The 42,849-nt window shown below is 40.3% G+C and carries 34 protein-coding genes (1 of these 34 cut by a window edge); 18 read left to right on the top strand and 16 right to left on the bottom strand.

Annotation, left to right across the window (positions count from 1 at the left end):
• From chrA to GWK08_RS15925, 5 genes are all read right to left on the bottom strand, one after another.
• On the bottom strand, positions 1 to 1,120 hold the 5' portion of the coding sequence (gene chrA / locus GWK08_RS15905) for a chromate efflux transporter (RefSeq protein WP_163608217.1). 11 nt of this gene lie to the left of the window's left edge; only the first 1,120 of its 1,131 coding nucleotides appear in the window; it begins with the start codon at positions 1,118 to 1,120; its stop codon lies off the left edge, out of view.
• A gap of 10 nt (positions 1,121 to 1,130) precedes the next feature.
• Positions 1,131 to 1,793, bottom strand: a complete 663-nt coding sequence (locus GWK08_RS15910; RefSeq protein WP_163608218.1) for a hypothetical protein — start codon at positions 1,791 to 1,793, stop codon at positions 1,131 to 1,133.
• 2 nt (positions 1,794 to 1,795) lie between these two features.
• On the bottom strand, positions 1,796 to 2,260 hold the full coding sequence (locus GWK08_RS15915; protein WP_163608219.1) for a hypothetical protein: 465 nt from the start codon (positions 2,258 to 2,260) through the stop codon (positions 1,796 to 1,798).
• Positions 2,261 to 2,443: 183 nt separating this feature from the next.
• Positions 2,444 to 3,373 carry a 2-hydroxyacid dehydrogenase gene (locus GWK08_RS15920; RefSeq protein WP_163608220.1) on the bottom strand — a complete coding sequence of 310 codons (930 nt, stop codon included), beginning with the start codon at positions 3,371 to 3,373 and terminating at the stop codon, positions 2,444 to 2,446.
• A gap of 100 nt (positions 3,374 to 3,473) precedes the next feature.
• Complete coding sequence (locus GWK08_RS15925) at positions 3,474 to 5,966, bottom strand: zinc-dependent metalloprotease (protein WP_163608221.1); 2,493 nt, start codon at positions 5,964 to 5,966, stop codon at positions 3,474 to 3,476.
• A 210-nt stretch (positions 5,967 to 6,176) separates the two neighbouring features.
• Between GWK08_RS15925 and GWK08_RS15930 the strand changes: the two genes are divergently transcribed.
• The 4 genes from GWK08_RS15930 (at position 6,177) to GWK08_RS15945 (ending at position 9,133) form a co-directional block, all read left to right on the top strand.
• The gene (locus tag GWK08_RS15930) at positions 6,177 to 6,905 is read left to right on the top strand and encodes a hypothetical protein (protein WP_163608222.1); all 729 of its coding nucleotides are present in this window, start codon (positions 6,177 to 6,179) and stop codon (positions 6,903 to 6,905) included.
• Positions 6,906 to 7,231: 326 nt separating this feature from the next.
• Entirely contained in the window at positions 7,232 to 8,065 is an 834-nt protein-coding gene (locus GWK08_RS15935) for an alpha/beta fold hydrolase (protein ID WP_163608223.1), read from the top strand.
• Between the two features lie 7 nt (positions 8,066 to 8,072).
• Complete coding sequence (locus GWK08_RS15940; protein ID WP_163608224.1) at positions 8,073 to 8,561, top strand: RNA polymerase sigma factor; 489 nt, start codon at positions 8,073 to 8,075, stop codon at positions 8,559 to 8,561.
• Positions 8,558 to 9,133, top strand: a complete 576-nt coding sequence (locus tag GWK08_RS15945; protein ID WP_163608225.1) for a hypothetical protein — start codon at positions 8,558 to 8,560, stop codon at positions 9,131 to 9,133. Before GWK08_RS15940 ends, GWK08_RS15945 begins: the two co-directional genes overlap by 4 nt.
• Here the strand turns inward: GWK08_RS15945 and GWK08_RS15950 are convergent, their stop codons facing one another.
• From GWK08_RS15950 to GWK08_RS15965, 4 genes are read right to left on the bottom strand one after another with little or no spacing between them, the layout of a single operon-like run.
• Positions 9,134 to 9,520: a hypothetical protein gene (locus GWK08_RS15950; RefSeq protein ID WP_163608226.1), complete on the bottom strand. Its 387-nt coding sequence runs from the start codon at positions 9,518 to 9,520 to the stop codon at positions 9,134 to 9,136.
• Between the two features lie 2 nt (positions 9,521 to 9,522).
• Positions 9,523 to 9,921: a thiol-disulfide oxidoreductase DCC family protein gene (locus tag GWK08_RS15955; protein ID WP_163608227.1), complete on the bottom strand. Its 399-nt coding sequence runs from the start codon at positions 9,919 to 9,921 to the stop codon at positions 9,523 to 9,525.
• Positions 9,922 to 9,949: 28 nt separating this feature from the next.
• A complete protein-coding gene (locus GWK08_RS15960) occupies positions 9,950 to 10,633 on the bottom strand; it encodes an ABC transporter ATP-binding protein (RefSeq protein WP_163608228.1) in 684 nt (227 codons plus the stop codon).
• Entirely contained in the window at positions 10,630 to 11,850 is a 1,221-nt protein-coding gene (locus tag GWK08_RS15965) for an ABC transporter permease (RefSeq protein ID WP_163608229.1), read from the bottom strand. Before GWK08_RS15965 ends, GWK08_RS15960 begins: the two co-directional genes overlap by 4 nt.
• Positions 11,851 to 12,037: 187 nt before the next feature.
• Here GWK08_RS15965 and GWK08_RS15970 point away from each other — a divergent pair, with 187 nt between their 5' ends.
• Positions 12,038 to 13,018 carry an endonuclease/exonuclease/phosphatase family protein gene (locus GWK08_RS15970; RefSeq protein ID WP_163608230.1) on the top strand — a complete coding sequence of 327 codons (981 nt, stop codon included), beginning with the start codon at positions 12,038 to 12,040 and terminating at the stop codon, positions 13,016 to 13,018.
• A gap of 42 nt (positions 13,019 to 13,060) precedes the next feature.
• Here GWK08_RS15970 and GWK08_RS15975 read toward each other — a convergent pair whose 3' ends face one another.
• Positions 13,061 to 14,680 (bottom strand): hypothetical protein, encoded by a 1,620-nt coding sequence (locus GWK08_RS15975; RefSeq protein ID WP_163608231.1) that lies wholly within the window; start codon positions 14,678 to 14,680, stop codon positions 13,061 to 13,063.
• Between the two features lie 234 nt (positions 14,681 to 14,914).
• Between GWK08_RS15975 and GWK08_RS15980 the strand changes: the two genes are divergently transcribed.
• Positions 14,915 to 15,262, top strand: a complete 348-nt coding sequence (locus GWK08_RS15980) for a hypothetical protein (protein WP_163608232.1) — start codon at positions 14,915 to 14,917, stop codon at positions 15,260 to 15,262.
• 45 nt (positions 15,263 to 15,307) lie between these two features.
• Here the strand turns inward: GWK08_RS15980 and GWK08_RS15985 are convergent, their stop codons facing one another.
• Positions 15,308 to 16,783, bottom strand: coding sequence for a hypothetical protein (locus GWK08_RS15985; RefSeq protein WP_163608233.1), 1,476 nt, complete (start codon positions 16,781 to 16,783; stop codon positions 15,308 to 15,310).
• 159 nt (positions 16,784 to 16,942) lie between these two features.
• Between GWK08_RS15985 and yiaA the strand changes: the two genes are divergently transcribed.
• Together yiaA and GWK08_RS15995 are read left to right on the top strand one after the other, a co-directional pair.
• Positions 16,943 to 17,422 carry an inner membrane protein YiaA gene (gene yiaA, locus GWK08_RS15990; RefSeq protein ID WP_394352005.1) on the top strand — a complete coding sequence of 160 codons (480 nt, stop codon included), beginning with the start codon at positions 16,943 to 16,945 and terminating at the stop codon, positions 17,420 to 17,422.
• Positions 17,406 to 17,693 (top strand): hypothetical protein, encoded by a 288-nt coding sequence (locus tag GWK08_RS15995; RefSeq protein ID WP_163608235.1) that lies wholly within the window; start codon positions 17,406 to 17,408, stop codon positions 17,691 to 17,693. The genes yiaA and GWK08_RS15995 overlap by 17 nt, the downstream gene beginning before the upstream one ends.
• A 45-nt stretch (positions 17,694 to 17,738) precedes the next feature.
• On the opposite strand, the gene GWK08_RS16000 is transcribed toward GWK08_RS15995, so the two are convergent.
• Positions 17,739 to 21,014: a glycosyl hydrolase gene (locus GWK08_RS16000; RefSeq protein WP_163608236.1), complete on the bottom strand. Its 3,276-nt coding sequence runs from the start codon at positions 21,012 to 21,014 to the stop codon at positions 17,739 to 17,741.
• Between the two features lie 233 nt (positions 21,015 to 21,247).
• On the opposite strand from GWK08_RS16000, the gene GWK08_RS16005 reads away from it, so the two are divergent.
• Positions 21,248 to 22,204 (top strand): alpha/beta hydrolase, encoded by a 957-nt coding sequence (locus GWK08_RS16005; RefSeq protein WP_239524931.1) that lies wholly within the window; start codon positions 21,248 to 21,250, stop codon positions 22,202 to 22,204.
• Between the two features lie 14 nt (positions 22,205 to 22,218).
• Here GWK08_RS16005 and GWK08_RS16010 read toward each other — a convergent pair whose 3' ends face one another.
• Both GWK08_RS16010 and lysS read right to left on the bottom strand, forming a co-directional pair.
• Entirely contained in the window at positions 22,219 to 22,854 is a 636-nt protein-coding gene (locus tag GWK08_RS16010) for a hypothetical protein (protein WP_163608237.1), read from the bottom strand.
• Between the two features lie 96 nt (positions 22,855 to 22,950).
• Entirely contained in the window at positions 22,951 to 24,642 is a 1,692-nt protein-coding gene (gene lysS, locus GWK08_RS16015; RefSeq protein WP_163608238.1) for a lysine--tRNA ligase, read from the bottom strand.
• A 168-nt stretch (positions 24,643 to 24,810) separates the two neighbouring features.
• Here lysS and GWK08_RS16020 point away from each other — a divergent pair, with 168 nt between their 5' ends.
• The 3 genes from GWK08_RS16020 (at position 24,811) to lipB (ending at position 26,498) form a co-directional block, all read left to right on the top strand.
• Positions 24,811 to 24,969 carry a YqaE/Pmp3 family membrane protein gene (locus GWK08_RS16020; RefSeq protein ID WP_163608239.1) on the top strand — a complete coding sequence of 53 codons (159 nt, stop codon included), beginning with the start codon at positions 24,811 to 24,813 and terminating at the stop codon, positions 24,967 to 24,969.
• 5 nt (positions 24,970 to 24,974) lie between these two features.
• Positions 24,975 to 25,718: a hypothetical protein gene (locus GWK08_RS16025; RefSeq protein ID WP_163608240.1), complete on the top strand. Its 744-nt coding sequence runs from the start codon at positions 24,975 to 24,977 to the stop codon at positions 25,716 to 25,718.
• Between the two features lie 63 nt (positions 25,719 to 25,781).
• Positions 25,782 to 26,498, top strand: coding sequence for a lipoyl(octanoyl) transferase LipB (lipB, locus tag GWK08_RS16030; protein WP_163608241.1), 717 nt, complete (start codon positions 25,782 to 25,784; stop codon positions 26,496 to 26,498).
• A 2-nt stretch (positions 26,499 to 26,500) separates the two neighbouring features.
• On the opposite strand, the gene GWK08_RS16035 is transcribed toward lipB, so the two are convergent.
• A complete protein-coding gene (locus tag GWK08_RS16035) occupies positions 26,501 to 28,978 on the bottom strand; it encodes a ribonuclease HII (protein ID WP_163608242.1) in 2,478 nt (825 codons plus the stop codon).
• A 544-nt stretch (positions 28,979 to 29,522) separates the two neighbouring features.
• Between GWK08_RS16035 and GWK08_RS16040 the strand changes: the two genes are divergently transcribed.
• Genes GWK08_RS16040 through GWK08_RS16050 form a run of 3 tightly spaced genes read left to right on the top strand, consistent with a single transcriptional unit; the run spans position 29,523 to position 34,795 of the window.
• Entirely contained in the window at positions 29,523 to 32,474 is a 2,952-nt protein-coding gene (locus GWK08_RS16040; RefSeq protein ID WP_163608243.1) for a SusC/RagA family TonB-linked outer membrane protein, read from the top strand.
• 10 nt (positions 32,475 to 32,484) lie between these two features.
• Complete coding sequence (locus tag GWK08_RS16045) at positions 32,485 to 33,942, top strand: RagB/SusD family nutrient uptake outer membrane protein (protein ID WP_163608244.1); 1,458 nt, start codon at positions 32,485 to 32,487, stop codon at positions 33,940 to 33,942.
• 19 nt (positions 33,943 to 33,961) lie between these two features.
• A complete protein-coding gene (locus GWK08_RS16050) occupies positions 33,962 to 34,795 on the top strand; it encodes a DUF1735 domain-containing protein (protein ID WP_163608245.1) in 834 nt (277 codons plus the stop codon).
• Between the two features lie 163 nt (positions 34,796 to 34,958).
• Here GWK08_RS16050 and GWK08_RS16055 read toward each other — a convergent pair whose 3' ends face one another.
• Positions 34,959 to 35,561: a ribonuclease HII gene (locus GWK08_RS16055; protein WP_163608246.1), complete on the bottom strand. Its 603-nt coding sequence runs from the start codon at positions 35,559 to 35,561 to the stop codon at positions 34,959 to 34,961.
• A 162-nt stretch (positions 35,562 to 35,723) separates the two neighbouring features.
• Here GWK08_RS16055 and GWK08_RS16060 point away from each other — a divergent pair, with 162 nt between their 5' ends.
• The 3 genes from GWK08_RS16060 (at position 35,724) to GWK08_RS16070 (ending at position 42,357) form a co-directional block, all read left to right on the top strand.
• Positions 35,724 to 38,759 carry a SusC/RagA family TonB-linked outer membrane protein gene (locus tag GWK08_RS16060; protein ID WP_163608247.1) on the top strand — a complete coding sequence of 1,012 codons (3,036 nt, stop codon included), beginning with the start codon at positions 35,724 to 35,726 and terminating at the stop codon, positions 38,757 to 38,759.
• A gap of 210 nt (positions 38,760 to 38,969) precedes the next feature.
• Positions 38,970 to 40,274 (top strand): RagB/SusD family nutrient uptake outer membrane protein, encoded by a 1,305-nt coding sequence (locus GWK08_RS16065; RefSeq protein ID WP_262887820.1) that lies wholly within the window; start codon positions 38,970 to 38,972, stop codon positions 40,272 to 40,274.
• Positions 40,275 to 40,392: 118 nt separating this feature from the next.
• Positions 40,393 to 42,357, top strand: coding sequence for a putative porin (locus GWK08_RS16070; protein WP_163608249.1), 1,965 nt, complete (start codon positions 40,393 to 40,395; stop codon positions 42,355 to 42,357).
• Positions 42,358 to 42,849 lie beyond the last annotated feature (492 nt).

The raw sequence follows: 42,849 nt of genomic DNA on the forward strand, positions 1-42,849 counted from the left end.
GTAGCAAATAACCCAGGAGTGCACCGCCGATCACGATCCACATAGCGTTTATTTTTTTAAACCCGAAAGTGAGAATAAAGCTGATAAGTGCAATGATAATCCCTTCCCACCCTGTTAGTGTATCTTTTCCCATTTCGAAGAGTACGGCAAGCATCACGGCAACAGCCGCAATATTAACCGAATCCAGAAAGTATCCGAGGAGTTTTGATTTTCTCATTCTGGGAAGTAATGGATTCAGAAGAAGTACAAAGAGGAAGGAGGGTAGAAATATCCCAAGGGTAGCAGCTATAGCTCCCCAGAAACCTTGCAACTGATATCCGATAAAAGTAGCCGTAGAAAGTACAGGGCCCGGAGTGAACTGTCCTATCGCCACAGCATCGATAAGTTGCTGCCTGCTCAGCCAGCCTCTCATGACCAGTTCTGCATCCAGATAAGCGAATAAAACATAACCACTACCGTACAGAACCGCTCCGACTTTAAGAAATACCCAAAAAACTTTAAGTGAACTCAGGTTGGAAGTCGAAAACACAGGAATTTGTATAAACAAGAAGGGGAAAATCGATTTTACATTTTTTGATGCCCCAGTCTTGATGTAGAAATATAGTATCCCAATAAATCCTGCACCCAGGAGGGCGAGTATTTCGTTTAGCCCGGACAGACTTGCCAGGAGTACTACCAGCCCCAAAATTCCCAGTTCCCATCCTTTGAGGGCTTTTTTACCCAATTTGAATACGGCTGCTGCTATAATTGCCAGTACCGCCGGTTTGATCCCGTAAATGAAGGGTTCTACTTTTGGCAGTTGCCCGTATTCTGCATATAGCCATGCAAAAATACCTGTAATCACTACCGCAGGGAAGATAAAACAGGCTCCGGCTACAAAAAGACCGGCTTTTCCTGCTCTTTCATGACCGCAATGCATGGTCATTTCCGTTGAATTAGGCCCGGGAATTAAATTAGTTACTCCCATAAGGTCCAGGAAGTGCTGCCTGCTCATCCATTCTCTTTTGTTTACGATTTCCTCCTCCATCATTGCTATATGAGCAGCAGGGCCTCCGAAAGCAAAACAACCTAATTTAAAAAATACAATAGCAACTTCTTTTAATTTTTCTGTTGAGGTCATATGGTAAATGTTAGCGACAGGAATTGATATTCTTCAGAACATCATTATAGCGGTCTATCAGTTGAAGATCCAGCTGATGCAGGAACCTCAGGACACTCATCAATTCTTTCATTTTTCCTTTTTGAAGGGCTTCTGCAGCCTTATTTACTTCGTTAAGGACCCTGTCCTGCAGATTGTACATACTTTCCAGGTCGTACAGGCATTCATAATCGAATTCGTTGGTAATATTGATAGATTTTGTAGTGTCCCATGCTATTTTGTTGAGTACGGGTAGTTCCAGTTCTATATGGGTTCCACCCAGATAGAGGTATTTTTTATCTGTAGTTTTTGTAGAATCGGTGTGAGTAAAGAAACCCGGGTACTTTTTCTGCAGCATATTAAACTCCTCAGGACTGGCAAGGACACGGGAAGAAGTTCCTTCATATATTTTTGTGTATTCTGAAAAAGCTTCCGTCACCAGGTGATAGCTTTTATCTGCGAACTCCAGTTCCGACTTATTGTTCTCGATTTCTTCCCTGATCTTGGCTATGATCACTTCCTTGTCCTGCATCGACTTTTTGGAAGTGTTCCAGTTGTTGAACCAGATAGCCAGGTTGATCCCGATAAAAATAAGCAGGACCTCCCCGATAATGTATTTCCAGTTAAAGTTATTTTTTAGTTTAAAAAAGCGCATTTTTATACGTTAAATTCCGACTTGTTTTCTGATAATGAATCTATTAAAACCAGGAATTCTTTTTTTAAATTGTTTAGTTTTTTCTTTTCAACGCGGTAAAATAGAAAAAAAGCACCAATCATTAGCAAAAATAACCCAGCGCTTGCAAATATGGATTCGGAATCACCAGGATCAAGAATTGATGAGATCATAAAAAAGTTAAAAATGAAAAAAAGGAGTAACATTAAAAAAAAGCCTCCTATAGGTATTTTGCTTACGACCTCAATTTGATCCTTTGTCTTAAGAACTGCAGTCGCTCTGACGGGAATTGGAGTCGGAATGTGATTAAAGTCAAGCCAGGGCTCCCTGGGTCTGAAGTGTATTTTTCGAGAATTAGTGAATAAATATTTACCATATGATTTCTCAATAAAACGATTTACGGGAACTTCAAGATTATCTGTATTTATGCTAAAGATCTCTCTTTTCACAGGAATTCCAAGTTTAAGTAAAAAAGGAATAAAAAAGTAGTACCCAATTAACTCAATGGCATGAAGAGTTGTAAACAGACCAATAAATGACCAGGCTAAGAGTAGAACAAAAAACAATTTCAATCGGTTTTAGGTTAAGTAAAGAAACAAAAAAACGATTGAAGTGAAAACCTATTCTTCCTTTTAATACCCCTTTTGAAGGGAAACCGTGTTCAGAAGCGGCTTTCCTTCGAGGAAATTCCGGTAATTCTCAATTACCTGATCTGCGGCCGAGTTTATATTGGTAAGACTAGCTATATGAGGAGTGATCTGAATTTTAGGATGCTCCCAAAAACTGTGACACTCAGGTAACGGCTCCATAGTAAATACATCGAGCAGGGCTCCCGAAAGATGCTCCCGGTCTAAAAGATAGGTCAGATCGTTCTCTACCAGATGCTCACCGCGACCCACATTGATCAGATAGGCTCCTTTCTTAAGCTTCTGAAGGTTTTCGCGGTTTAAGATGCCTTCGGTCTGGTGTGTTAAGGGTAAAAGATTGATAAGAATATCTGAATTCGCAAGAAATCCATCTAACTCTTCCGCTCCGGTATAAGCCTCAACTTTAGGGATGCTTTTTTCAGAAGCCGACCATCCTTTTACCTTAAATCCAAGCCGGGCGAATTTTGCTGCTACCAGTCCACCCATTTTACCCAAGCCAAGAACGGAAACCGTTGTTTGGTCTACAGTCCTGTATTCCTTTTGCTGCCAAAGCTTCTCCTGTTGCTGCCTGGAATAATGGGAAAGTCCTTTCAGATGCTGCATTACAGCGGCAAGCAGGAATTCCCACATATCTTCGGAAAGACGCGAATCGACGATCCGGCTGATAATAATATTCTCATTCAGGTTCTGAGTACGGGTAATATGCTCTACGGCGGCACCGACCGATTGAACTACACGTAGGTTAGGGAAGCGATCCAGAATATCCTTTTCCGGTTTCCAGCAAAGTACAAAACGAACTGTAGCCGGGTCTTTAACCTGCGGAAATATGCTGACATCTGCCTGCATCAGCTTTTGCTTTAATATTTTCTCCCAGGGTTTCGGATCTTTATTGTTGAATACGATCAAAATACTCATAGCGTCTAAAATTAAAAAGAAAAACCATCAAAAGTAAGCTTCTGATGGTTTCCTTATTAACACTTGTTTGGTTGGAAAGTGTTTCCCTAGGGAAACGGTTTTATTTAGGATCTAAAATGTTATTTATACGCTGAAGAGCATCCTGTAAATGATATCTGCTCAACCTGTCTGAAGTTCTTCCGATAGCACTTCTGATGCTGGATCTTAGTGTTACCAGTTCTCCTCTTACAACAGGTCTGATATCAGATTGACTAACATCTACCTGGGTTCCTGCAAATCTTCTGAATCTTGCCGGAACGTTTGGTTGCTCATTATTCATAAGGAATTCCATACGCTCAATATATGCACGCTGAAGATTTCTTCTGTACGTATCTATCTTTCTTCCGGAAGCCAACTCACTGAAAAGTCCCCTTCTCAGGTCGCCCATCATGTTGATAATGGTATAAGCTTCGTTACCGTTAAGCGTTTCGTTTTCAATTAAACGAGCCATTCTTCCGAAATCAAGGATATTGTTCAATGCTCTAACCTGTGTACCTCTTAAACGTTCTACACTACCGGCACTTTCAACTTTATTGAAAATATTTTCATCAATTAACCATTTAGGTGTTTTAAACAGTTCGTTTTGCATAAAGTTCATCGCTTTTTTCTGATGAGCTTTACTTACGTGTGTATAAACGGCTCCGTCCTGGTCATAAGTTTTATAATATTCGTAAACTCCACCGATGTTTGAAGCAACATGCCCCATATATCTGTTGTACTGACCTAGTACCTGTCCGTACATGGTTTGCAGATCGCTGTAATCTTTACCGTCTTCTGCTGTCCATTTGATCAGGTTAGGAACTATTCTCTTAAGGTTGGCAATACCGTATAAACTGGCTTTTACCGCATCATCTCCAAGATCTTCTGTCTGAGAGCTAGGATCGATCACACCAAACTGCTGTCTTCCGAATCTGTACATCGGATCATCTGCATGATCAAGGATCCACTTGTCTAGAGTTTCTTTTTCGTCTTTTGCAGACTTGTCAAGAATAGGACGGTATCCCCAGTTGATAGCGTGCTTGTCATAGATCCCGATATTAGGCATAAGAGCTACTCCTTTATCTTCCGGTTGTGCCACGTAGTTAAAACGCGCGTAATCCATGATAGAAGGTGCTGTACCGTATTTTTTGGTAAATGCAGCAGAACGCAGAGAATCTACAGGGTAAGCAACACTACTTCCCATATTGTGAGGTAAACCTAAAGTATGACCTACTTCGTGAGCAGATACAAAACGGATAAGGCGTCCCATGATCTCATCTTTAAACGCAACACCACGTGCATCAGGGTTGATAGCAGCAGTTTGTACGAAGAACCAGTTACGTAATAAAGTCATTACGTTGTGGTACCAGTTAATATCTGATTCCAGGATCTCTCCGGAACGAGGGTCACTTACGTGAGGTCCGTTTGCATTCGGGATCGGAGAAGCCAGGTAACGTACTACAGAATAACGTACGTCTTCAGGGCTCCATTCCGGATCTTCTTCTACAGTTGGAGGGTCTTTTGCTATAATAGCATTTTTAAAACCAGCTGCCTCGAAAGCTACCTGCCAGTCCTCAATTCCTTGTTTGATATATTTACGCCATTGTTCAGGAGTAGCACGATCTATATAATATACGATCTGTTTTTTAGGCTCAACAAGTTCACCTCTTTTAAATTTGGCAATATCTTCATCTTTAACTTCAAGTCTCCATCTGTCAAGATAACGTACCGTTTTACTTTCCTGAGCGTCCAGACCATAGTCTACCTGTCCTCTTGCGAACCATCCGACACGTTGGTCAAAATAACGTCTCTTCATTGGAACTTTAGGAAGAAGGATCATAGAGTTGTTCATTTCCACAGAAATGGTTCCTGTACTTCCGTTAGACGGTGGTCTTCCGGCAGCATATGTTTTTACATGTCTCGCTTCTATGTTACGAGGATAACTCTTAACAGATTCGATAAACGATTTAGTAGCGTCTAAACGTGTAACTCTGTAATTTGTTCTTTGTCCCTGAGGTAATCCAAGAGCTTTTACATCTTTTTGGAACAGATCGGTAACATCGATTACCGTAGAAGTAGAATCTTTACCGAAAGCTTTGATCGGGAAAGTGTATAGCACAGGCTCGAAGTTAGAATTTACAACCGCTTCCTTAACAGGAAGGGAATCTGCCGCATATACATTGTGAGAAACTACACGTAGAACTACCTTTTTGTCTTTTTTCTGCCAACGCAGTACCTGAGTGTTGGTCTTTCCTCCACCGAATCCGTTTCCGGAAGCTGTTTTGGCAATTCTGGTTACCATCAGCATCTCTCTTTCGAAAAGAGAATCAGGGATTTCATAAAAGAATTTTTCATCTATTTTATGAACGTTAAACAGACCTTTATCGGTCTTTGCATCTTTGGTAATTACTTTGCTATAAGGTTGGATAGCACCCTTTTTTGGTTTTGGTCTCGGAGCTGGTGCAGTAGGTGCTCCTTTCTTGCTTTTCTTTTTTTTGCGTTGTGCCTCAGCAGTATGGGAAACCGAAAAAACTAAGAACACAACAAGAAGTTTAAGCAGTATCTTTCTTGTCATAAGTTAAAAATTTAGTTTAAAATGCCCTCAAATAACCGCAAATATTATGGTTTCCGCTGTTAAGGTTTTCTTAAGGTTATATACCTATTATATGTATAAGTAGAAAAATCACAAAAAAAGGCGATAAACGTTAAAGATTTCACAAAGAGCGTAACATTTTGATTTTTCAGTAGTCTTATTAATAAATCAAAAAACGAAAAACCATTTAAAATGAACAAACTATTAATTATTTGTGGATTGCTTTTCCTTCAGGAAGGTGCCACGCAGCAAGATGAACCAGAACCCATTGGGTTGCAAGAGGTATCACAAACAACGGAACTAGTAGCTTCTTTGCCGGCAGAAGAAGATTTAACTACTTATTATTTTTCACTTTTCAGATTTAATGATTTAACAGAGAAGGAACTCGATATCAACAGTATTGAGTATATAGAGGAGGAAGAGGAAATCGACCTGGGCTTTGACCCGGCTCTATATTTGCCGAAGGGATTTGATCCATATGTAGCATACTTTGACATAAACTCAGTAGAATACATTGAAGATGAAGAGGAAATAAACCTTGGATTTGATCCGAAACAGTATTTGCCAAAGAATTTTGATCCATATAGTAAGCCTTTCGATATTCACTCAATAGAGTATATCGAAGACGAAGAAGAAGTAGATTTAGGATTTGATCCTAAGCCATATTTACCAAACGGTTTTAATCCGAATGAAATATATTTCGACATTCATACGTTAGAATATATTGAGGACGAAGAGGTAATAGACCTTGGGTTTGATCCCAAAGAGTATTTACCAAGCGGTTTTAACCCTTATGAAGTTTACTTCGATATTCATTCGATAGAGTATATTGAAGAGGAAGAAGAAATTGATCTGGGATTCGATCCCAAAAAATATTTGCCAAAAGGATTTGATGCTTACGCAAAGCCATCGAACCTGTAAGATAAAATAAGGATATCAACAATTTAACTTTGTTTGATGGAATTATTTGAATTAGCTAGAGGAAACTCCGCCGAAAGGCGGAGTTTTTGATTCGAAACGGCAATTTGCATTCGAAGTACAGGGGAAAAATCCCCTTTAAATACTGGGTTATTACTCTGCCGTAAACAAGGCACAAACAATATATTTGTCATGTAGACAAATCTTTATTTAAATTTTGGTTAGTTAGTTTTGAAAATGGGTCGTCCTCGTACGGTCCATTTTTTTTTGAAAAACACGTAACATTTTTTCATGCCCTGCATCCAAAGGGAAATTTAAAACTGTAAATCATGAAAAAAGTAATTATTGTCAGCGTGTTTTTATTATTAACTACTCTGGGATATTCTCAAAAATCACCATTTAAGGCAGAAGTAAAAGGGAAAGGGAAAGCAGTATTGTTCCTGCCTGGCTTTTCCTGTACGGCCGAAGTATGGAAGGAAACTGTGGAAGAACTTTCCAAAGAATACGAATGTCATGTATTTACCTTTGCCGGCTTTGGGGATGTTCCAGCTATAGACAGTCCCTGGCTGTCTAAAATAAAGGAAGGTCTTGTAAACTATGTAAAAGAGAACAAATTAGATAAACCCATCGTAGTAGGGCATAGCCTGGGAGGGACTTTAGGTTTGTGGATGAGCAGTTCCGAACAGGAGCTTTTTGAAAAACTGATCGTAGTGGATGCCCTGCCTTCCGTAGGCGCATTGATGATTCCCGGATTTGATGCATCAACCATTACATACGACAATCCTTATAGCAATAATCTGCTCTGGATGGGAGAAGAGGATTTTAAGGCCATGGCTACTCAGACAGCGTCTTTTATGAGCCTTAACAAGGAAAAACACGGTCAGATCAGGGACTGGATCCTTAAAGCAGACAGAAAGACCTATGTGTACGGTTATACAGATCTTCTTAAATTGGACCTCAGAGAAGATGTTAAAAACATAAAAATCCCCGTAGTTTTACTGGCAGCGACCTATCCGAACAAAGAAATGGTAAAAGCCAATTATGAAAAGCAATACGCTCTTTTAAAAGGCCTGGAGGTTTTTTATGCAGATGATTCGGCGCATTTTATCATGTACGATCAGGCGGAGTGGTTTATGACACACCTTAAAGAACAACTTAACTAGAAGAGAATTGGAAAAAGAATTCGGCGAGATATACAATTCACACCATCAAAAAGTGTATCGGCTTTGTATGGGATATTTTAAGGGAAACACATCCCTGGCCGACGAGGTAAGCCAGGAGGTCTTTATAAAGATCTGGGAGAAGCTCAGGAGCTTCAGAGGCGAATCGGAAATATCTACCTGGATCTACAGGATCACCGTAAATACATGCCTTATGCATATCAGGTCTGCCAACAAAAAGAAAGAGGTTCACCTGGAGTTTGTTCCGGATAGTGTGGAAGAAAACCCGGAAGGTGAAAAAGAAGAACAATTAAAAATGCTGTATTCCTGTATTTACAAACTAAACGAATTGAACAGGATAAGCATCCTGATGGTACTCGAAGGAGTTCCCTATGAACGAATAGCAGAAGTGACCGGATTGTCGGAAGATACCCTTCGGGTACGGATACACAGGATCAAGAAGAGTTTAACCCAATGCGTAAAAAAAATTAACGGATGAAAACATTTGAAGAAATAGAGTCTTTATGGAACCAACAGGGAGGGGGTAAGGCCCAGGCACCTGAAGAATTTATCGAAAAAGCCAGGAAAGTAAAGAAAAAGGTAATTCGGGAACATTTATGGACACAGGCAATCCTGGCAGTAACAGTTCTTGTTTTAGTTGTGTTTTTTGTCTCGGTATCGGTTGCTAATTTTAATCAGAGTCTTTTAGGAGCATCCCTGATGGCCGGAACCTTAGTGATACGTATCCTGATGGAAGCGGTTAGCAAGGCGAGGTTTGCCAAACTGGATGAAACAGAGAACTTCCGCAGTTATACTTCAAAGGCCGTTACCTTTTACAACTGGAGAAAAAAGGTGCATTTTGTCGCTACTCCTGTGCTTATCGGACTTTATGCAACGGGCTTTATTTTGCTTCTTCCTTATTTTAAAAAAGGGGTCTCCACAGGCTTTTATAACTACATAATATTTTCGGGGATTGCTTTTCTTGTGTTTTTCTGTATCCTTATTTACAGACAGATCAGAAAGGAGCTGGAAATGTTGAAGTACCTGAAAGGAAGTGAAGGAGAGGGTTGATCATTGCTCCTGTAATGCTTTTAATTCGGCTCTTACGTTCTTAACGAATTCCCGCTTTCGCTTGGAATAGATATCAAATTGCGCGGCATCCAGAACCTCACCGAGCTGTTTGTCGCGTTCCTTATCCAGTTTTTTTATTTTCTTGAGTTTGGAGAGTTTATTTCCTTCCGCACGGACAATTTCATCCGCTTTTTGGGCGTGTGCGAGGTTAATGCCGGAAACAAGCTGCATTTGCTCCTCGTTAAGATCCAAAGCTTTTTCAAGCTGAGCAGAAAAAAGGGAGGCCCGTTTTTCCGGAGTGGAGTTTTCCAGTTCTTTAAATGCCTGGGCATTCAGGGAAAGAGAGGTTGATATAATAAGTAAGAATAAGATAAAAAAGCCTCTCATGATCAGTCTTCCGATGATAGATTAACCGTACACATGGCTACGCTGCTACCGAACCATTTGATCCTGTTCCTGGAAGCGATCGTATAAATACCGTCTCTGAAACTTCTGGGAACCAGGCTTAATATTCCGGCCAGGGTTTTCCATTTGCGCATTTTCGACATGATCCTGAGAAAACCGTCGGAATGTGTATACATAGAATCTCCTTCAAAGAGAATAACGGTATCCAGTCTGTGGGTTGGGAAATTATTTAAGGCCAGTAATTCCTGCCCTTTTCTGGATTGGAAAGGAACGAATTCAAACTGGTCACGGGAAGTGTTTTTAAACACCCATCCAACGACACCATTGCACAGGTTGCAAATCCCATCGTAGATGATAATATTTTGACTTTGAGTTGTTTGCATGACTTCTTATTTATCTTAATTCTCTAGATTAAAGTCGCAGACTCCCGTCTATCATTTCATAAGATTTGTTAGAATTATTATAAATTTTGTCGTCATGTGTAGCAATTGCAACAGCTGTGTTCCTTGTTTTACAGATATTTTGGAAGAGTTCGAAGATCATTTCCGAGTTCTTTCTGTCGAGGTTACCAGTAGGCTCATCAGCGATGATAAGTCCGGGATCGTTAATAAGTGCCCTTGCAATGGCTACTCTTTGTTGTTGCCCTCCTGATAGTTTATAGACCGGATATGATAACCGGTCTTCCATACCCAGTTCTGTTAGGAGCGTCCGGGCTTTTTCTGTCAGCTCGGCCCTGCTGTGTGTGTTGAGCTTTAGTGCCGGAAGCAAAACATTCTGAAGTACATTAAATTCGTTCAGGAGATAGTGGGACTGGTAAACGAAACCTATATTCCTGTTCCTGAATTCGGATAAAAAAGATTGTGATTGCCCTTTTATTTGAGTGCCGTTGATAAGCAGTTCTCCTTCAAAATCGGTATCCAGGGTAGAAAGTATATAAAGCAGGGTGGATTTTCCGCTCCCGGATTTCCCGTAAATGGATACCAGTTCTCCCTCAGCCACCTCAAAAGTGTTGTTTTGAAGTACATAATGCCTTTCCGGCTCGTAGAATTGCTTCCCGAGAGCATTGGCTTTTAATATGTGAGCGGCTGCTGTCATATGTCTCTTATAATATTTACCGGATCTGTTTTCGATGCTTTCCTGGAAGGAAAATAACCCGCAAATACGGTGGTTAAGATCCCGAAGAATATACCCAGTATATAATAAATGCCCTTAAAATTCACGGGATAGGTATCTACAATGATAAAATCCTTGGCCTGTAATGGTGTTACAGAAATAAGGTAACTGATGGCATAGCCGAAAGCAGCTCCCAGCAGGGCTCCTATTATTCCGATGATCAGCGATTGGACCAGGAAGATAAATACGATATCCGTGTTTTTGTAACCGATCGTCTTTAATACGGCTATGTCTTTCCTTTTCTGAACCACGGTAATATTCATGATATTATAGATGCCGAAACCTGCTACCAGCAAAAGAGCAAAGGAAACAGACCAGGTAAGGACATCCCGGACCTTATTCCCTGCTACAATAGTCCTGTTATTGTCTTTCCAGTCTTCAACCCCTATTTTGCTTACCCGGTTGAGAAGTGTTTCTTTGATCTCTATATTGTTCCTGTCGCGGAGTTTTACATGAAGATTGGTAATCAGTTCCTCCTGTTCCAGAAGAGAGCGCAGGGTTTCTGCCGGAGCATAGGTCCGTACATTGTCGATGGTGGTAATACCAAAGCTGAAGATCCCGCTTACGCGGAATTGTTTTTCGTTCCCATTCGGAATAATGATCCTCAGGGAATCTCCGGTCTTTACCATAAGTTTTTTGGCCAGACTGGTTCCCAGTACAATATTTCCTTCTTCCGAAAAAGATTCAAAACCCCGGCCGGAAAGGATCCTTTTATCAAGGTCGTACAGTTTCTTTTCCTCATCCGCTTCTATCCCGTTAATGGCTCCCGGTAACTGTACATGCTGACTGATAAAAATAGCCGGAGTGATAACCTGTTTGGAATAAGCCCTTACATTAGGTGACGCCTCCAGGATATCCTCTATTTTATCCAGATCGTAAAGCGGATTCAGCATGAGATCCAGGTCCAGATCATCCATCACCTTGTTGAGGTCCGGTTGCGGACTGATGGTAATATCCGGACTTCCTTCAAATACGGCGGCATCCAGAAAATCGTTTACACCGGTCATAAAATTTACCATCACAATAAAAGTGGTTACCCCGAACAAAACCCCCAGCATAGCCAGAAGACTTTGTTTTTTTCTGGCTGTCAGGTACTGTAGCCCGATAAAAAGGTTTGTTTTTATTGATTTGATATTCATAGTTTTAACAACCAATGCTAAATAATGGCATAATAGTCTTTATTCCACCCTAAAACTGACAAAATTAATTTTAACATTTCCGGGAGGATTGAAAAAAGAAAGTTATAAAATTGTAACGATATAGAAATCAGGAATAAATTATATCTCTATTTCATATTTTTGAGTAGCTGAATTTTAAAGAAATTAAATGAGAAGAGTATTTAAAGCAATTGGTTGGTTCCTTCTGGCTTTGTTGGTATTTACAGTAAGCTTTTTTCTTTGGGCATCTTCTTCGGTATATCCCGAAAAGGATTATGCCAGCTTAAAGAAGTATAAGGAAAGCGGTTTTTCTGCTGAAGATTCTGTGATCACGGTAATTTCCTATAATATTGGTTATCTGAGTGGCCTGACCAATAACAAAGCGGTAGAAAGCCCCGAATCATTATACGAAACCAACCTGGATCGTACCAAAAGCGTATTTGGCCGGATACAACCTGATATCATTGCTTTTCAGGAAATAGATTTCAGGTCTGCGAGATCTTATGAGGTAGATCAGCAGGAAGCACTAAGCGAACTCGGGTTTTCATATGGTGCCGAGGTAGTTAACTGGGATAAAAGATATGTTCCTTTTCCATATTATCCTTTTTCACGTCATTTCGGAAAGATGCTTTCCGGGCAATCAGTTCTGAGCAATTTTGAAATAAAAGAGCAGGAGCGTATTGTTCTGGCCAGGGTAGAGGGAAATCCGTTCTGGAGAGATGCTTTTTACCTGGATCGCCTGGCACAGGTACTCAGCCTGGAAATAAATGGGAAGGAGCTTAAAATGATCAATGTGCATCTCGAAGCTTTTGATAAAGCAACAAGGGATATTCAGATAAAGAAGATCATTGAACTGGTATCGGGCATCAAAGATAAATACCCGCTTATCTTACTGGGCGATTTTAACAGCGATCCCAATAATAAAGATGCGAGTATCCTGGCCTTACTTGAAATGGAGGGGATAAAAAGTGCGGAAGACAGTTTTCTGCAGAAGACCTTTCCTTCGGATGCGCCCAGGACCAAAATAGACTATATTTTTTACAACCCTGCCTTTATCGAAAAGATCGACGCTGGAGTGGTAACAGAAGTTCAGACTGCTTCCGATCATCTTCCGGTATTTATGGATTTTGTCCTTAAGGATACTGAATAAAAAAAGCTGCCCGAAAGCAGCTTTTTCCCTATTAAATATGATTTATTCACTACAAGTTGAATAGATCTCACAGAATTCAGTGAGGCTTTCCGGAGTGTTCTTAAATTCCTTATTCTTTACTTTTTCGATAAGGGACGGACATCCTTCAGCCAGAGCGGTCAGTTTCTTCTTGAAACCGAACAGATAACCGGAAGACATAGTAGATTTTCCTTTTTCGTCTTCAGGCTTTTTAATTACAACTTCCTTGTCGTTAAAAAGGAACAACTCGATCTTATCCGATCTGTGCAGTACCTTTACGAATTTAGGCTTGGCACCTGCACCCAGTTTTCCTATATCTACAGCACCGTCCTTTAAAGAAGATTCCTTAAAGTTGATCACCTCATACAGATCTCCGTTGGCAAGAGCCAATGCTTTACAGTTTTCGGCTTTATAATCGGTTACGCTCTCATTTCCGTCTGCATCCACTACCTTTAATTTGGCGCTGAATGTAATGCTTTTCAGGTCGGAAGCACTGATCTTAGAGGTAATAGTATCATTACTCTTGGTAATCAGGTAAGCCAGTAAAGCTTCTTCTTCTACAGGCTCATCCTCTATCTCTTCCTCGCTGATCTCTTCACTTCCGGTAAGGTCTTCCGAAACAACCTCGAAGTGTCTGGAAGTTATCTGGTTCTTCTCCAGACGCTCCTTCAGGCTTTCGGCTATTCTTTTAAAATATTTTCCGTCGCTTTTGTCATAATCGTTTTCGATCAGCTTTTCTGCATATTCAATGGTTTTATCCGGCTGATCCAGGTAGTAGTATATTTTAGCGATATTGTAATAGCTTGCATAACGTACCTTACGCATTCTCTTTTTATCTCCCACATAATTAGGGATGATACTGTTGAAATATTCAATTACGGCTTCTGCCTCCTGAGCGATCTCCTCCGTAGGTTGATTAGATCTCATCTTTGAAAAGATCTCCTTTAACTGTTGATGTGCTTCCTTGTGCTTCGGAGTTTCAGGATGCTTTTTAGAAGCCAGGATCCACAGGTGTTCTCCTTCTGTAGAATATGGCCTGTAACCGTAAGTAGTGTTAAGATTACCATTCATACTGGCTACCGCATCGTTAAAAAATGCGCTTCTGAAACGGTTTCTAAGATTGTAACGGTTATTGTTGTAATAATCCTTGGCCTTGGAATAAGACTTAAAGGATTCGCTGGTGAACGTTTTGCTGTCGGAGTAAACTTTGGAATAGGAAGTGCCTTTGTCGTTATTGGATACTTCCATGGTAGCATAGGTCTTGTAAGGAACCACTGCGTTATAAGTACGTGTAATGGAAGTTACTTTTCCATCCTTGTCTTTGTTCTCCTTTTCGGTTTTGGTAATGGTCACATCTCCAAGCTCTATATCGCTGATATCGATATTTACCTTGATGGTAGCATTGGAGTTTACCTTAGAAAAACCCGAGATATTTATTTTGTTCTTGGTGACTTTTGCTCTTGAGGGACTACGCATGGCATTAATGACATTTATTTCGTAGGTCCGTTGCTTATCTTCCAGAACCGGATCGGACGGAAGTTTTACATAGGAAACCGGAATGTATTCCCGGTCGAGATTCGTGCTTTGTGCCTTGGCAAATGAATAGGACATTACCAATAGCATGGTTAGTAGGATTTTTTTCATAATATAATGTTAATTTTGCTCGTCACGAATATATGTTTGCAAAAAGGAATCTAAAACTTTTTGTTGTAAACGACTACAAATTGTAGGTGAATATGGTAATTAATCTAGTAAACATATAGGTTGATCTGATTTATCCTGAAAGCTTCGCAAGGAAAAATCCCCTTTATTAACCAGTTTTAGCCTCTGTTCCTGCTTTTTTAATCCTTATATATTTGAAACATAAATTATTAGGAGATGTCGAGTATTACATTTTTAGTGAGTTCGTGCAAGATAGATAAAAGCAACAGAGAGGTATTCTGGGAGGGAAGAAGGATCCAGACAAGAGGGCATTTGATCTGCTCCGGAGAGGATCATCGTTTTATCGTTTATTTTGTTGAGCCCGGAAATGAATTACCAAATCCTACCTACCTGAAAAGTTATAAGCTGGGCGCTATTTTTGTCCCGGTAAATGAGATGGATGCATACCTGGGACTGGCCAATGAAGAGGAGCCGGTCTATGCTTACCTGAATGCAGCAAGACCCGAGTTAAATTCCATTACCGTAAATGAGCCTTTACGGGAGGAAATATATCAAGGCTATTAATCAATTTATATACAAACCTTTTAAAGGACGAGAAACCGCATTTATTCAATGCGGTTTCTTGTTTACCATTGCCAGTACAGTGTCATACGGATCTTTCTTGTTTTGTTTTGCTTTGAGCCAGGCGTAGAAACTAAGGGTAAAAATATCTTCATTCTCATTGAGGTCGGGTATCCGGGCCGGATTCAAATCGGAAGGAAAGAGAATTGTTTTGTCCAGTACGGAAACGAAATTCAGGAGATGCTTTTCCTTTAAAGCTTTTAAATAATCGAGATACCTTCTTTTAAAACTCTGCATCCTGGAAACGCATAGTTCGATATTTTCCAGTTCGAGATGTAAGATCAATTCCATCAGGTTCTTTTTGATGGCCCACTCTATTCCCACTTTCTTTTCATACCAGTTATCCGTATGGTAAAAACCCTTAAAAATACCTGATACCTGCCTGAAATCGGTTTTCTGAAAATAGTATAAAGCCAGGCTGAGCCTCAGATCAAAAATTTCTGCCATGTCATGCTGATAGGAGGTTTCCAGAACTGAAGACGTAATTTGAATGGCGGTGTCAATTTTTCCTGAATAGCAATGATTCAAGCTGGATAACAAGGCGTGTTTGGGAACAAACCTGTTGTAGTACTTATAGCGGTTTTTCTGCATTTGTTCCTCCATTTTCTCCGTGTATTCCATAGACTCAGCAAATTTCCTGTTCCGGAAAAAGACATTTGCCATAAAGTATAAAATGTAAATGTGGTAATAAAGGTGCTTCCCGGTCAGACTCTCTTTTTCAATAATATAATCATAACTCTTCCGGAGGAAGCTTTCTATGGAATGGTATTCCTTGCTTATAGCCGCATACTCATTGGTGATAAACATGATCTGATAGAGGGATTTAAAGGTGAGGACTTCCTTTAAAGAGATCTGCAATTGTTCTATCGTATTTTCTATCAATTGCTGAAGGTCAACCACCTTTCCTTCAAATTGAAGTTTTTTCAGTTCTTCTCTCAGAATAGCATAGCCCATATTTAAGCGTTGCTCATTCAGGACTCTTTTTTGGTTGACCCTGAACTTCTGAGTGATGATCTTCAATGGAGTATCCGAATAGAAATGTGAAAATTGTATCTGAAGATTATATATATCGTTCAATACACTGAATAATTCCAGTTTTTCGGCTTTTTTTTCTGCTTTATCCAGGGTTTTGACCCCAACCTGATACTGCTTCTGTTCAAAGAGGTAGTTGGCTGCCAGTATCAGTTTTTGAATATCCATTTCTTCCGATTTGTCCCGGCTGAAGTTTTGTTGGGCAATAAAGTCGATAAGGTTTTCAAAAAGCCTCTTTCTGAGGGAGTGATAGGCAGGTCCGTTCCCGTTTGTATAAAGTTCGGTGCTGAGGTCTTTTTTTCTCTTTTCAAGAAGCCTGAATAAAGCTATGTTTTTAGTATCCGCTCTCTTGTTTTTCTGCCTGAGATAAAGTACAAAAGACTTTTTCTCCTCGTCGGACAGAGAAGGGATCATTGATTCTAATAAATTCATATCGTTATTTAATATACTATCAAGTAATTGATTAACAGTATTTAATGTTTAAATATAATTAAAAAATATCGTCAGTTTTTATAAAATATTATCTTTTTCCCTTACCGGAAATGCAGGAGGTTTGTAACAGGAATTCTAAAACTAAAAATCATGAGTTCAATGTCAACAACCAATCTTAAAGATGAAAGAAAAAAAGAAGAACTGATCAAGGAGCTTTTTGAGAAAGATCCTTACAAACCCACAGATGCCTTTGTTGCCGCCTCGTGGATGGCTCTTTTTATCGGGATGGTCTCTTATTGTGTCGGATTGTGGAATGCCGATATGTTGTTAAATGAGAAAGGCTACTATCTGGCGATTTTATTATTCGGGCTCTTTTCGGTGGTTTCTGTTCAGAAAAGTGTGCGAGACCGGATAGAAGGTATTCCGGTAACCGAGATCTATTACGGGATCGGGTGGTTTGCAGCCATTATTTCTATTCTGCTCCTTGTTATAGGTTTGTGGAATGCCGATCTGCTTTTAAGCGAGAAAGGTTTTTACGGTATGGCATTTACCCTTAGTTTATATGCTGCCATCGCTGTGCAAAAGAATACAAGGGATATTCATTATTTAAAAAGGACCAAGTATGATAAAAGTAAGTAATAAGTTATTGTGTTATTCCGGTCTTTGGGTTTCAGGATATTTTACATCCTTTTACACACTTTACCTTCTAAGGATCGATGGAGCAATCATTTCTGCCTTCAGGGAATTGCTAACCCTTCCTGCTTTCGGTATTGCCGTTACAGTTTTTATCCTCGTCTTGAGGAATATGATACGGGAAAGAAAAGTTTTTGATAAATGGGTAGTAGCAGGACTTGTACTGGCTGTAATAAATCTAAGCTTTGTAATATTGAGTTTCCTGAATGTGCTTTAATAAAAAAAGCCTCCCATTCCCGGGAGGCTTTTTTGTTCTTTATCTCTAATCCAAAAAGTGCAGATTTCCCGGAGTATAGGGAGCTCCTGCAGTTTTAAGCTGTCTCCTCAGGTTTTCAACCTTGGTTTCCAGAAGGCTTTTTGCCCTGGAGTAAAGCGGTTCAAATTCCTCTTTGGCTATTTTATAACTGTCAATATGAGTCTGCGTAGGGTTTGAGGTTGAGTGTAATTGCTCAAACACTAAGAAACCTAATCGCTGACTGATGGAAGGCGGCCTGCCGATATCAAGTCTGGCAGCTACCCGGTCTCCGTTAAGTCCTTCATTTATCTCATAAATATCCTTCTGGATCTCATTGTAGAGTTTAAGTAACTGTGCTTGCGCTTTTGGTGTTTTGTCAATAGCAGCTTTTATATATCTCATTTCCGATCTCAATTCGCCTAAAGCATTCTGAACACTGCTTACTCTTCCGCTTAGCAGGTTGATATCCTCCTGAAAGGATGCAAGAGCATCTCTGTCAGTTGCGGGTAAAACAGTATTGTTAAGTGGTCGCAAGTCAAAACTCACCGGCTTGCTGAGTGGAGTTTCCGTATCGCCTTCAATTCTAGACATACTTACCGTATATCTTCCGGGAGGTACAAGAGCTCCTTCGCTTCCTCCTCCGAACGGATTGTAGAAGGCAGGAGTGGAAAGATCTACCGGATCTTTGGCTGCAGATCTCAGGTCCCAGTTCATTCTGTGAACTCCGGCCGATGCCGAACTGAACAGTTTTCTTACGATCTCTCCCTTGCTGTTCGTTATGGTAAAAACAAGTCCGGGTTTGGATGCGGTAGTTTCCTTTTTCAGTTCCTCATAGGAAGGGTAGTTATTATTACCTCCGTCCTTACGAGTCTTCTTTTCCCTGTCTTTTCTCTGGTCGGCTGTTGTCTTAATTCCTTCTTTGAGGTACCAGCTGAAAATAACTTCGGAGCCCAGGTTGTCTCCTATGTAGAAAGCGTCACCCATAAAAGCTTTTCCTGGTAATCCCAGCGGATAAGAAGCTTCAAAAAGATAGCCCTGTCTCACATCAAATAAAATGGCATCCTCATTAAGCCTGGATCCTATTTTTCTGAGGGGAGAATAATCATCCAGTACATAAAAACCGCGCCCGAAAGTGGCGAGTACAAGGTCGTTATGCTCTTCCTGGATCGCCAGGTCCCTTACCGCTATGGTAGGTAGTCCGGCCTTTAATTGTTTCCATTCGCTTCCTCCGTTATCAGAGAAAAAAGCTCCGAATTCAGTACCGACAAAAAGGAGTTGCGGATCTACAAAATCCTCCTCAATAGCGTATACGGACCCTCTGTCCGGCAGGTTGGAAATAATAGGGCTCCATGTTTTTCCCTTATCATTACTTCTGTATACATATGGTTTGAAATTCCCGTATTTATGATGGTTAAAACAAGCGTACACCACATTTTCATCATGTTTGGATGCATAAACTGCATTTACATAGGTTCTTGAAGGTACTCCCGGGAAATTTTCGGATTTTCTCCAGGTATTTCCTCCGTCTTCGGTAATCTGTATAAGGCCGTCATCGGTTCCTACAAAAAGCAGATTTTCATTTAAAGGAGATTCAGAAAAGGCAACAATGGTACCATATGGTGAAGTGGACCTGTTTTTAGCAACGGCATCAACACTCCATATCCTGCCCATTATCTCCAGTTTATTCCTGTCGATATTTCTTGTCAGGTCATCACTGATCACCTGCCAGCTATTCCCTCTGTCGTCGCTTTTAAACAATTTATTGGCGGCAAAGTAAATTCGCTGCGGATTGTGCCTGCTTACCGATAGGGGTGCATCCCAGTTCCAGCGATAGGCATTCTCTCCCTTTCGCTCTTTGGGTTGTATTCCTTTTTCTTCTCCACTTCTTTTATCGTAACGTACCAGTACCCCGTACTGAGATTGTGCATATACGATATCAGGATTGTCAGGAGCTACCTGCGATTCGAATCCGTCACCACCGTGTGTTATGAACCAGTCGTGGTTATTAGGTCCGTTATTGCTTACTGTTCTTGACGGACCTCCCAGGCTGAAATTATCCTGTGTTCCTCCGTAAATATTGTAAAAAGGTTTGGCGTTGTCTACTGCTACCTTGTAAAACTGGGTTACAGGCAAATTGGCCTTAAAGCTCCAGTTTTTCCCGGCATCCCAGGATTCGTATATCCCACCGTCATTTCCGTTTAAAAGGTGATCGGTATCTGCAGGGTCTATCCAGAGAGAATGATTATCTACGTGTTTGTAATCTTCTCCTACATTCCTGAATGATCTTCCTCCGTCTACACTTACCTTCATCCAGGTATCCATGGCATATAATTTATCCGGATCTACCGGATCGGCAACGATCTCCTGGTAGTAGTTCCCGCTGGTAGAATAACCTCCTCTTTTTTCCCAGGAAGCCCCGCGATTGGTGGAGATATAAAGTCCGCCTTTATTAAAAGCGGCTTCCACAATGGCGTAGATATTTTCAGGATTGGCAGGTGAAATAGCCAATCCGATACGCCCCAGGTCAACATTTGGAAGTCCGTTATTTATCTTTTCCCAGGTTTTTCCTCCGTCTTCGGACTTGTGGAGTCCGGAACCGGGGCCACCGCCCAGATAGGTAAATACATGTCTTCTTCTCTGGAAAGAGGATGCGTAAAGTACATCCGGATCTCTGGGATCCATGACTACCTCATTGATCCCTGTATGCTTATCGATATTCAGAATATTGTTCCAGGTTTTTCCTCCGTCTTCCGACTTATAGAGTCCGCGGTCACCTCCTTCACTCCAGAGCGGGCCAATTGCAGAAACATAGATGACCTTTGAATCTCTGGGATCCACAATGATGTTTCCTATATGCTCCGAATTTTTAAGCCCCATATGGGTCCATGAGTTTCCGCCGTCATTAGAGCGGTAGATCCCATCGCCATAGGCAACACTTCTCTGGTTATTGTTCTCTCCGGTCCCAATCCAGATCACATTGGGGTTATTCGGGTCTATGGTAACACAACCGATAGAATAACTCCCTTCATTATCAAAAACAGGCTTGAAAGTATTCCCGGAATTGATGGTCTTCCAGACTCCTCCCGAAGCTGTAGCCACATAGTATTCTTTGTTGTTCTTCGGGTTTACTGCAATATCGGCAATCCTTCCGGAGGTAAGTGCGGGACCTATACTCCTGAATTTAATCCCTGACAGGGATGTTTTTTCCAGTAAACTCTTTTGTGAAGTTGATCTTTTTCTTTTTTGCGCCTGAACGTGGAAAGATAGGGCGCATATCAGCAAGAGCGTAATTAATTTTTTCATGATGTTGAAATAGTCGGTTATGGAATAAAAAAACAGCGGAAAGTGCATTTTCAAAAAGTAAAAATGCACCCTTTCAAATATACTAAAAAAAGGATGTGATATTATAGGGCTAAACCGAACTAACAATACTTGATAAAGATGTGAAAAAAGGTGAACCTGAGAACTTAATTCAATTTTTCCAATACCTTTGAAAGAGTTTCTTTTTTGGAAATCAATTGTTTAAAAAAACTATTATGAAATACCTGTTCAATATTCGTTTTGCACTGTACTCTTTAATGCTGATACTTAGCTTTTCCTGTAAGGGCAGTGGAGAGGAGGTAAAATCTGCTGATGCTCCGGCCGCTGTAGCCAAGGTTACACTTCAAAAACATACGGTTATGTCTGAAGGGCATCCGATGGCTGTATGGGAGAAAAAGGCCTCCGATGCAAAAGGAGTGATCCTCTTCGTGCACGGACGAACCTGGAGCGGAGTTCCGGATTTTGACCTGCAGGTAGAAGGAGAGGAACTTTCCCTGATGGACGGAATGATAGAGCAGGGGTATTCAACTTATGCAGTAGATCTGAGAGGTTACGGAGGAACTCCCAGAGACAGTACCGAATGGCTTACCCCGCTTAAAGCGGCAAAGGATGTAAACGCGGTCTTAAAGTGGATTGCGGAAGAGAATGATGATAAAGTACATCTGTTCGGATGGTCGATGGGATCTACGGTTTCCCTTTTGGCATCCCAGCAAAGCTCTGGATATATCAAAAGCCTGAATCTGTTTGGTTTCTGGATGGACCTGGATACCGAATTCCCCGTGGATCCGGAAGATAAAGAGCTGGAAAAAAGAATAAATACTGCAGAGGCAGCTGCCAGCGATTTTATCACTCCCGGAAGTATAAGTCAAAAAGCTATCGACACCTATGTGAAGATGGCCCTGGAAGCAGATCCGGTCAGGGTAGACTGGAGAGATATGAAGGAATTCGAGGCTATAGATCCCGCGACTATAGAACTTCCTGTATTATTAATTCAGGGAGAATTAGACCCCATAGCTCCCACAGATCGCCAGGCAAAGTTGTTTAGCCGCCTAAAGACCGCAGATAAAAGCTGGGCAGTAATTTCGGGAGGAGATCACGCAGCATTTATGGAAAGCCCCAGGCCTCAGTTTATCAGGGTTTTTACCGATTTTATTAATAGATTCAATAAGTAAAGATAAACTTTAGACTAGTCGTTGAATTTTAAAGTTTGAAGGACATTTGCCAACTCTTCTTTTTGCTCATCGGTTCGGTAAGAGTAAATAAAACTCAGACTGAATCTGTTGATGACTGTGGAAAAATAGCTCTGCTTTACGATCATTCCACCTGCCTGTATCCCGATATCCATCCGGTAAAAGTCCCGGCCTCCTATTTTAACAAGCTCAAAAGTATCGCTTACAAATTCCAGTTGCATCTGTGAGCGCTTGAGCAGGTTCCTGGAGTGAAACAGATAATCTTTCCCGCTTTTTACACCGGGTGCGTGTTTTATATTTTCCGCCAGCAGCATAAATGCCGGATTGTATTCTACCGCTGCACCTAATTCGTGTTTAAATACGGTCAATAGCTGAGCGGAGTTTACTTCGGAGGCTTTTATGACCCTCCTTAAGCTCTGATCATCTCCGGCAACCAGGTCTTTCCCTAATTCCATTAGTTTTTCACTTTGCTCTTTGCTTTGCACGACCCAGTTTTCCGGAAGTGATAGCCGGAGTTTAAAAAAATCGTTGCTGTAAATATTGTTTTCTATGCTACCGTAGTCAAAATCTTCGGTTTGCGTGTGCCCCAGAGTTATACTCAGGCAGAAACAGAGGAGTATTAGCTTTTTCATTTGGATAGGTTTATCCTAAAGATAAGTCTTTAGGACATAAAAAAAGGAATTACCTGCCGTAATTCCTTTTTCTTGGATATGCTGTATTTTTATAAGCTATCCGGCAATCTCAACAAAAAGACCCTCTTCGGTCTTATTTACCTTTGCCAGATTGTTTTTAGTCAATTCTTTAATGGATTTATCCCATTTCTTGTTGGATAAGCCCGATTGTTCCTTTAGATCGTTAAGAAGGAGCTTTTCGGCTTTCTTCAACGTGTCCAGTACACCTTTGGCTTCATCACTTATGGCAACCGCTTTGCGTTCCGGCCTCATCTGAGGGAAGAATAATACATCCTGAATAGAGGCATTATTGGTCATAAACATGGTAAGCCTGTCTATTCCGATCCCGATCCCCGAAGTAGGAGGCATTCCGAATTCCAAAGCACGAAGAAAATCGTGATCTATAAACATGGCTTCATCATCTCCTTTCTCCGACAACTTTAACTGCTCTTCAAAACGTTCGCGCTGGTCGATAGGATCATTTAATTCCGAATAGGCATTCGCCAGCTCTTTTCCGTTCACCATCAACTCAAAACGCTCTGTTAAGCCTTCCTTGCTACGGTGCTTTTTGGTAAGCGGACTCATTTCTACCGGATAATCTATGATAAAAGTGGGTTGGATATATTTGTGTTCACATTTCTCCCCGAAGATCTCATCGATCAGTTTTCCGATCCCCATGGTTTCATCAACTTCTATCTCCAGTGCCTTACAGGCCTCTCTTATTTCCTCCTCGCTCTTCTGATACAGATCATAACCCGTGTGCTCCTTGATAGCATCCAGGATCCCGATACGCTGGTACGGCGCTTTAAAATCGATCTCCTTATCACCCAGCTGTACTTTACTGGTACCGTGCAGCTCCATGGCTACTTTTTCCAGCAGTTTTTCGGTAGTATCCATCATCCAGTTGTAATCCTTGTAAGCGGCATACATTTCCATTACCGTAAATTCCGGATTATGGGTTCTGTCCATTCCCTCATTCCTGAAATCCTTTGCAAATTCGTATACTCCGTCAAATCCGCCTACTATAAGACGCTTCAGGTACAATTCATTGGCAATCCTCAGATATAAAGGAATATTCAAGGCATTGTGATGTGTAACAAATGGCCTGGCGGCTGCACCTCCGGGAATAGATTGCAGAATAGGTGTTTCTACTTCCAGGAAGCCCATTTCGTTGTAAAAATCACGAATCGTATTCATGATCTTGGTACGCTTGATAAACACTTCCTTTACCTGGGGGTTTACCACCAGATCTACATATCGCATCCTGTAGCGAAGCTCAGGATCATTAAACTCGTCAAAGGTGTTTCCATCCGCATCCACCTTTGGCAGAGGCAGAGGGCGAAGGGTTTTACTCAGGACCTTAAGATCTTTGACCATCACCGTTTTTTCTCCTACCTGAGTGGTAAAGAGTTCACCTTCAATTCCAATAAAATCCCCTATATCGAGTAGCTTTTTATAAACTTCATTGTAGAGGGTCTTATCATCTCCCGTACAGATCTCATCCCGGTTAAAATATACCTGAATACGCCCTTCAGCATCCTGCAATTCGGCAAAAGAAGCTTTCCCCTGGATACGTCTTGACATCAGTCGTCCGGCAATAACCACCTTCTTACCTTCTTCAAAGTCTTCTTTTACGTGTTTGGAAGTATGACTTACCGGGAATAAATCTGCCGGGTAAGGATCGATTCCGAGTTCACGTAGTTTTCCAAGTTTTTCTCTTCGGATGATTTCTTGCTCTGAAAGTTGCATATTCATTTCAATTTTAAGGCTGCAAAGATAGTTACTATTGCATAATGTATCAATTAGATAGGGAGAAAATATATCTCAGGGCTTTTTGTAAATCGATTTTTACAAACTGTAACAATTTACTTGTATATTGCGTCCAATAGATACATCAATCAAAATAACTTAAATCATATGAGTATCTGGAGAGTTTTGCTTGCAATCATTTTTCCACCATTATCGGTTCTTGACAAGGGTTGCGGCTCAATATTAATTGTGTTTATTTTATGGATCTGCGGTTGGATACCGGGAGTAATAGCAGCGTTAATCATACTAAATAACCCTAATAGATAAATCTGATGAGAAAAACCCTTTTTCCCCTCCTGGGGATGTTTTTGATCCTTTTTAGCAGTTGTAACTTTTCCGAAGATCTTTACATTAACGAAGATGGAAGCGGAAAAATATCTCTTAATTTCGATGGTTCCGCACTGATGAAAATGGGAGGAGGAAATTTAAATGAAACTATCGATGAAGAAGTTCTGGATTCGGTAATTTCCTTCAGGCAATTGTTAGCGGAAAAGAAAGACAGTATTGCCAACTTATCTCCGGAAGAGCAGGAACGACTTAAAAAACTGGAGCGTTTTACCATGAGAATGGTCGTTAATCAGAAAACCGAGGAAATGAAGATAGATATGTACACAGACTTTAAGAAAGTCTCTGAACTCACAGATGTCTTTGGTGCTCTTCAGAATGCCGGAGCTCTTAATGCCAAAGGAGAAGATGCACCGGAAAACCCTCTTGCTCTGGGATCAGATGCCAGTGAGGTAGAATATTCTTTACAGGGAAATACCTTTAGACGCATAGGGAAAGTAACCAATAAGGAGTTGCTTCAGCAGGCTGTAGACAGCCTTGGGCCTATGGAATCTTTTTTCGGTACTTCTACTTATACGCTTAACTATCACTTTCCGAGACCGGTGAAATCGGTTTCCCAGAAAGGAGCATTGTTAAGCCAGGACAGAAAAACAGTTACCTGGAAGGTTCCCTTCCTGGATTATATGAAGGATCCGGAACTCCTGAATATAGCTGTCATACTTGAAGATTAATTTATTAAAACATCCGCTTCTTTAGCGGATGTTTTATTTTCGAGCTTATTGTACCTTTGCAATATGAATAAAAATGTTGAGGTACAGGACCTGGGAGTTAAGGATTATAAAGAATGCTGGGATTTTCAGGAAGTACTTTTTAAGAAAATACTAGAACTCAAAATAAAGAACAGGAGAGAAGAAACAGATCTTCCTACTCCTAATCACTTCTTATTTGTAGAACACCCTCATGTATATACCCTGGGAAAAAGCGGGGATAAGGAAAATCTGCTGGTCAATGAAGAAGAACTGGCAGCCAGAGGAGCTACCTTCTATAAAATTAACCGCGGGGGAGATATAACTTATCATGGCCCCGGGCAGATCGTGGGCTATCCGATCCTGGATCTGGACAATTTCTTTACCGATATCCATAAATACCTTCGCCTGCTGGAAGAAATGATCATTCGTACTCTTGATGAATACGGATTAAAATCCAGCCGCTCTGAGGGAGAGACCGGTGTCTGGCTCGATGTAGGAACCCCGTTTGCCAGAAAGATATGTGCAATGGGCGTACGGGCATCCAGGTGGGTAACTATGCACGGCTTTGCTCTGAATGTAAATACAGACCTTGGGTATTTTGATCATATTATCCCATGCGGGATCAGAGGAAAGGCGGTTACCTCACTTAATGCAGAACTGGGTGTAAAAGAAGTGCCCCTGCAGGAAGTAAAAGAAAAATTACTGCGTCATTTTGCAGAACTGTTCGAAGCAGAACTAACAAAAGAAGATACAACCGTGTAGTCTTAGTTTATTTTATATACCAGGATAACATTCTTATCACCCTGAACCACAAATTCCAGTTTACGGTCATTATCTATATCGGCCATATCGATGGCTGAGATCCCGTAAACCGGGAAATTTTCTATAATCAGGGCATTGCTGTCATAGAGATAGATCTTTTTCGCCTGTGTATCCGTTATAGCAACATAGATCTTGTCGTTTATATAAAATATCTTAGGACTGGTGTAAAAGCCGAAATCGAGCTCTACCTTCTGGTTTTTAATACTCAGGATGTTTTCGGAGATGCTGGCCAGGGTTTTGATGGTGGCATCTATCTTGTGATTATTCCTGAGCCCGAGACTTTGTTTAGCAATCTTTCCGCTTTTATCGACCTGAATAAGTGAACCCTGATTATCGGTAGTGGTAAAGGTGCTGTTGTACAGGAATACTGGATTGCCGGAAAAATCTATGGTCTCGTTTACTTTAACCCTTGTGTTACCCCTGCGGTCCAGGATATGAAGTTTTCCGTTATCTTCCGTAAAGACCAGGTAATCCTTACCGTTCTCCCGGATATGCTTGGGAGTATTACTGATCTGTCCTGTAGTTTTTGTAAATGTAAATCCGCCTACAATACTCCCCAGCCTGTCATACATTTTAATATCGCTTCCCTGACAAATGACAAAACGGTAATTCTGATTTTTATCATAATCGAAAACAGCCAGAGGCTGAGTGATCTTTTTATCCATTTTAAGAGGGAAGGGCTCAACTTCATTCCCGTTCCTGTCCAGGATCTGAAATTGATCATCCGTTACAAATGCAAGTTGTAACCTGCCGTTCCTGTAGAGGTCTACCTGCTGGATATCGCCCTGGATCGGAGAATCCAGCTTTTTCTTCCAGAGTATTTTCCCCTTGTTGGAGATCAGATAAAGATTGTTCTCTACATCCTGAACCACGATCTCTTTTTGTTTGCTTCTGTGATTGGTTACAAATTGTGCCTTTGTCAGGATATCGGCGTCCAGGCTAATATTGAGTAATTGAGAAATGCTTCCCGCCAGGCTCTGTTGTTTTACTTTTTTGATCAGCCCGTTGATATGGGTAAAACCGTTATCCGAAACGAGCTGCATTGCAAAATGAGGATATTCTTTTGTGTTCAGCGCATTCAGATCTTTTGCATATTCCTTTTTAATGCCCTGAGAAAGGAGCTCCCTGAATTCGGGGTTGATCCCTGCTATGAGGATGGTGGATGCATCATTAAGATCTTTAGTATATTCTTTATAGGTAGGCGAATTACCCAGGGTTGACTTACTTTGGTAATTGGCTATAATCACCTTTAAGTTTTCGGATTTGTCTGAAAAAACAAGAAAATCATCCAGAATAGTATAGAAATTAGAAGCGCTATTCTTTATTAAAGGAGCATAAACCGATGCCAGTACCTTAAAATTGCTAAAACGGTAAATAGGAGTTTGCCGGTATTCATCAACTTTTGTCCGTTCATTTTCCAGCTCCGTTCTGGCAGCTTCGATATTTGTATAGTGTACGGCTACAGATTTTTCATCGCCGTGATAAATGATCCCTACTTCATTGGAGGCATCAAAAAGAGCCTTGTTCTTGTCCTTGGTGATTACCTTATTATTATAGGTATTGATATTTTGATACAGCAACTCCCAGTCGGAATAGGTAAATGAAACAAAACCTTTGGCATTTACCGGAGTAATAAAGGGGGTGCGATTGGTTTCCGGGCTGTTCCTGTCAAAAAGAGGGAGCAGGGTTGAGGCCTGATCCCCGGAAAGGGCAATTCCGTTAAATGTGATCTCATCCTGTCCTGCCAGTATATCAAGGGCAGACCAGGTTGCCAGATCCTCTATAATATCGAAATCCTTATCTGGGAATAGCTCCCCGAATAATGAGGAGAAGCCTGAGTTTTTAATAATAATGGTAGCGGAGACATCGTTTCCGCTGGTTTCGTATACCTTACTTAATGTTAGATCGCCTTCCCTTCCTTTGAGTTTGGATTGCCGGATACTGTTTTCAATGATCAGGCGGGAGGATGAAAAAATAACCACTTCATTTAATTCGGTTGAATATGCGGTTGCATCCTTCAGGCTTATTTTTTGAATAGTACCTCCTTCGTAAGGGAGGCTTTCGATCTTTCTGTCGCTGATGGAGTCGAGTTTAAACAGATCTGCCGTTTTTCTGCTGATAAGCGTATACTCGAAATTCCCCGCACCAACCTCCGAAAAACAGAACAGGAGTTCTTTTTTAGTGTCAAGATGTTCCAGGGGACTTAAAAAATCATTCAGATCTGCTTTGAGTACCGAACCGTCCAGTTTCTTTATAAAACCGTTGTTCCTGATACTGCTCTTAAAATCCTGGAGATCGTTAACCTTTATTATAACCGAAATGTCCTTTGGAATATAGTTGAGAAGCAGGGGTAATTCATTCTCTGTTTTCTGACAACTTAACAACAGGAGGCTGAAGATTACAACAAAGGTTTTTTTCATGAATCATTGATTTACTACAAAAATAATAAACTGAAAATTCCGGCTTCTATTATTCGAAAACTAATGTTGTGTTTTTTCTAAAAAAACAAGCTGAAGGATGAGAATAAGACAAAATAAGATACCGGTAATTCAGAAAGTTTCAAATGTTGGGTTTTTCTGCAAAAAAAGTATCAAAGTTAAATAAATCTAAAAGTGTTGGTATTTGCAAAACTATACGACTTTAGATATGTCTACAGACGTTATCAGAATCTTCTTTAACATTTTTATGTTAAAATAGTATAGAAAATTAACAAAATATACTCACCGCGCCCTTCCTCACTTTATTTTTTAACATTCCCATTTTTAAGTTTAATAAGAATACTACGATTAAAATACGATTTTTAACAAGTAATATCACGTTAAAACTCTTAAAATGTTAGAAAAAACCTTACGAAGTTGTTTGTTTGTGATTTTTAACAGCGCCCTTCCGACTTTAACTCTTTTCGGCTTCAACTCTTAAGATTTTATTGAGACGTTTGTTTGTGATTAAAGCAAATTATAAAATATGAGATTAAAGTTTACATGGATGTTAACGCTATTTATGGCGTTGGTCTTTCAGTCTTCTTTTGCACAGCAGAAGACTGTGACGGGTACTATTACCGACCAGGACGGCTTACCGCTCCCGGGCGCTAATATTTTAGTTAAAGGAACTACTAGAGGACAACAATCGGACTTTGATGGGAATTATTCCATTCAGGTATCGGTTGGTCAGGTTCTGGTATTTTCTTACATAGGACAATTAACAGTAGAGCGCACTGTAGGTGCAGCGAATGTTATTAATGTGCAATTACTTCAGGATGCAGAGGTCCTGGATGAGGTTGTGGTATTAGGTTATGGAACAAAATCGGTGGCTAAGGTTTCGGCGGCAGTTTCATCGGTTTCTTCCGAACAGATCGAACAGGTTCCTATTGCTTCTTTCGAGCAGATCCTTCAAGGTAGGGCTCCGGGTCTGGAGATCAGATCTGGAAATGGAGCTCCTGGTTCGGCTGCAAGGGTTAGAATTCGTGGATCGGCTTCTATTAACGGAAACAACGATCCGCTGTATATTATAGATGGGGTTCCTGTTGATGAGAACAGTTTTGCATCATTCAACCCTAACGATTTTGAAAATGTATCTGTACTTAAGGATGCTCAGGCATCTTCCCTTTACGGATCCAGGGCAGCTGCCGGGGTTATCGTAATTACTACTAAAAAGGGTAGAAAAGGACAGAAAACACAATTTTCTTACAGAAGCCAGATAGGTTTCTCCGAAGTGCCAGAACCTAACTTCGAGGTGCTTTCTGCGAGACAGTTCCTTGAATTGGGAAGAACTATCGGAGCTAACAACCTTTCTGATGCAGAGATCGATCAGCAGGTTGCTGCTGCACCAAGAAACCTTAGAGATGAGGTATTCAGAACTGGTACTACTCTAAGCCAGGAATTCAGTGCCAGAGGTGGTAGTGAAAATATATCTTACTTTGCTTCTGCTAATTATTTTGAGCAGGAAGGTATTGTAATTGGTTCTGAACTTCAGCGTTTAACCACAAGATTAAACCTTGATATTCAGGCAAGTGAGAGATTAAAGTTCGGGATTAATACGAGTTTAGGATTTTCCAGAAGGGATTTCCTTGTAAACAATGCAGGTGTAAACCTGAATAACCCTGTATTGGTTCCTTTCATCGCAAACCCTCTTGTTAACGTAAGAAATGACGATGGAACTTTCAATACCGGAGACGGATTATCCTTCCTGGCACCTAACGTTGTAGAGCGTACACAGACAGGGATCAACGAATCTGAAGAATTTAAACTTGTAGCCAGTGGTTACTTAAACTACAAATTCACTGATTTCTTAAGCTTTAACTACACATTAGGTGTGGATTTCGAAGATGATTTCGACGTATTTGCTACCAACCCTAATTCTGAGTTCGGTAGAGATGCAACTCCAGGAAACGCAGGTAACCAGCAGGAAACCAGCAGACGTGATACGAGAATTGTTTCTACTGCACAATTAAAGTATGAAGATACTTTTGCAGAGAAGCACTATGTAACAGCTTCCGGTTTTGTTGAATACATTAAAGGATTCTTCAGAAGTAGTACTTTCCAGGGATTCGGAATTGAGCCGGAACTATTCGGTTTTGCTAACTCTATTACTCCCGGAACAACAGATAACGGTCTTATCCCTACAGTTGGAGGTGTTACTACCGAAAACGGTCTGTTCTCAGTATTCGGTACTGCAGGATATGAATACGATGGGAAATACGGTATCGATGTATCCCTGAGAAATGATAAATCTTCAAGATTTGCACCAACAGAGAACAGCGCTACTTTCTATTCTGTAGCTGGACGATGGAATGTTGACAGAGAGAAATTCCTGGACAATGCAGAGTGGATCACTTCTTTAAAACTTAGAGCTAGTTTCGGTACTTCAGGTAACGAGCAATCTATCGGAGACTTCCAGTTCCTTCCTAACCTTGGAAGAACACTTTTCCAGGGAGAGAACGTACTTGTACAGGGAGCGGTTGCTAACGAAGGTATCAGATGGGAATTTACCGAGCAGTTTAACGTAGGGGTAGATTTCGGTTTCCTTAATAACAGAATTTCCGGTAGTGTTGATTACTACAACAGAGAAACATCAGATTTGATTATTCCTTTTAACCTTCCGGCTGCATTCGGAGATAACTCTGTAAATGCAAACGCAGGATCTTTGGTAAATAAAGGTTTTGAGATCGCTGTATCCGGAGATGTTTGGAGAAGTGAAGATGCAGTATTAACTGTATTCGGTAATATCGCATTTAACGATAACGAAGTTACAGATCTTGGTCAGGTAGATCAGTTCGAGCAGGGTACCAGTGTTATCCGTGTAGGAGAAAGATTAGGTTCTCACTTTGTAACTGAATTTGCAGGTGTAAACCCAAGTAACGGAGAGCCTCTTTACAGAGATCTTGACGGAAACATTACCAATGTATTTAGTGATGCATTCAGAAGAACAGGATTCGGAAGTTCTGAGCCTGAGTATACTGGAGGTTTCGGACTTAATTTCAGATGGAAAGGATTTGAAGTTTCTTCTCTTTTCTCATTTGTTGGAGGATTCTTCAGATTCAACAACGTTTCCTTCTTTACAGAGAACTTTAACTTCTTTAACGCAGGTCTGAATCAGGATGTGAGATTACTGGATGTATTCCAGAATCCTGGAGATATTACAGATATCCCTGCACCTCAGTTCCAGAGACAATTCTCTTCTCAGGATATTGAAGATGCATCCTTCTTAAGATTTAGGAATTTGACTGTTGGATACAATGTATCAGGAAAAGTACTTGAGAGATTGTCTCTAACCGGATTAAGAATATATGTTCAGGGTGTGAACCTTGCTACATGGACTAAGTTCAGAGGCTTTGATCCTGAAGATAACAACAACATCAGTAGCTTCGAATTTCCAAACCCAAGACAATTTACGCTTGGACTAGATCTTAACTTTTAATTAAAATATCATGAAAAAAATAAAATTATTAATCCCCGTATTCTTAGCTTTTTCATTGCTTTCTTGTGAAGGGACTATTGAGATCGACCCAGGCTTTATCCTGTCTGAGAATTCGGTAAATACTATACAGGAAGTAGAAAGTACTCTATTGGGTGCTTATGATTCCAACAATGCTTACTTTAATATTATCTCCTTTAACTCCCTGCATACTGCCGATGTTAGAATAGGTTTGGGTAACAGGGGGCAAGGACTTCAGACGCACTCTTTTCAGATTAACTCCGGAGACGGATTGCCTACAGGGCTTTACTTCTCTGCCTATGATGCAATAGATCAGGCTAACAGAGTTATGGAAAGAGCAAATGAAGTAGAATTGCAAGCAGGAGAAGAAGCTTTAAGAGATCAGATCATAGGAGAAGCTTTGGCCTTGAGAGCCTTTAACCATTTTGAGCTTTTAAGAGCCTTTGCTCCTTCTTTCGATCCAACCAGCCCAGGTGTACCTCTATTAGACAGAGTAGTACGTTTTGGAATTGATGATACCAATCTGCCAAGAAATACGGTAGAAGAGGTATTGGCCGGAGTTAATGACGATCTTATCAGAGCGCTTACATTAATCCCTGCTTCTGCAACTAATGTAAACAGATTTACTCAGAACGGAGTAAGAGCTTTACAGGCAAGGATTGCGCTTTACGTTGATACTCCTGCAAGTAACCAACAGGCTATCGACCTTACTACAGATCTTATTGCTGCTATTCCTCTTGCAGATCCTCAAAATTACCAGGATATGTTCTCTATAGATGATTTGGTAGGTTCTGAAGTGATCTTCCAGATAGACAGAGATCAGAATAACGGTAGGATCGGTACCATATTTACAGATGTTAACAATGATGTTTTCTTTTCAGCTTCTGTAGATCTTGCAAATCAGATCACCATGACGGATATCAGAAGAAACGTGATTTTCGATCTTGAAGATGTAATTAACGATCAGATGGCAGATTTTACTGATGGTGGAGATCTTATCATCGGAAAATATCTGGGAAGAGAAGCAGCTTTCCCTGCGGTAAACAATATCAAGGTTTTCAGAACCAGTGAAATGTTGCTTATCCGTGCGGAGGCAAATGCTAAATTAGGAAACTTAGCAGCGGCTCAGGCAGATATAGAAGCTATCAGAGCAGCCAGAGCAAGTAGTACTATTACTCCCGACTATACTAGCCAGGATATTGCACTGACCGATATTCTTGCAGAAAGAAGAATTGAATTGGCTTTTGAAGGACACAGAGCATATGACCTTAAGCGCTTCGGTCTTGGAATAGACAGATTACCTGAAGATTTCTCAGGAGTAGGAGCCAGAGCAGAAACAACTCAATCACTTCCTGCAGATAGTTTCAGATTCACTTTACCGATCCCTCAGGATGAGATTTTTGCAAACGACGGTATCAGTGATTCAGATCAGAATCCAGGTTATAATTAATAGTTAAAAGATATTAGAAATGAAAAAAATTAAATTTTGTTTTTTCCTTATAGCAAGTGTTCTTTTCCTGAATTCTTGTTCTGAAGATGATCGTGTTTTCCTGGATGTTACTGATCCGGCCAATTCTATCGCCCAGTTCAATACCGGGGAGATATTGGTGATAAACCCATCGGCAGATACACAAAATAGTATAATCGTTGGTGTTTCAACAATTTCAGATTCAGATCGTGTGATCACTATTTCTGTGGATGCGTCCAGTACTTTAGATCCGTCTTTTTACCAGATAGAATCCTTAACTCCGGTAATTCCTGCAGGACAGGTAACAGGAGAGGTGATCGTTACCACTTTTGCAACCGATATTTTTCCTGATGGAGGAGATGCTTTGGTGTTAAACCTTGAATCTGTTGAAGGAGCTACTATCCTCGATTCAAGTGTTAGTCAGTTAAGCGTTGGTACTACGGTTGAATGCCCTTCTGTTGATATTGCTGCAGTGATCGGTGACGGAGCTAATGTATTGGCTAATGAAATTCTAACCGGTGGTTTTGGAGCGCCTTTATCTGCAGGTGGACTTACAAGGTCTGTTTTAGCAGGTCCGGGTGAGAACCAGGTTACTATCGTTGGTGGAGTAGGATTTAACGGTTCTCAGGACCTTGTGTTAAACATAGATCCTGATACGGGAGCTGTGTCTTACGGAGGAGAGGATAATGTTACTTTCTTCGAGAACGCAGGTACTCCTATACCATATACAACTGTTACAGGTCAGGCATTAACCTGTATAGGATTGATAGATATTGAAATAGCGGCGCCTTTTGCAGCACCGTTCAATGCAAATACATTTACTATTCAGTTCTAGAAGATTTATTTTTAATTAATTTGATTTAGTCGTCCGAATTAATTGTATAAGCATGCCCTTCACGGGCATGCTTTTTTATACCTTATATATATAATGTATAGTTAGGTGTAAATAAATAGATCTGTGAACTGAAATTGGATCGGGATTTTTAAACCTGTAAAAGTTAAAGATCCAGAGTGTATTGCTCGGGGAGTAAACGGAAGCTTTTCCGATGGTATTTCGTAATACCGTACTTCTTTATGGCTTCTCTGTGTTCCTGCGTGGGATATCCTTTATTCTTTTTCCAGTTATACATAGGATATTCTTCGTGTATCTTCTCCATATAGGCATCCCTGTAGGTCTTGGCCAGGACCGAAGCAGCTGCGATACTTAAATATTTACCATCTCCCTTAATAACGCATTCATGAGGGATGTCCTGATAATTCTTGAATTTATTCCCGTCAACAATAATATAGCCCGGCCTGGTGCTTAACTGGTCTAAAGCTCTGTGCATTCCCAGAATGGATGCGTTTAATATGTTAATTGTATCGATTTCTGTAGGATCTATATGGACTACTCCGAAAACGAGGGCTTCTTTTTCTATAACAGGTCTTAGGAGATCCCTCTTTGCTTCCGTTAATTGTTTGGAGTCGTTTAAGATCTTGTTTTCGAAATCTTTAGGTAGGATCACGGCGCCCGCCGTTACTGGCCCGGCAAGGCAGCCCCTCCCTGCTTCATCGGTTCCGGCTATAAAAATATCTTCTTTTGGCTTGAATCTTATTAACATGAAAAAAGTGTCAGTAAAAGGCTTCTCAAAGTTAGTCGATTGTTAAAGAAAGTTCAAATTTTCACATTTATTTGTGAATTTTAACAACAAAAACGGCTAAATAACTTGATTTATTAATAATTTATTAAGATGTTTGCTGCGACTAAATCAAATTAATTAAATATGAGATCAAAGTTTACATGGATGTTAACGCTATGTTTAGCGTTCGTATTTCAGTTTTCTTTTGCACAAGAGAAAACTGTGACAGGTACTGTGACGGATCAGGATGGATTACCCCTCCCTGGTGCTAGTATCGTGGTTAAAGGAACTTCAAGAGGACAACAAACCGATTTCGACGGTAATTACTCGATTAGAGTTTCTGTTGGTGAAATTCTAGTTTACTCTTATGTAGGACAGAAGACTGTAGAACGTACTGTAGGTTCTGCAAATGTTATTAATGTTCAGTTGGATCAGGATGCGCAGGCTCTTGAAGAAGTAGTTGTGCAGGGTTATCGAAATGCAACTAAGGAGAGATCCAGTATTGCATCGACAACCATTTCAGCTGAAAAGATCGAATTAAGACCAAACGCATCTTTCGCGCAGACCTTATCAGGTCAGATTCCTGGTCTTAACATTACTACCAACACAGGTCAGCCTGGTGGTAACAGTACCATTAACTTAAGGGGTATTACTTCTATTAATGGTAACTCGGAGCCTTTATTCATTATTGATGGTGCTCCTGTAGATGAAGATAACTTCCGTAGTTTGAACCCGAATGAAATTGCTTCGGTTTCTGTACTTAAGGATGCCGGTGCAACTGCAATTTACGGTAACCGTGGTGCGAACGGGGTAATCATCGTAAAAACTAAGAAAGGTAGCTTTAACAGTGGGTTAAAGATTAACTATCAGGGACAAGTAAGTTTCTCTGAGCTTCAGGACAACGATTACGACCTGACAAATGCACAAGAGCAGTTAGAGTTAGAGAGAACTCTAAGTAGAGGTGTTGGTAACGGACTTACTGATGCTGAGATTGCTGCTTTCACAACTACTCGTTGGGAAGAAGTATTCTTCAGAACTGGTATTTCTCAGAACCACACGCTTTCTTTATCTAACGGTGGAGATAACGTAACTTCATTTACTTCTTTCGGATATAGTGATACTGAAGGTATCCTTGTTCAGAGTTCCTTGAAAAGGTTCAACGTAAGAAGTAACATTACTGGTAAATCTAACAACGATAGATTTAACTACTCTACAAACCTTTCTTTGAACTATTCAGAGTCTGATGAGCCAAACAACATTGGTGGAGGTGCAATTAACAGGAACTTAGTATTAGGTGCATATCAGTCTGTACCTTATATCTCTCCTGATGAGTATACAAACGGTGCGGCTTTATTATCTCCGCTATTATTCCGTAACACTCCTTTATTCTTATTAGATATCATTGAGACATTTACAAGAGAAGAGGCAGAGGTTAGGATTATTGCGAGTGCAAACGCAAGTTATAAGATTACTGACGATATCACCGCTAGTATTACAGCGAGTGGGGATTACACAGATGAGCACTTAACAAGAGCTGAGGGACCTGAGTCTTTCAACGCACTTCTTTTCGCTCAGACTGGAAACAATACTCCTGGATTCCAGGATCAAAACACTACAAGAACCTTTAGTTTTAACGCAGTTACATCTTTAAACTGGAATAAGACTTTTGGTAAGCATACTGTAGATGCTTCTGTATTTACAGAGTACTTTAGAGCATACTTAAGAACATTCGGATTCTTCCAAAGAGGTTTAAACCCAGCTACTTTCTCTCCTGGAGACGGTGCAGGTTTTGTTGCTGATAACGCTGCAAATGACTTCTTTATAGATACTGCAAGAGCACAGCGTAGAAATGCTGGTTTATTCTCTTACTTCGGACAAGTTGATTATGACTATGATTCTAAGTACGGTTTCACTGGAACAATCAGACGTGATGCTTCTTACCGTTTCGCTGCTTCTAACAGATGGGGTACTTTCTACTCTGTAGCAGGTAGATGGAATATTCATAATGAGCCATTTATGGAAGGTTCTATTTTCAACCTGTTAAAGCTTAGAGCTTCTTACGGTGAAACTGGTAACCAGCGTATCGTTGATGCAGGAGCTGGAGCATTAGCTTTCTTTGCTGCTCCTGATTTAACAGAGAACTTCTTCGCAACTGGAAACGGTTATGGAGGTGCTAACTCTCTATTCCTTAGCCAGATTGGTAACAACTCTCTAAGATGGGAGACTGTTAAGCAGGCTAACGTAGGTATCGATTTCGAAGTTTTCGACAGAAGACTTAGAGGATCTATCGATGGATATATCAGAACAACTGAAGATCTATTCCAGGATTCACCTGTATCTGCTATTACAAGTCAGAATGTCTTGAGAGCAAACGTTGGATCTTTAGAGAACAGCGGTATCGACCTTACATTAAATTATGACCTTATCAGAGGTGGTGCTGAAGGATTCAATCTTTCTTTGAACTTGGTAGGTAACTACAACAAGTCTGAGATCATCGACCTTCCTGGTGGAGTTGAGTCTATCAGAAACGCAAACAACAACGATTTACAGCTTCGTGTAGGTGGACCTATTAACGAGGTAACTGTTTACAGATTTATCGGAGTTAACCCAGATAATGGTAACTTATTATTCTTGGATGCTAACGGAAACGAAACTGAAAACCCAACAGATAACGACAGGATCAATACTGGAAAGAACATCGTTCCTGATTATCAAGGTAGTTTCGGATTCAATGCAGATTACAAAGGTTTCTTCTTAACTACTCAGTTTAACTACGTAATTGGTGTAGATAGATTTGATTTTGACTTAAGAGGATTCCAGAATCCAAATAACATCGGTCAGTTTAGAGCAACAAGAGATCTTTTCAGAGCTTGGCAAAACCCAGGTGACATTACAGATATTCCATCACTTACTGTTACTAACCGAGTTTTAGGAAATGATTCAGACAGAGATCTATATAGTTCAGACTACTTGAGATTACGTTTTGCAAGTTTCGGATATAACTTCCCAGCAAAATTCCTAGAGAATACAGGATTAACATCGTTCAGAGCGTTTGTTAACGGAGAGAACTTATTTACTGTTACTGATTGGAGAGGATTTGATGCAGAAGCGAGTTTCAGTGGATCTAGACAGTTCCCAACTCCAAGAATATTCTCAGTTGGTGTTGAATTTGGATTTTAATAATAAAATAAATAGTTAATGATGAAAGTTATAAATAGATTATTTCTGGTCTTTTTGCTGATTTCACTTAATGGGTGTAATGATGCAATTGATATAGATCAACCAGGACGTTTGAGCGCGGAAAATGCTTTTAGATCAGTAGCAGATTTGAACTCTGGTTTATTAGGAGTATACGCTCAGTTAGATTTGACACTTGAGATCCGTATGGGAATGTTGTTAACGGATGAGGTGACAATCGGATTTGATAGTGGTGGACAAGGTACTGCAGAATATGCGTACAATATTAATACAAACACAGGTAATGTGTTGGCAATCTGGAACAACCAGTACAGATTGATCAACTTTGCTACAAGAATTATTGAGGCTGCGGAGATCGTTGTTCCTGATGGGGCTGCTGAGCAAGCACAGCTTAATAATATCGTAGCTCAGGCACATGCCTTAAGAGCATATGGTCACTTCAGACTAATAAATCACTTCTCAACAAATTATGAGGATGATAGTGCACTAGGTGTTATTGCTCTTGACGAAGTTCCTGGGATCCAGGATCAACGTCCAAGAAACACAAATGGTGAAGTATATGCTTTGATCAATTCTGATTTGGATGCTGCAGCTGGTCTGATAGATCCTACTTTCTCTCAGAATGATCCTACCTTTATCAATACTAACTTCATTACTGCAATGAGAGCTCGTCTTGCTGCATACAGAGGTCAGTATACTCAGGCAGATAATTTTGCAGCTCAGGCGTTAACAGCTGTGCCACTTGCAGGAAGAGATGACTTCCTTGATATTTGGACAGATGCTGGAAATGCTGGGGTGATCTTTAAAGCAGAGCGTGCAGACGGAGGTCCTTTCGATAACCAGGCTACCGGTGGTGGTGGATGGGCAGGAAGTTTATTTGCCTTCGTAAACGCTACAATTACAGGTTCTCCATTTATGGAAATGGGTAGAGGAATTTACAATGGACTGATCGCTATTCCGGATGATATCCGTGAAGAGGCTTTCGTAGCTCCAACTTCTGTAATCGATCCTGATTACCTAACTAACCTTCAGGATGATATTGATATCATCGTTACTCAGATCTATCCTGGTTCTGAAGGTCAGCCACTATTGAATGATCTTAAGATCTTCAGAGCTGCTGAGATGTTATTCATCAGAGCTGAAGCTGCTGCAGAAGCAGGTAACTTAGGTCAGGCTGCTGCTTTTATTCAGCAGTTAAGAAATGAGAGATACCCAGTAGCTCAGCCGCTACCTAACTATGCAAACTCTCAGGAAGCTTTTGCTGATATCCTTCACGAAAGATCTTTAGAGCTATTTGCTCAGGCTCAGCGTTGGACTGATATCAAGAGACTTGCTGTTAGAGCTGGTATCGCTGGTGTACAAAGAGATCCTGCAGATTGTGATATTAACGGTGTATGTGCGGTTCCTGTAACGGATTTCCGTTTCACACTTCCAATCCCACAGGCAGAAATCAATGCTAACTCGGTAATTGCTGAACAGCAGAACCCAGGTTACTAAGATTGATATAAATATTAGATTAAAGGCGCTTCTGAAAAGAAGCGCTTTTTTTGTTAACAATTATTAGTGATTTTTTTCGTTCAAAAAACATACTTTTGCTGTTAAATCATTTTATTGCATGGGTCGTAGGTTATTTTTGATTTTCCTTTTATGTGCTTCAGCTGTCATGGCTCAGGACCAAAAGAATAGAGAAGAGCTCAGAGATTCTATTTCTTCTAACAGGATCAGGCAGTCAAGGGAAGGTGCTAAAAAGGAAAAAGAGAAGGAAGAGTTGACTATAAAAGATTATAAGATCATATCTCATCTCAGCGATACTACCCATTTTGATACCACCTTAACAGTTAACAAAGAATACAACTTCAATTATTTAAGAAGGGATGAGTTTGAACTGCTCCCTTTTTCCAATGTGGGGCAGCCCTATAATAAACTTGCATATGATATGCATGAAACCGACTTGTTCCCTCAACTGGGTGCAAGGGCCAAACATTACAATTACTGGGAGGTGGAAGATGTGTATTATTATAATGTACCGACTCCGACTACAGAGCTCTTTTTTAAGACAGTTATGGAGCAGGGACAGTCAGCCGATGGTTTTTTTACCTTAAATACTTCCAGAAGGTTTAACTTTTCAATTGCCAATAAGGGTCTGCGTTCTTTAGGAAAGTATCAGAATATTAGAACGAGCATCGGGAATTTCAGGCTTACTGCTAATTATTCAACCGAAAACGGAAGATATGGGTTTAAAGCTCATATAGTGTCTCAGGATGTGGAAAATCAGGAGAATGGGGGGATAACCAACCGGGACCAGTTCGAATCAGGAGATAGCGAGTTTACGGATAGATCACGTATAGATGTAGCGTTCCAGGATGCCGAAAATCTATTGGTTGGAAAAAGATATTATTTAGATCACTACTATAATATATATGATAGAAGGGATTCTTTATCATATTCCAGGTTGCAGCTAAAACATAAATTCAACTACGAAACAAAATTTTACAGGTTCGACCAGACGAGTGCCAATAGTTTTTTTGGCGATTCTTTTCAGAGCGGAAGCCTGATCGACCGGGGGCAATTGCGATCCATGTTCAATCAGCTAAGCCTGAACTATTCAAATAATATAATTGGTGCTGTTGAGGGGAAAGCTATAGCATATCGTTACAATTACTTCTTCAGGAGCGTGCTCTTTACCGATCAGGGGGTTATTCCGAGTAATCTCCGGGGAGAAGAATATGCAATAGGAGGAAGCTGGATAAAGAATATCGGGAGATTTCAGTTAAGAGGAGATTTTACCACTAATGTTTCCGGAGAGCTGGGGGGTACATTTATTAATGCTTCGGCTTCTTACGATCTGAAAGATAAAGGATACCTGAGAGCTAAAGTGTATTCTACTTCCAGGATGCCCAATTTTAACTTTCTGCTCTACCAGAGTAATTATGAGCAGTACAATTGGAATAATACAGAGGTTTTTGAAAATGAGGAGAAGAAAGGTGTCGGTTTGGATATCCGTTTAAATAAATGGTTTGATCTCGAAGCAGAATATTCCATTCTGGATAATTATTCCTATTTCGGATCTTCCCCGCTTTCGCCGGATGATACAAACCCACAGATCGCTCCTTTTCAGAGCCAGGGTACTATAAACTATCTGAAGGTTAAACTCAATAAGGAATTCAGAGTGGGTAAATTTGCGTTGAATAATACAGTAATGTATCAGATGGTAGATCAGGATGAGAATATTTTGAATGTTCCTGAATTTGTGACCAGAAATACCCTTTATTTTTCGGATCACCTCTTTAAAAAAGCATTGTATCTTCAGACGGGAGTTACCTTTAAATACTTTACTGCCTATTTTACCGATGGCTATAATCCGTTGATTTCCGAATTCTACAGCCAGGACCAGGAGGAGATAGGGGACTTCCCTTTAATAGACTTCTTTATTAATGTAAAGGTGAGGAGGACCAGGATCTATCTTAAAGCAGAACATTTTAATTCTCCTTTTACCGGGAACAATTTTTATTCGGCTCCCGATTATCCTTACAGAGATTTTATCGTTCGCTTCGGATTGGTGTGGAATTTCTTCATTTAAGAGGCCTGTATCCGGAGAAAATATTCATGACTTCTTGGGTTTGTTATAGCTGATGACAGCTTCTTGCCGAATTTTTTTTATTTGTAAATGATTGATGTTCAAAACATATAAAAAAAGTTGAAAAAAATATCGCTGAAAAATTAGAATAAGAAGAAAAAGCATTTATATTTGCACCCGCTTTGAGACACAGAGATGTAAAACAAGGCAAATAAGTTCTAAAAAATACTGGTGTAAATAGAAGAGAATCAGGCGTTTGAAAAAAAATAAAAATTTTTCAAAAAAAAGCGTAAAAAGATTTTGAGGGAAGAGAAAAGAGTTTATATATTTGCACCCGCTTTCGAGAGGAAGTTTAGAGAATAAGAAACAAGAGTTCATTGACATAATGTTAACAGCACAGTTAGATAGAGGCGACTTTATCTAACGGTTAAAAATTTTAAGCAGAGTCATTCTAAGAGAGTTTAGGGTATTGATTTTTTTGATTGTTGATTTTAA

It is taken from the genome of Leptobacterium flavescens (genome assembly GCF_010671605.1).
GTDB classification, from domain to species: Bacteria; Bacteroidota; Bacteroidia; order Flavobacteriales; family Flavobacteriaceae; genus Leptobacterium; species Leptobacterium flavescens.

Excerpts from the sequence above, each read along its gene's own strand:
- GWK08_RS15925 (WP_163608221.1), bottom strand. The coding sequence starts at position 5,966 with ATGACAAGAAAGATACTGCTTAAACTTCTTGTTGTGTTCTTAGTTTTT.
- GWK08_RS15935 (WP_163608223.1), top strand. The coding sequence starts at position 7,232 with ATGAAAAAAGTAATTATTGTCAGCGTGTTTTTATTATTAACTACTCTG.
- GWK08_RS15930 (WP_163608222.1), top strand. The coding sequence starts at position 6,177 with ATGAACAAACTATTAATTATTTGTGGATTGCTTTTCCTTCAGGAAGGT.
- GWK08_RS16035 (WP_163608242.1), bottom strand. The coding sequence starts at position 28,978 with ATGAAAAAAACCTTTGTTGTAATCTTCAGCCTCCTGTTGTTAAGTTGT.
- GWK08_RS15985 (WP_163608233.1), bottom strand. The coding sequence starts at position 16,783 with ATGAATTTATTAGAATCAATGATCCCTTCTCTGTCCGACGAGGAGAAA.
- GWK08_RS16050 (WP_163608245.1), top strand. The coding sequence starts at position 33,962 with ATGAAAAAAATTAAATTTTGTTTTTTCCTTATAGCAAGTGTTCTTTTC.
- GWK08_RS16040 (WP_163608243.1), top strand. The coding sequence starts at position 29,523 with ATGAGATTAAAGTTTACATGGATGTTAACGCTATTTATGGCGTTGGTC.
- GWK08_RS15975 (WP_163608231.1), bottom strand. The coding sequence starts at position 14,680 with ATGAAAAAAATCCTACTAACCATGCTATTGGTAATGTCCTATTCATTT.
- GWK08_RS15910 (WP_163608218.1), bottom strand. The coding sequence starts at position 1,793 with ATGCGCTTTTTTAAACTAAAAAATAACTTTAACTGGAAATACATTATC.
- GWK08_RS15945 (WP_163608225.1), top strand. The coding sequence starts at position 8,558 with ATGAAAACATTTGAAGAAATAGAGTCTTTATGGAACCAACAGGGAGGG.
- GWK08_RS16025 (WP_163608240.1), top strand. The coding sequence starts at position 24,975 with ATGAGAAAAACCCTTTTTCCCCTCCTGGGGATGTTTTTGATCCTTTTT.
- GWK08_RS16065 (WP_262887820.1), top strand. The coding sequence starts at position 38,970 with ATGTTGTTAACGGATGAGGTGACAATCGGATTTGATAGTGGTGGACAA.
- yiaA (WP_394352005.1), top strand. The coding sequence starts at position 16,943 with ATGTCAACAACCAATCTTAAAGATGAAAGAAAAAAAGAAGAACTGATC.
- GWK08_RS16020 (WP_163608239.1), top strand. The coding sequence starts at position 24,811 with ATGAGTATCTGGAGAGTTTTGCTTGCAATCATTTTTCCACCATTATCG.
- GWK08_RS15955 (WP_163608227.1), bottom strand. The coding sequence starts at position 9,921 with ATGCAAACAACTCAAAGTCAAAATATTATCATCTACGATGGGATTTGC.
- lipB (WP_163608241.1), top strand. The coding sequence starts at position 25,782 with ATGAATAAAAATGTTGAGGTACAGGACCTGGGAGTTAAGGATTATAAA.
- GWK08_RS15965 (WP_163608229.1), bottom strand. The coding sequence starts at position 11,850 with ATGAATATCAAATCAATAAAAACAAACCTTTTTATCGGGCTACAGTAC.
- GWK08_RS15995 (WP_163608235.1), top strand. The coding sequence starts at position 17,406 with ATGATAAAAGTAAGTAATAAGTTATTGTGTTATTCCGGTCTTTGGGTT.
- GWK08_RS15950 (WP_163608226.1), bottom strand. The coding sequence starts at position 9,520 with ATGAGAGGCTTTTTTATCTTATTCTTACTTATTATATCAACCTCTCTT.
- GWK08_RS16070 (WP_163608249.1), top strand. The coding sequence starts at position 40,393 with ATGGGTCGTAGGTTATTTTTGATTTTCCTTTTATGTGCTTCAGCTGTC.
- GWK08_RS16060 (WP_163608247.1), top strand. The coding sequence starts at position 35,724 with ATGAGATCAAAGTTTACATGGATGTTAACGCTATGTTTAGCGTTCGTA.
- GWK08_RS15970 (WP_163608230.1), top strand. The coding sequence starts at position 12,038 with ATGAGAAGAGTATTTAAAGCAATTGGTTGGTTCCTTCTGGCTTTGTTG.
- GWK08_RS15960 (WP_163608228.1), bottom strand. The coding sequence starts at position 10,633 with ATGACAGCAGCCGCTCACATATTAAAAGCCAATGCTCTCGGGAAGCAA.
- GWK08_RS16045 (WP_163608244.1), top strand. The coding sequence starts at position 32,485 with ATGAAAAAAATAAAATTATTAATCCCCGTATTCTTAGCTTTTTCATTG.
- GWK08_RS16000 (WP_163608236.1), bottom strand. The coding sequence starts at position 21,014 with ATGAAAAAATTAATTACGCTCTTGCTGATATGCGCCCTATCTTTCCAC.
- GWK08_RS15980 (WP_163608232.1), top strand. The coding sequence starts at position 14,915 with ATGTCGAGTATTACATTTTTAGTGAGTTCGTGCAAGATAGATAAAAGC.
- lysS (WP_163608238.1), bottom strand. The coding sequence starts at position 24,642 with ATGCAACTTTCAGAGCAAGAAATCATCCGAAGAGAAAAACTTGGAAAA.
- GWK08_RS16055 (WP_163608246.1), bottom strand. The coding sequence starts at position 35,561 with ATGTTAATAAGATTCAAGCCAAAAGAAGATATTTTTATAGCCGGAACC.
- GWK08_RS16010 (WP_163608237.1), bottom strand. The coding sequence starts at position 22,854 with ATGAAAAAGCTAATACTCCTCTGTTTCTGCCTGAGTATAACTCTGGGG.
- GWK08_RS15920 (WP_163608220.1), bottom strand. The coding sequence starts at position 3,373 with ATGAGTATTTTGATCGTATTCAACAATAAAGATCCGAAACCCTGGGAG.
- GWK08_RS16005 (WP_239524931.1), top strand. The coding sequence starts at position 21,248 with ATGAAATACCTGTTCAATATTCGTTTTGCACTGTACTCTTTAATGCTG.